The organism is Nocardia niwae NBRC 108934 = DSM 45340, assembly GCF_001613465.1.
Taxonomy (GTDB): Bacteria; Actinomycetota; Actinomycetes; order Mycobacteriales; family Mycobacteriaceae; genus Nocardia; species Nocardia niwae.
Window position 1 is genome coordinate 399,239 of sequence record NZ_BDCK01000015.1, and the last position, 57,671, is coordinate 456,909.

Annotated in this window: 47 protein-coding genes (2 of these 47 running past the window's edge); 25 read left to right on the forward strand and 22 right to left on the reverse strand. The window is 70.4% G+C overall.

The features are described 5' to 3' along the window. Positions 1-163 carry the start of an Lrp/AsnC family transcriptional regulator gene (locus NNI01S_RS05700; protein ID WP_063018151.1) on the reverse strand. Its footprint begins 275 nt before the window's first position, so 163 of the gene's 438 nt are visible here — the first part of the coding sequence; the start codon lies at positions 161-163; its stop codon lies beyond the left edge, outside the window. A gap of 136 nt (positions 164-299) precedes the next feature. On the opposite strand from NNI01S_RS05700, the gene ddaH reads away from it, so the two are divergent. Next, positions 300-1,172: a dimethylargininase gene (gene ddaH, locus NNI01S_RS05705; protein WP_245675983.1), complete on the forward strand. Its 873-nt coding sequence runs from the start codon at positions 300-302 to the stop codon at positions 1,170-1,172. On the opposite strand, the gene cobG is transcribed toward ddaH, so the two are convergent. The 4 genes from cobG to NNI01S_RS34275 all read right to left on the reverse strand — a co-directional run bounded on the left by cobG (position 1,157) and on the right by NNI01S_RS34275 (position 3,888). Then, entirely contained in the window at positions 1,157-2,344 is a 1,188-nt protein-coding gene (gene cobG / locus NNI01S_RS05710) for a precorrin-3B synthase (RefSeq protein ID WP_063018155.1), read from the reverse strand. The genes ddaH and cobG overlap by 16 nt on opposite strands. A gap of 46 nt (positions 2,345-2,390) precedes the next feature. After that, on the reverse strand, positions 2,391-3,275 hold the full coding sequence (locus NNI01S_RS05715; RefSeq protein ID WP_063018157.1) for an alpha/beta fold hydrolase: 885 nt from the start codon (positions 3,273-3,275) through the stop codon (positions 2,391-2,393). A gap of 249 nt (positions 3,276-3,524) precedes the next feature. Next, positions 3,525-3,680 (reverse strand): hypothetical protein, encoded by a 156-nt coding sequence (locus NNI01S_RS34270; protein WP_157114603.1) that lies wholly within the window; start codon positions 3,678-3,680, stop codon positions 3,525-3,527. Then, positions 3,673-3,888 (reverse strand): hypothetical protein, encoded by a 216-nt coding sequence (locus NNI01S_RS34275; protein ID WP_157114604.1) that lies wholly within the window; start codon positions 3,886-3,888, stop codon positions 3,673-3,675. The genes NNI01S_RS34270 and NNI01S_RS34275 overlap by 8 nt, the downstream gene beginning before the upstream one ends. A gap of 208 nt (positions 3,889-4,096) precedes the next feature. Between NNI01S_RS34275 and NNI01S_RS05720 the strand changes: the two genes are divergently transcribed. The 3 genes from NNI01S_RS05720 (at position 4,097) to NNI01S_RS05730 (ending at position 6,532) form a co-directional block, all read left to right on the forward strand. Continuing rightward, entirely contained in the window at positions 4,097-5,131 is a 1,035-nt protein-coding gene (locus NNI01S_RS05720; protein WP_084488510.1) for a hypothetical protein, read from the forward strand. Between the two features lie 150 nt (positions 5,132-5,281). After that, positions 5,282-6,082: an SAM-dependent methyltransferase gene (locus tag NNI01S_RS05725; protein ID WP_063018758.1), complete on the forward strand. Its 801-nt coding sequence runs from the start codon at positions 5,282-5,284 to the stop codon at positions 6,080-6,082. Between the two features lie 9 nt (positions 6,083-6,091). After that, a complete protein-coding gene (locus NNI01S_RS05730; protein WP_063018159.1) occupies positions 6,092-6,532 on the forward strand; it encodes a nuclear transport factor 2 family protein in 441 nt (146 codons plus the stop codon). 68 nt (positions 6,533-6,600) lie between these two features. Here the strand turns inward: NNI01S_RS05730 and NNI01S_RS05735 are convergent, their stop codons facing one another. Further along, on the reverse strand, positions 6,601-8,136 hold the full coding sequence (locus tag NNI01S_RS05735) for an MFS transporter (RefSeq protein WP_439956117.1): 1,536 nt from the start codon (positions 8,134-8,136) through the stop codon (positions 6,601-6,603). 147 nt (positions 8,137-8,283) lie between these two features. Between NNI01S_RS05735 and NNI01S_RS05740 the strand changes: the two genes are divergently transcribed. The 3 genes from NNI01S_RS05740 (at position 8,284) to NNI01S_RS05750 (ending at position 13,374) form a co-directional block, all read left to right on the forward strand. Continuing rightward, on the forward strand, positions 8,284-8,970 hold the full coding sequence (locus tag NNI01S_RS05740) for a TetR/AcrR family transcriptional regulator (RefSeq protein ID WP_063018163.1): 687 nt from the start codon (positions 8,284-8,286) through the stop codon (positions 8,968-8,970). 132 nt (positions 8,971-9,102) lie between these two features. Further along, positions 9,103-12,678 carry a cobaltochelatase subunit CobN gene (cobN, locus tag NNI01S_RS05745; protein WP_063018165.1) on the forward strand — a complete coding sequence of 1,192 codons (3,576 nt, stop codon included), beginning with the start codon at positions 9,103-9,105 and terminating at the stop codon, positions 12,676-12,678. 171 nt (positions 12,679-12,849) lie between these two features. Further along, positions 12,850-13,374 (forward strand): DUF8020 domain-containing protein, encoded by a 525-nt coding sequence (locus NNI01S_RS05750; protein ID WP_063018167.1) that lies wholly within the window; start codon positions 12,850-12,852, stop codon positions 13,372-13,374. A 94-nt stretch (positions 13,375-13,468) separates the two neighbouring features. On the opposite strand, the gene NNI01S_RS05755 is transcribed toward NNI01S_RS05750, so the two are convergent. The 7 genes from NNI01S_RS05755 to NNI01S_RS05785 all read right to left on the reverse strand — a co-directional run bounded on the left by NNI01S_RS05755 (position 13,469) and on the right by NNI01S_RS05785 (position 18,554). Then, complete coding sequence (locus NNI01S_RS05755; protein WP_063018169.1) at positions 13,469-14,428, reverse strand: helix-turn-helix transcriptional regulator; 960 nt, start codon at positions 14,426-14,428, stop codon at positions 13,469-13,471. Positions 14,429-14,476: 48 nt separating this feature from the next. Then, positions 14,477-15,829: a cytochrome P450 gene (locus tag NNI01S_RS05760; RefSeq protein WP_063018171.1), complete on the reverse strand. Its 1,353-nt coding sequence runs from the start codon at positions 15,827-15,829 to the stop codon at positions 14,477-14,479. A 117-nt stretch (positions 15,830-15,946) separates the two neighbouring features. Continuing rightward, on the reverse strand, positions 15,947-16,315 hold the full coding sequence (locus NNI01S_RS05765) for an STAS domain-containing protein (RefSeq protein ID WP_063018173.1): 369 nt from the start codon (positions 16,313-16,315) through the stop codon (positions 15,947-15,949). 450 nt (positions 16,316-16,765) lie between these two features. After that, complete coding sequence (locus NNI01S_RS05770) at positions 16,766-17,023, reverse strand: DUF4235 domain-containing protein (protein ID WP_063018175.1); 258 nt, start codon at positions 17,021-17,023, stop codon at positions 16,766-16,768. After that, positions 17,020-17,415, reverse strand: coding sequence for a DUF3618 domain-containing protein (locus NNI01S_RS05775; RefSeq protein ID WP_063018177.1), 396 nt, complete (start codon positions 17,413-17,415; stop codon positions 17,020-17,022). Before NNI01S_RS05775 ends, NNI01S_RS05770 begins: the two co-directional genes overlap by 4 nt. Further along, positions 17,412-17,828: a phage holin family protein gene (locus NNI01S_RS05780; RefSeq protein WP_063018179.1), complete on the reverse strand. Its 417-nt coding sequence runs from the start codon at positions 17,826-17,828 to the stop codon at positions 17,412-17,414. The genes NNI01S_RS05775 and NNI01S_RS05780 overlap by 4 nt, the downstream gene beginning before the upstream one ends. A gap of 180 nt (positions 17,829-18,008) precedes the next feature. Then, a complete protein-coding gene (locus tag NNI01S_RS05785; protein ID WP_063018181.1) occupies positions 18,009-18,554 on the reverse strand; it encodes a TerD family protein in 546 nt (181 codons plus the stop codon). 356 nt (positions 18,555-18,910) lie between these two features. Between NNI01S_RS05785 and NNI01S_RS05790 the strand changes: the two genes are divergently transcribed. Further along, a complete protein-coding gene (locus NNI01S_RS05790; RefSeq protein WP_063018183.1) occupies positions 18,911-19,648 on the forward strand; it encodes an anti-sigma factor in 738 nt (245 codons plus the stop codon). Here NNI01S_RS05790 and NNI01S_RS05795 read toward each other — a convergent pair. Then, positions 19,616-20,776: a glutamate--cysteine ligase 2 gene (locus NNI01S_RS05795; RefSeq protein ID WP_063018185.1), complete on the reverse strand. Its 1,161-nt coding sequence runs from the start codon at positions 20,774-20,776 to the stop codon at positions 19,616-19,618. The two genes, NNI01S_RS05790 and NNI01S_RS05795, sit on opposite strands and share 33 nt — an antisense overlap. 136 nt (positions 20,777-20,912) lie before the next feature. On the opposite strand from NNI01S_RS05795, the gene NNI01S_RS05800 reads away from it, so the two are divergent. Further along, on the forward strand, positions 20,913-21,248 hold the full coding sequence (locus tag NNI01S_RS05800; protein ID WP_063018187.1) for a hypothetical protein: 336 nt from the start codon (positions 20,913-20,915) through the stop codon (positions 21,246-21,248). A 79-nt stretch (positions 21,249-21,327) separates the two neighbouring features. Further along, on the forward strand, positions 21,328-22,278 hold the full coding sequence (locus NNI01S_RS05805; protein ID WP_063018188.1) for an FAD-dependent oxidoreductase: 951 nt from the start codon (positions 21,328-21,330) through the stop codon (positions 22,276-22,278). A 28-nt stretch (positions 22,279-22,306) separates the two neighbouring features. Here NNI01S_RS05805 and NNI01S_RS05810 read toward each other — a convergent pair whose 3' ends face one another. Beyond that, complete coding sequence (locus tag NNI01S_RS05810) at positions 22,307-22,681, reverse strand: hypothetical protein (RefSeq protein WP_063018190.1); 375 nt, start codon at positions 22,679-22,681, stop codon at positions 22,307-22,309. 208 nt (positions 22,682-22,889) lie between these two features. Between NNI01S_RS05810 and NNI01S_RS05815 the strand changes: the two genes are divergently transcribed. Next, positions 22,890-24,161 carry a PucR family transcriptional regulator gene (locus NNI01S_RS05815; RefSeq protein ID WP_063018192.1) on the forward strand — a complete coding sequence of 424 codons (1,272 nt, stop codon included), beginning with the start codon at positions 22,890-22,892 and terminating at the stop codon, positions 24,159-24,161. On the opposite strand, the gene NNI01S_RS35875 is transcribed toward NNI01S_RS05815, so the two are convergent. Beyond that, positions 24,095-24,874 (reverse strand): hypothetical protein, encoded by a 780-nt coding sequence (locus NNI01S_RS35875; protein ID WP_063917317.1) that lies wholly within the window; start codon positions 24,872-24,874, stop codon positions 24,095-24,097. The genes NNI01S_RS05815 and NNI01S_RS35875 overlap by 67 nt on opposite strands. Positions 24,875-24,997: 123 nt before the next feature. Between NNI01S_RS35875 and NNI01S_RS05825 the strand changes: the two genes are divergently transcribed. Further along, positions 24,998-26,164, forward strand: coding sequence for an epoxide hydrolase family protein (locus tag NNI01S_RS05825; RefSeq protein ID WP_063018194.1), 1,167 nt, complete (start codon positions 24,998-25,000; stop codon positions 26,162-26,164). Between the two features lie 423 nt (positions 26,165-26,587). Here NNI01S_RS05825 and NNI01S_RS33260 read toward each other — a convergent pair whose 3' ends face one another. Beyond that, entirely contained in the window at positions 26,588-26,851 is a 264-nt protein-coding gene (locus NNI01S_RS33260) for a helix-turn-helix domain-containing protein (RefSeq protein WP_084488594.1), read from the reverse strand. Between the two features lie 104 nt (positions 26,852-26,955). On the opposite strand from NNI01S_RS33260, the gene map reads away from it, so the two are divergent. Continuing rightward, on the forward strand, positions 26,956-27,720 hold the full coding sequence (gene map, locus NNI01S_RS05835; RefSeq protein ID WP_063018196.1) for a type I methionyl aminopeptidase: 765 nt from the start codon (positions 26,956-26,958) through the stop codon (positions 27,718-27,720). Here map and NNI01S_RS05840 read toward each other — a convergent pair. Beyond that, positions 27,707-28,444: a DUF8817 family protein gene (locus NNI01S_RS05840; protein ID WP_063018198.1), complete on the reverse strand. Its 738-nt coding sequence runs from the start codon at positions 28,442-28,444 to the stop codon at positions 27,707-27,709. The genes map and NNI01S_RS05840 overlap by 14 nt on opposite strands. Before the next feature lie 111 nt (positions 28,445-28,555). On the opposite strand from NNI01S_RS05840, the gene NNI01S_RS05845 reads away from it, so the two are divergent. After that, entirely contained in the window at positions 28,556-29,104 is a 549-nt protein-coding gene (locus NNI01S_RS05845; protein ID WP_063018200.1) for a PadR family transcriptional regulator, read from the forward strand. Positions 29,105-29,184: 80 nt separating this feature from the next. Next, positions 29,185-29,568 (forward strand): PPOX class F420-dependent oxidoreductase, encoded by a 384-nt coding sequence (locus tag NNI01S_RS05850; RefSeq protein WP_063018202.1) that lies wholly within the window; start codon positions 29,185-29,187, stop codon positions 29,566-29,568. Positions 29,569-29,577: 9 nt separating this feature from the next. On the opposite strand, the gene NNI01S_RS05855 is transcribed toward NNI01S_RS05850, so the two are convergent. Both NNI01S_RS05855 and NNI01S_RS05860 read right to left on the reverse strand, forming a co-directional pair. Then, positions 29,578-30,894, reverse strand: a complete 1,317-nt coding sequence (locus tag NNI01S_RS05855) for a metallopeptidase TldD-related protein (RefSeq protein ID WP_063018762.1) — start codon at positions 30,892-30,894, stop codon at positions 29,578-29,580. A gap of 68 nt (positions 30,895-30,962) precedes the next feature. Continuing rightward, entirely contained in the window at positions 30,963-32,492 is a 1,530-nt protein-coding gene (locus tag NNI01S_RS05860; RefSeq protein WP_063018760.1) for a TldD/PmbA family protein, read from the reverse strand. 155 nt (positions 32,493-32,647) lie between these two features. Here NNI01S_RS05860 and NNI01S_RS05865 point away from each other — a divergent pair, with 155 nt between their 5' ends. Next, the gene (locus NNI01S_RS05865; RefSeq protein ID WP_245675984.1) at positions 32,648-33,295 is read left to right on the forward strand and encodes a TetR/AcrR family transcriptional regulator; all 648 of its coding nucleotides are present in this window, start codon (positions 32,648-32,650) and stop codon (positions 33,293-33,295) included. On the opposite strand, the gene NNI01S_RS05870 is transcribed toward NNI01S_RS05865, so the two are convergent. Next, positions 33,296-34,063 carry a TSUP family transporter gene (locus tag NNI01S_RS05870; protein WP_063018764.1) on the reverse strand — a complete coding sequence of 256 codons (768 nt, stop codon included), beginning with the start codon at positions 34,061-34,063 and terminating at the stop codon, positions 33,296-33,298. A 107-nt stretch (positions 34,064-34,170) separates the two neighbouring features. On the opposite strand from NNI01S_RS05870, the gene NNI01S_RS05875 reads away from it, so the two are divergent. The 9 genes from NNI01S_RS05875 to NNI01S_RS05915 all read left to right on the forward strand — a co-directional run bounded on the left by NNI01S_RS05875 (position 34,171) and on the right by NNI01S_RS05915 (position 57,344). Next, positions 34,171-35,340, forward strand: a complete 1,170-nt coding sequence (locus NNI01S_RS05875) for a sensor histidine kinase (protein ID WP_063018204.1) — start codon at positions 34,171-34,173, stop codon at positions 35,338-35,340. A gap of 117 nt (positions 35,341-35,457) precedes the next feature. Beyond that, positions 35,458-36,117 carry a response regulator gene (locus NNI01S_RS05880; protein ID WP_063018206.1) on the forward strand — a complete coding sequence of 220 codons (660 nt, stop codon included), beginning with the start codon at positions 35,458-35,460 and terminating at the stop codon, positions 36,115-36,117. Positions 36,118-36,209: 92 nt separating this feature from the next. Further along, the gene (locus NNI01S_RS05885; protein WP_063018208.1) at positions 36,210-36,692 is read left to right on the forward strand and encodes an FxsA family protein; all 483 of its coding nucleotides are present in this window, start codon (positions 36,210-36,212) and stop codon (positions 36,690-36,692) included. A 56-nt stretch (positions 36,693-36,748) separates the two neighbouring features. After that, positions 36,749-37,003, forward strand: coding sequence for a ribbon-helix-helix protein, CopG family (locus NNI01S_RS05890; RefSeq protein ID WP_063018210.1), 255 nt, complete (start codon positions 36,749-36,751; stop codon positions 37,001-37,003). A 40-nt stretch (positions 37,004-37,043) separates the two neighbouring features. Further along, complete coding sequence (locus NNI01S_RS05895; RefSeq protein WP_063018212.1) at positions 37,044-38,642, forward strand: amidohydrolase; 1,599 nt, start codon at positions 37,044-37,046, stop codon at positions 38,640-38,642. Between the two features lie 1,140 nt (positions 38,643-39,782). Further along, on the forward strand, positions 39,783-41,456 hold the full coding sequence (gene lnt / locus NNI01S_RS05900; RefSeq protein WP_084488514.1) for an apolipoprotein N-acyltransferase: 1,674 nt from the start codon (positions 39,783-39,785) through the stop codon (positions 41,454-41,456). Between the two features lie 377 nt (positions 41,457-41,833). Further along, positions 41,834-55,483: a non-ribosomal peptide synthetase gene (locus NNI01S_RS05905; RefSeq protein WP_084488516.1), complete on the forward strand. Its 13,650-nt coding sequence runs from the start codon at positions 41,834-41,836 to the stop codon at positions 55,481-55,483. After that, complete coding sequence (locus NNI01S_RS05910) at positions 55,480-56,472, forward strand: ATP-binding cassette domain-containing protein (protein WP_063018214.1); 993 nt, start codon at positions 55,480-55,482, stop codon at positions 56,470-56,472. Before NNI01S_RS05905 ends, NNI01S_RS05910 begins: the two co-directional genes overlap by 4 nt. Before the next feature lie 89 nt (positions 56,473-56,561). Continuing rightward, on the forward strand, positions 56,562-57,344 hold the full coding sequence (locus NNI01S_RS05915; protein ID WP_063018772.1) for an ABC transporter permease: 783 nt from the start codon (positions 56,562-56,564) through the stop codon (positions 57,342-57,344). Positions 57,345-57,421: 77 nt separating this feature from the next. Here the strand turns inward: NNI01S_RS05915 and NNI01S_RS05920 are convergent, their stop codons facing one another. Then, positions 57,422-57,671: the 3' portion of an RNA polymerase-binding protein RbpA gene (locus NNI01S_RS05920; RefSeq protein WP_063018216.1), read on the reverse strand. Its footprint extends 86 nt past the window's final position; only the last 250 of its 336 coding nucleotides appear in the window; its start codon lies beyond the right edge, outside the window — the gene reads right to left on this strand; its stop codon occupies positions 57,422-57,424.

The window sequence follows — 57,671 nt, forward strand, 5'->3', positions numbered from 1 at the left end:
TGACCAGCGCGGTGAACCCGGTGATCTGCTTGGCCGCCACCAGCCGGTCGACCCGCCGCTTCACCGCGGGCGCGGACAATCCCACCACGCCGCCGATCTCCTGGAAGGAAGCCCGCGCGTTCTTCAGCAGTTGCTCGAGAATCCGCCGGTCGAGGTCGTCCATGTCACACCTTTCGCCCTGATGAGCAACGAACCGCCTATTTTCGGCGGACATTCGCAACGAATCGCCGTTTCTGGCGCAATGCTAGGCGACTTACTGTCGTGGCAGCCGAGTTCACGCTTCACGCCAGGGAGTTCCGTTGACGTCTGTAGCCACCCTCCCCGTCGAGTCCGCCGCCCGCCGCTGGTCGCCGCGCCGGTTCGTGATGTGCCGTCCCGATCACTTCGACGTCACCTACGCCATCAACCCCTGGATGAATCCCGCCGAGCCGGTCGACCGCGCACTGGCGCTCGCGCAGTGGGAGACACTGCGCGCCACCTACGCCGAACACGGGCACACCGTGGAGGTGGTGCCCGGTGTCGCGGGGCTGCCCGACATGGTCTTCGCGGCCAACGGCGGGCTGATCGTCGGCGACCGCGCCATGTCGGCCCGCTTCACGCATCCCGAGCGTGCGGCGGAAGGCCCGGCCTATCACGCGTGGTTCGCCCGTTATGGAGTGCCGAACCTGGTCGCGGCCGCGGAATGCAACGAAGGCGAAGGCGACTTCCTCCTGGTCGGTGACCGGATCCTGGCCGGAACCGGTTTCCGCAGCTCCCTCGCCGCGCACGACGAGGTCGCGCGTCACTTCGGGCTGCCGGTGGTGTCGCTGGAGCTGGTCGATCCGCGCTTCTATCACCTGGACACCGTGCTGCTTCCGCTGGACGCCGAGACCATCGCCTACTACCCGCCTGCGTTCGGCGCGACGGCGCGCGCGGTGCTCGCGGAGCTCTATCCCGACGCGATCGTGGCCACGGACGCCGACGCGGCGGTGCTCGGGCTGAACGGCGTCTGCGACGGCTTCCACGTCTTCCTCAGCAGCGCGGCCACCGACCTGAGCGAGGCGCTGCGCGCCCGTGGCTACCTCCCGGTCGGAATCGAGATGTCCGAGCTGCTCAAGGCCGGTGGCGCGGTCAAGTGCTGCACCCTCGAGATCCATGGCGGTCCGGCGGGGGACGGTCAGTCGACGCGATAACCCTCGTCCGTCGCGACGATGTCGGTGACATCGCCCTGGGGTCGGCCGCAGCGGCGATCGCAGCCGGACCAGTGCTGACGTCCGGCCACCGTGACGTCCGTCGCGGCCACCGTGTGCGGGTCATCGGCCGGGTCGGCCCGCCCGGGCAGCACCCGCCCGGTGTCGACCGCTGCGGTGGCATCGGCCCGGACGTCGGTGTGCGACTTCGCGCAGCCCGGCTGTCCGGCGCAGGCGCTGACCAGCAGCCACGGGGAGTCGGCGTCGAAGATCAGGCCCATCGGGGCGAGCACGCGCACCACTTGTTCGGCGACCCCCTCCGCCAGGTCGGCGAGAACCAGGCTGCGCCACGGCGTGACGAAGACCGGTCGCTCGACCGCGGCGAGGAACTCGGCGGTGCGGGCGGGCAGGCAGCCGAGGCGAACACCGGCGCCCAACCCGACCAATCCGTTGTCCTGCTCCAGCCAGCCGATCGGAATGTCCTGCCCGGCCGGGAATTCGAGCTTTACGGCGCCGGGGGACAAGCCGAGGCGGTCGATGACGCGTTCGGCGCCGTCGGCGATCTCGTGCAGCCGCCACCGGCCGGGGTCGTCGCCGCGCAGATCCAGGAATTCGTGCGCGGCCGCGAGCACGACGTCGACCGCGTCGGCGGCGGCGAGCCGCAGCCCACTGTCGCGGCCCGCCAGCAGGAGCGCGACCTCGTCCGCGCCGACCGCGTGCACGCCGATATCGGGACCCAGCCCGCTGACGTCGCCGCGTCCATCGTCGAGGGTGAACAGCACCCGGCCCGGCAGGCCGGCCAGCCGCGGTGCCGCGAGCAGGCCGCTGTCCAGCGCGGAAACCAACGGGTGCACATCCACCAGGCCGCCGATCCGGCCGGACAGCGGCGAGGCGATGATGTTGCGTACCCGTTCGTGCGCGGCGCTCGGCAGCAGACCCGCGGCCGTGAGCCGGTCGGTCAGCGACCCGGCGTCGCTCACCCGGCGCAACTGGACGTTGCCCCGCGAAGTGAGCTCGATAGCGCCGTCGGCCAGATCGCGGGCGGCCTCGGCCAGCGTCTGCACCTGAGCGGGCTCCAGCCGCCCGCCGGGCACGCGGATCCGCGCCAGCGGCCCGTCGGCCGCCTCGTGCAACCGCAGCACACCCGGGCAGGAATCAGGAGCATGTCGCGTCATAACGGTTCCAGCCTACGGACGCGGGCGGGGCGCGGCGAACGGCCGGTCACTCCACGATCGAATGCACCCAGTCGATCACGGCGGCTCGATACTCGGCGGTGTTGCGGGCGAGATTGACCGAGTGCCCGCTGCCGGGCAGCACGTAGGTGCGCAGTCGTGCCGCCGGACCGAAGAACGGCGCTTCGGTGGCGCGCAATGTCTCGGCGTCCGCGCAGACCGCGTATCCGGGGCCGCAGGAGAGCCGGTCCCGGCTGCCGTTGACGACCATGACCGGGACCGTGATGAAGTTGCTCATCGGCGGAAGGGTGGAGGTCAGGCCGTCGGGATACTCCGTCGGTGAGAAGACTTCCTTGCTCTCTTCGTCCACCGCGAGCACTGCCGGATCGGCCGTCTCGGGCGCGAAGAAACTGGCGGCACGGGTACCGGGCCGCGTCGTGAGATACCCGGGATCGTAGCCACGATCGGCGAATCGGGCGTCGTCGGCGGCTTGGTGATAGGTGGAGACGACGCCGAGCACCTCGGACACGTTGAGGGCGTGTGAGTAGCCGGTGAGCAGGAGGCCGTCGACATCCTGGTACGTGGTCGCCTCCAGGACGTCGATGCCCGAGCTGAGTGAATGGCCGCCCGTGACGACCTTGCCGAACGGGGGCGCGCCGGCGAGCCCCCGGCGCAGCGCCTGCACGATCTCGTGCAGGGCGCGGGCGGAGACCGTCGCGGTGACCTGCGTACTCGGCGGCCGGGTGCTCGCACCGTTGCCGAGCCGATCGACCACCAGCGTCGCGACACCGGCGGCGTTCATCGCGCGGCGGAAGCTGTAGGTCTCCGGGGCGTAAGGGAAATCCCAATAGGTGTGGTTGTAGTTGGAGCCCGCGATCAGCACCATGACGGTGTCGGTGGCGTGCGCCGTCGGGGTGCACAGGGAACCGGCCATCTCCCCGAGCGGGACGGAAATCGATACCGGTGCACAGCGGCCCGGCGCGGTGTCGTCGGCGTGGGCTGTGCTCGGTGTAAGGCAGAGCAGTATCGCCGCCGCAGACGCGACGATCGACCGTAGCGAGGTTCGCACGCGACGCAGGCTATGCGCGAATGTACCTGGTGCGCAATACCTCTGGACGGCACTGCGTATAGCGCGCGAGAAATGTAACCCGTCTTGCCGCAACGGATTCAGAGATCAGAGTGGTCAATCGCGCATGGGGGGAGCGCGTGTGGTGAAGTCGAACTCTGTGGCGGAGTCGTCGATCGCTCCGGCGACGACCTCGAAGGAGCGGGCGTCGAGCGCGGTGCAGCCCGGTCCGGCGAGGCCGGTGAACCGGTACTCGCTGTCGGCTTCACGCATCGCGTTGTCGAGGTCTTCGCGCGTGTCGTAGATCGTGATCGAGAAGACCGTGTCGTCCTGCGGATCGACGAAGAAGATCTGCTGGGCGCCCGGGGTCGGCCATGGCGTGCGGGACGATCTCGTGCTGGAGGAACGGCATCGTCGTCGCCATCGTCTCGGGGTCGATCGGGCAGGCGGCCTTCATCATGGGGGCGTAGAGCTTCTTCATGGCCGAATGCCTCCCGAGTGGGGCCAATCGCGCGTCCGACTATCGGCGGCCGGCGATACCGCAGACAATGTGGCATGGCTATCGCATAGTTGAGACCGCACGCGTGCACCCGGCCGCACCCGATGTCGCTTCGGGACAGCGGATGTCCGGGGCGCCGCGGCGAACCAGGAGCGCGGAGAACGTGGGTGCGACAAGAGAAGGGGCAGGCATGCGAAAGGTGCACTTCGTCGGGAGTTTCCCGGCCGAGAGCACGGACGTCGCGATGCGCGCCATGCTGGACAGCGCGGGGGCGCGACTGCGCACCTTGCCGACGGGGGAGACCCGGCGCTACGAGTTCTACATCCAGCCGATCATCGAGGATCTGGTCGCCCAGGGCGTTTTGGCGGTGAAGAAGCCGGGTACGTGGCGCTCGAGCCGGGATCGGACAATCCATCGCGTCGCTCGCGGCACCGAATTGCCGGGCGGCACCATGGATCTCGGTTATCGCCGGGAGGCCGAGGAGGCGTTGCCGATCGTCCGGGCACTGCGTGCGGAACGTGAGTCACCCCGTCTCGCGCTTCAGATCGGCATGCCGACCGACTTCACGCTGACCTTCATCGCCATGGGAGCCGCCGGTCTGCGGCGGCATCGCGCCGCCTTCCGCGAGGCCACCGTGCGTGACATCGCGGCGATTCGCGAACTGGCCGGCGATGACGTCGTAGTGCAGCTCGAGGCCACCGCGGAACTGGTGCTCATGGCCAGGGCGCAGCCGATGCACCGGCTGGTCGACCGGGCGCTCGGACTGGGCGAGGGGATCGCCGCGCTCGCCGCGGCCGCTCCCGAGGGGACTCGCTTCGGAGTGCATCTGTGCCTGGGCAGTTTGCGCAACAAAGCCCGTGGCAGATTGCGTGACGCCCGGCCGCTGGTCGATCTGGCGAATTCCGTCGTCCGGCATTGGCCGCAGGGGCGCGTTCTGCAATTCGTGCACGGACCGTTCGCGGCGGGCGATATACCGCCCTCGGCCGAGTCCGGATTTTACGCGCCCCTGGCGGATTTGGCCCTGGGAGCGGGCACCGATTTCTATGCCGGGTTGGTGCACGACGTGCCCACCGAGGCGCAGCAGGCGCAGACGTTGCGGGTCATCGAGGATGCATTGGGTCGTCGGGTCGACGGAGTCGCTTGCGCCTGCGGTCTCGGGCGTCGTCCTCGCCCGGTGGCGGACGAGCTCATGGCCCGAGCGCAGGTGCTCGCGGCGAGCGACTGACTGCGCGATGCTGGGCAGCGCAGGGGGAACTGTTCTCTTGCAGGAATATTCGATGCGTTCGCTCGCATTCGCCGGGATGGATCGCGCCGACCGGAGGTGGTGATTTGTTACGATCCTGGTCCAGAGAGCGCGGGAGGTACGGTGTCCGGCATGGAGCGAGCACCGCGGGGCGTCGATCCGAATCTGCCGAATTCCGCCCGGGTATACGACTACCTTCTCGGCGGCAAGGACAACTACGAGGTGGACCGGGCGGTCGCGCACCGGATGCTGTCCATCGCCCCGGATACTCGCACCTTGGCGTGGTTCAGTCGCCAATTCCTCGTGCGCGCGGTCCAGTCGGCCGCCGAGGCGGGGATCCGGCAGTTCATCGATCTCGGCGCGGGTATCCCGACCTCACCGAACGTGCACGAAGTCGCGCGCAAGACCGATCCCTCGGCGCGGGTGGTCTACGTCGACTTCGATCCCGTCGTCTACTCGCACTGCAATGCGCTGCTGGCGCACGCGGAGGGCGTGACGGCGATGCTGGGGGACGTCCGCCGTCCGGACGACATCATCGACCGGCTGCGCAGCGGCGGCCTGATCGACTTCGGCGAACCGGTGGCGATCACGCTCGTCGGCGTCCTGCATTTCGTGATGGACGACGAACACCCGGCCGAGATCGTCGCTCGACTCCGCGAAGCCATGGCGCCGGGAAGCCGCCTGGCGTTCACGCACGGCGCCGACAACAGCGATCCGGACTTCATCACGCAGTCGTCGTCGGACACCGCCAAGTCCTCGGCCCAGGTCGTCTATCGATCTCCGGCCGTGGTCGAGTCTCTGTTCGCGGGTTTCGAGATGATCGAGCCGGGTGTGGTCCCACTGCAACAGTGGCTCGACGACGACCTGCCGGACACCAAGCTGGTGCTGCTGGGCGGGGTGGTCCGGAAGCCTTCCGACGTGCGCGGCGACTAAGGTCGGCGTATGCCCGAAATCTCCGCTCTCGCAGACCGGCTCGCCATCGTCGACGTGATCACCAAAATGTTCGTGTACACCGATCAGAAGCGGTGGGAAGAGTTGTCGGCGGAGGTCTTCACGCCGACCGTGGATTTCGACGGCGGATTCGGCGGGCCGGTCGGTGAGCGCGCCGCGGCCGATATCATCGCCGACTGGCGCACCGGGCTCGCCGACCTCGACGGGGTGCACCACCAGTCTGGCAACCATCTGATCGACCTGGACGGTGACGCGGCGCGGGTGCACGCCGACGCCATCGCGGTGCACGTCAAGAACGCCGCGACCGAAGGCAAGACCCGCACCTTTGTCGGCAGCTACTCCCTGGGCGTCGAGCGCACCCCGGACGGGTGGCGGGTCAACCGATTCCACTACCACCTCAAGGTGATCGACGGGAACGCGGATCTGGTCTAGGTCATGAGCGCGATCACGCGCACCCCGGATCGCTCGCGATCCCCGGTGAGTGGGCGCCCTTCGTCCCGCTAGATCACTTGCGAGCGATCGTCAGGCGTCGTCGTCGGCCGAGTTCCGGTTCGAGGCGCAGCGGTCTTCGCTGTCGCGCGAGACCGGCCCGGCGCCCAGACGCCGATGAGGATCGCGGCGACGAAGGTGATGATGCCCAGAGCGAGCGCGGACTGCCGGGCGCCGTGCACGAACGCCGACTCGGCGAACTCGGCCAGCGGCGCGCCTTGCGGGCCCATCCGCTCGGTGACCTGCAGCGCGGCGGCCAGCGAGTCGCCGACCGGTTCGCGAATCCGGTCGGGTAGCCGCGGCAGGGCGGGCGCGATGCGGTAGCTGTAGCCGGCGGCCAGGATGCTGCCCGCGATGGCGATGCCGATCGCCGCGCCCACTTCCCGCGCCGCGTCGTTCACGGCCGCGGCGACACTGTGCTTCTCCACGGGGGTGCCCGCGATGATCGCGGCCGTGGCCGGTGCGGTGCACAAGCCGGTGCCCGCGCTCATGACCAGGAACGGCCAGAGCAGTTCGAGGTAGGTGGTGTCGACGTCGACGCGGGAGAGCGCGACGAGCGCTGCTCCGATGATCACCAGCCCGCCCGCGATCGGCAGCCGCAGTCCGACCCGTTCGGCCAGACGTGGCGCCACCGCCGAGACCGCCACCATCGGCACCATCATCGGCGCCATCGCCAGCGCCGACATGATCGGCCGGAACCCGAGGATCAACTGCAGGAATTGCACCATCAGCAGGAAGGTTCCGAAGCACACGAGGAACTGCAGCATCACCGACGCGGTGCCGGAGCCGAACCCGCGATCGGCGAACAGGCGCAGATCCAACAGAGGGTGCGCGACGCGCGTCTCGACCGCCACGAATACCGCGGCCGCCACCACCGCCGTGACGGCGGCGCCGATCACCACCGGGTCGACCCATCCGCGCTCGGGCGCCGCGATCGCCGCCGACACCAGTGATCCGACCGCTATGGCGGAGGTGATCGCACCCAACGGGTCCAGCCCGGGACGATCTCGGTCGACCGACTCCGGCAGCGTGAATCCCGCGATCATCAGGACCAGTCCCGCGACGGCCATGGCGAGAAAGATGGCCGCCCACGACCACCACTCCAGCAGCAAGCCCGAGCCGAGGATGCCGAGCACCGCGCCCGCACCGGCGACGCCCGCCCACAGCCCTACGGCATTGCCCCGGCGTGATTCGGGGAATTCGGCGGTGATCAGCGACAACGTCGAAGGCATGACGAGAGCGGCGCCCACTCCGGCGGCCGTCCGGCCCGCGATCAACCAGCCGGGTGTGTCCAGCAGGACCGGTGTCGCCGAGGCCGCCGCGAAGACGAACAGCCCGATGATCAGGACGATGCGCCGTCCGTAGCGGTCGCCGAGCGCGCCGGCGGGAAGGACCAGGCACGCCAGCGCCAGGGTGTACCCGTCGACGACCCAGGTGAGCTGCTGCTGACTGGCGCCCGTCGCGGCGGCGATCTCCGGCAGCGCGGTGTAGAGGGCGGCCATCGAGGCGATGACCAGCGCGACGGTGAGACAGGAGATCGTCAATATCCATCGCTGAGCGGCTGACGAATGTGTCGTGGTGGACTCCACGGCGCCTCCCCGGGCAGTGCGAAACTGTCGGTATCGCTACGCTACTATCAGTATCATAAGATGGCACGGTGGCGATAGGCCCAGCGGAGGAGGATTGTTCGACTCATGACCGGTGCTGCCGACCCGACACCGCGTGAATCCGCGCACGACGACGACGTCGACCCGCGCAAGTTGCGCTCCCGCGCCAGACTGCTGGACGCCGCGACCGCGCTGTTGAAATCCGGTGGACTGGAGGCGGTCACGATCGAGGCGGTCACGACCATGTCGAAGGTCGCGCGCACCACGCTGTACCGGCATTTCGACAACGCCATGCAACTGCGCGCCGCCACACTCGAGCGTCTGCTTCCTCCGGTGATCGAGGCGGCTCCCGGTGGTCCGCTCCGGCAGCGGCTGATCGACTTGCTCAGCAGGCAGTCCGCAGTCGTCAACGAGGCCCCGCTGCAGGTCTCCACGCTGGCCTGGCTGGCGACCGGGGAGCGCGGTGAACCCGGCGCGGGGCCCGCGTTCACGTCGCTGCGCCGGCGGCTCATCGAGCAGTACCGCAAGCCGTTCGACCAACTGTTCGGCGAGCCGGACGTGCGCGCCCAGCTCGGCGATCCGGACGTGACGTTCGCGCTGACCCAGCTCGTCGGCCCGATCGTCTTCGCCAGGCTGGTCGGACTCCCGCCGGTCACTCCCGCCGATTGCGCGCGGCTGGTCGATGATTTCCTGACCGCACGGGCGAGTGACCGCGACCGCCGCACAGCCGAGCGGGCCGGACGCGTGGACGAGGCCGAACCGAACGGCAGGTAGCATCGGCGTGCTCGGCGGACGACGAGGAAACCGGTGGAAGTCCGGTGCGGTCGCGCCACTGTAGAAAGCCAGACCCTCCCGGCGAGCAGCGAACCCCCCGATGGGCGCGTCACCCGAGGAAGGCTGCCACCCGTGATTGTGCTGTTGTCCACGTCCGACACCGATCTGCTCAGTGCCCGCGCCAGCGGCGCCGACTACCGTTGGGGCAATCCGGCTCGCCTGCTGGTCGACGACCTGCCCGGCGTGCTCGACGGCGCCGATCTGGTGATCGTGCGCATCCTCGGCGGCAAGCGGGCCTGGGAGGATGGGCTGGAGGCACTGCGCGCCAGCGGGATTCCGCTCGTGGCGCTCGGCGGCGAGATCGCCCCCGACGCCGAGCTGATGGAATGCTCCACCGTCCCGGGCGGCGTCGCGGCCGACGCGCACAACTACCTCGCCGCCGGTGGCCCCGAGAACCTGCGCCAGCTGCACAATTTCCTGTCCGACACCGTGCTGCTGACCGGCCACGGCTTCGAGCCGCCGGTCCAGTTGCCGAGTTGGGGCGAACTGGACCGGGTCGCCGCCGAGCAGTCCGACGGGCCGACCGTGGCGGTGATCTACTACCGCGCGCAGCATCTGGCGGGCAACACCGCCTACGTCGACGCCTTGTGCACCGCGATCGAACAGGCGGGCGCGCGGGCGCTGCCGCTGTACTGCGCGTCGCTGCGCACCGCCGAACCCGAATTGCTCTCCACCCTGCGCCGGGCCGACGCGCTGGTGGTGACGGTGCTGGCCGCGGGCGGCACGAAGCCCGCCACCGCGTCGGCGGGCGGCGAAGACGAGGCTTGGGATGTCGGCGCGCTCGCCGACCTGGATGTGCCCATCCTGCAAGGACTGTGCCTGACCACCGGCCGCGCCCAGTGGGAGGCCAACGACGACGGGCTGTCACCCCTGGACGTCGCCACCCAGGTGGCCGTACCGGAATTCGATGGACGAATCATCACGGTCCCGTTCTCGTTCAAGGAGTTCGACGCCGACGGCCTGTCCACCTACGTCCCCGATCCCGAGCGCGCCGCCCGGGTCGCGGGCATCGCTACGCGCTACGCGCGGCTGCGCCACATCCCCGCCGCGGACAAGCGCATCGCGCTCATGCTGTCGGCCTATCCGACCAAGCACGCCCGCATCGGCAACGCCGTCGGACTGGACACCCCGGCCAGCGCCATCCGCCTGCTCACCGAGATGCGCGCCGCCGGATACGATCTCGGCGCCCCCGGCGAAGTACCCGGTCTGGACGAGCAGGATGGTGACGCCCTCATCCACGCGTTGATCGCGGCGGGCGGCCAGGACCCGGACTGGCTCACCGCCGAGCAGCTCGAGGGCAATCCGATCCGCATCGGCGCGGCCACCTACACGGCCTGGTTCGACACCCTCCCCGAGGACCTGCGGGACGCGGTCGTGGCAGCGTGGGGCCCGCCGCCGGGAGAACTGTACGTCGACCGCTCGTCCGACCCGGACGGCGAGATCGTCATCGCGGCCCTGCGTTTCGGCAATGTCGTGCTCATGGTGCAGCCGCCGCGTGGCTTCGGCGAGAACCCCGTCGCGATCTACCACGACCCCGATCTGCCGCCGAGTCACCACTATCTGGCGGCCTACCGGTGGCTCAGCGCACCCGAAGGTTTCGGGGCCGACGCGATGGTGCATCTGGGAAAGCACGGAAACCTGGAGTGGCTGCCGGGTAAGACGCTGGGCATGTCGGCCTCCTGTGGCACCGACGCGGCCCTCGGCGACCTGCCGCTGATCTATCCCTTCCTGGTGAACGACCCCGGTGAGGGCACCCAGGCCAAGCGGCGCGCGCACGCCACCCTGGTGGATCACCTGATCCCGCCGATGGCCCGGGCCGAAAGCTACGGTGACATCTCACGTCTCGAGCAACTGCTCGACGAGCACGCCAACATCTCCGCGCTCGACCCCGCCAAGCTGCCCGCCGTCCGCCAGCAGATCTGGACGCTGATGCGCGCCGCCAAGATGGACCACGACCTCGGCCTCACCGAGCGCCCGGACGAGGACTCCTTCGACGACATGCTGCTGCACGTCGACGGCTGGCTGTGCGAGATCAAGGACGTGCAGATCCGCGACGGCCTGCACGTCCTCGGACAGGCCCCGGCGGGAGAGAGCGAACTCGACCTGGTGCTGGCCATGCTTCGCGCGCGCCAGTTGTGGGGCGGTGAGCGCACCGTGCCCGGCCTGCGGGAAGCCCTCGGTCTCGACGAGTCCGGCGGGGAGGCGCGCGAGCGCGTGGACGCGGTCGAGGACCGCGCACGGGCGCTGGTCGCGGCCTTGCAGGCGGCGGACTGGTCGCCCGGCGCGGTCGACGACCTCACCGACAACTCCGACGTCCGCCGGGTGCTGCGGTTCGCGGCCACCGAGGTCGTTCCGCGCCTGCGGCAGACCGGCGTCGAGATCGAGCGGGTACTGCACGCGCTCGACGGCGGGTTCATCCCGGCCGGCCCGAGCGGTTCGCCGTTGCGCGGGCTGATCAACGTCCTGCCCACCGGACGCAATTTCTACTCGGTCGACCCGAAGGCGGTCCCGTCCCGGTTGGCCTGGGAGACCGGGCAGGCCATGGCGGAATCCCTGCTCGACCGCTATCGCGCCGACCATGGCGAATACCCTCGGTCGGTGGGCCTGTCGATCTGGGGCACCTCCGCCATGCGCACCTCGGGCGACGACATCGCCGAAGTCCTGGCACTGCTGGGCGTCCGGCCGGTCTGGGACGAGGCGAGCCGCCGGGTCAGCGCGCTCGAGGTGGTCTCGCTCGCGGAGCTGGGCCGTCCCCGCATCGATGTCACGGTGCGCATCAGCGGCTTCTTCCGGGACGCCTTCCCGCACGTGCTCGCCCTGCTGGACGATGCGGTCCGCCTGGTCGCCGACCTGGACGAGCCCGGCGAGACGAATTACGTGCGGGCGCATGCCGAGGCGGATCTCGCCGAGCACGGCGATCGGCGGCGCGCCACCACCCGCATCTTCGGCTCCAAGCCCGGCACCTACGGGGCGGGTCTGCTGCAGTTGATCGATGCGAAGAGCTGGCGTACCGACGACGACCTCGCCGCGGTGTACACGGCCTGGGGCGGCTACGCCTACGGGCGCGACCTCGACGGCGCGCCCGCCGCCGAGGACATGCGAGGCGCGTATCGCCGTATCGCCGTGGCCGCCAAGAACACCGACACCCGCGAGCACGACATCGCCGATTCCGACGACTATTTCCAGTTCCACGGCGGCATGGTCGCGACGGTGCGCGCGCTGACGGGCAAGAACCCGGAGGCCTACATCGGTGACAGCACCCGCCCGGACGCGGTGCGCACCCGGACGCTGTCGGAGGAGACGGCGCGGGTGTTCCGGGCCCGCGTGGTGAACCCCCGGTGGCTCGAAGCCATGCGCAGGCACGGTTACAAGGGCGCCTTCGAAATGGCGGCGACTGTCGACTACCTGTTCGGCTACGACGCCACCACCAACGTGGTGGCCGATTGGATGTACGAAAAGCTGACGGAGAGCTACGTTTTCGACGAGGTCAACCGGAAGTTCATGGAGCAGTCGAATCCGTGGGCGCTGCACGGCATCGCCGAGCGGCTGCTGGAGGCGGTCGAGCGGAAACTGTGGGAACACCCCGAACAGGACACGCTCGATCGGTTGCGGCAGGTCTATCTGGAGACCGAGGGCGAGTTGGAATAGCGGACCTCGCCCTCCCTGCTTCTCTGGACGTTTGCCGAAAACCCTGTCTTGCAAGACATTTCGGGCATGCTCAAGTGCCGGAAATGGTGATGCGCAACGTCTATAATCGCTAGTGTTTCACGGCTGTACCCAGGTAACGACAGATCGAATCTGCTGAGGATGGGAAGGCTCATGAAGTTCAGAGAATTGGTTGCGACCACGCTGCTGACCATCGCCGCCACCGGCGTGACCGCGGCGACCGCGTACGGGCAAGCCGAAATCTACGACCCCGCGGTGAGCGGAAACGACAGCGGCGTCGCCTACACCGCGTCCGTCGCGCCCGACCGCACGAGCGCCGCGGTGACGCTCACCGACGGGACGTTCGCCCGCACGCCGGAGGGGGTCGCGGTGCTGGGGCCCGACGGGTCGGTCGTGACCACCGTGCCGACGACCATGGTGTCCATGTTCGGTCAGCAGGTCGAAGTCGCTCCCGACATCGACGCGGCCGGAACGACATTGACTTTGACTCCGGTCGGAGCCGCCATCCCGGAACCGGGCGCGCCGCAGTTCATCGGTGATGCCACGACCACGCTGGGCGGGGTGGCGATCGGGTGTGCCATCGGGGCGCTGGTCGGTCTCGTCTTCTTCATCGTCGGGGTCTTCCCCGGCTGCGTGGTCGGCGGTCTCATCGGCGCTGCCGCGGGCGCCAGCCGATAGCGCGGGACCGACCCGCGGTCGTCGGCTTCGGCCGTGCCCGGCGCCTGGCGTCGAGCACGGCCGTTCGCTTGCGATCCGGGGATTCGATCTGCCGCTATCCCCGTCCGGATGCCCGCTGGAAACGTGCGGCGGTGGCGGCGAGTTGTTCGGCCAGCGCGGGGGAGTCCAGGATCTCGAACTCGACATCGGCGAGCCCGAGATACAGCGTCAGCAGCCGGGGCGAGTCCGAACCGACGTGCGCGACACAGTGTTCCGGCCCGTCCGGCGTCACCTCCACCGCCGCAGGAAGCCGGGCCCGGATCACCTCGGCGGGGGCGGCCATACGTACCCGGGCGCGGTAGCGCCAGGTGGCGGCGCCAACGCCGCGCTGGACCCGCTCGGCGATCTCCTCCTCGGACACGGCGCGAGGCGTGAACCGCGGCCCGTTCGGAATCTTCGGCGTGATCCGGTCGAGGCGGAAGGTACGCCAGTCGCCGCGCTCCACATCCCACGCGACGAGGTACCAGCGGCCCCACCAATGCACCATCCGGTGCGGCTCGGCATCGCGGCCGGACCGGGCGCCGCCATGGCTTTCGTAGTCGAAGCGCAACCGCTCGCTCGCCCGGATCGCACCCGCCACCGCGGTGAGCACCGCCGCGTCCACAGTCGACCGTCCGCCGCCGGGCACGTGCACGGTGGCCGCCGTCAGCGTCTCGACCCGGTGCCGCAGTCGCGACGGCAGCACCTGCTGCAGTTTCGCCAGCGCCCGCACCGACGTCTCCTCGATGCCGGTGACCGCGCCGTTGGCGGCGGTGACCAGCCCTACGGCCACTGCGACGGCCTCGTCGTCGTCCAGCAGCAACGGCGGCAATGCCGACCCGGCTCCGAGCCGGTAGCCGCCCGCGACACCGGGCGTGGCATGCACGGGGTACCCGAGCGTTCGCAGCCGCTCGACATCGGTGCGGACGGTCCGAGTGGACACACCAAGCCTGTCCGCCAGCGCGGGCCCGGTCCAGTCGCCGCGGAGTTGCAACAGCGACAGCAGCCGCAACAGGCGTGCGGAAGTTTCCAGCATCGCTCGATCATGACAGCCGTCACGGAAGCTTTTCTTCCGCGATGACCGTCATCCCGCCTGTGTCATGCACGGCTCCACGGTGAAATCGAGTCCGAAGTTGTTCAAGGTGACCGGCAGCGGAGCGTCGGGGTTCGGCCGCGGTGTGGACCGCAGCCGGAAGTCGGCGGAGGTCAACAGGTGCGCGAGCAGCGTGCTTGTCACGAACAGCACCAGGTTGCGGCCGGGGCAGTCGGCGGGTCCCGCGCTGAAAGGCACGAGCTGGGGATACCGCTCCGCGCGGCCGTCGAGCCAGATCTCCGGGGCGAACTGGTCGGCGAACGGCAGGAGCTCGGCATCCCGGTGGAACGCGGCCACCGCGATCATGAGGGCCGCGCCCGCCGCGATGGTGAAGCGTTCGTCGCCCTCGCGCCACTGCGTGTCGGCGGTGATGTCGCGCAGCAACATGGGCGTGGTCGGCCACAGCCGCACCGACTCCAGCACGCAGGCGCGCAGGTAGCCGCGCAGGTCGACGCGGTCCGGGTCGACGGCGTCGGCGAGCGCGCGGGCATGGTGCTCGGGATGGGTGCTCAGCACCGCCAGCGCACGGCTCAGCGCGATGCCCGCCGCATCGAAAGCGAACAACCAGTGCGGTATCTGCCCGACGGGATCGGTGGCCCCGCCCGCGGGCACGGCGGCCAGCGCCCCGGCAAGGCTGTCCGGCGGCGCGGACTCCACGTGCCGGTAGAGCCGATTGGTGAACTGGTCGCGCTGTCTGCGGTGCGCGGGCGCCAGGAACGACCAGTTGCCCGCCGAGCGCAGGCGGGACAGTTCGTCGGTGAGCACGGTGTCGTCGCGTCCACGCTCGCCCAGCACGATCCGCCGTACCAGCCGCCACCATCGGGTCGTGAACTGCCGCGCATCCAGGTGACCGCGGTGCAGGGCCGACACGATCAGCTCGCGGGCCTCCTCCGCGATGGCCTCGGCGAACGGGCCGGCCAGGCGATGCAGCGGTTCGGCCGAGTCCAGCGCGGCCTCGTTCACGGCCCGGCGCTGGTCACGGATCGGGCCCTCGGACAGCAGGACGCCGTGTGGCTGGAACTGGCGCAGTGCGGCGCGCTTCTCGCGATTGGCCGGGTGGAACGGTGTCGGCGCGTCGGCCAGCACCCGCCCGACGTCGTGCGGATCCAGGATGACCACGATCCGGCGCCCCGGCACCACGAGCTCGACCGGGCCCGCGCCGAACTCGCGCCGCAACTGCCGCACGCGTTCGATCGCCCGCGAATCGGCCCCCGTGCGTTCCAGCAAACCGAGCACCGGCCGGCGCCGCGCGATGACCCCCGAGGCGACCGAGGCGAATCCGAGATCCGCCAACGCCGCCACCGCGGGCACTCCCACCAGTCGGTGTTCGCGGTTGTCTGCCATACGGCCTCCTCCCGGTGCGCTCAGATCGGCACGGTGCCGACGACCGGGCACATACCCGGCGACGCGAGGTCGAAACCGCGGCGGGGTCCGGGCGGCACCGAGAGGGCGCCGGGGAAGCTAGCTCGGGGCCTGGGTCTCGTCCACCGCGAGCGCGGCCTCGACGGAGTCGAACACCGTGAGCAAGCGGTCCAGCGCGGTGACCTCGATCGGCCTGCGCGCCGCGTCGCTGGGGACGACCCGCAAGCCGCCGGAGCCGGTGGCCTCGGAAGCCGCCAACAGGACGCTGAGACCGGCGGAGCCGAGGAACCCGACGTTCGACATGTCCACCACGACCGCGGCCGGTTCATCGCGCAGGGCCTCGTCGAGCGCTGATTGCAAGCGTGGCGCGGACGCCATGTCGATCTCGCCGTGCACGGTGACCACCACCGTGTCCTCCGCCGACCGCACCTCGACCTCCAGCGCTCGGGGCGCGCTTTCGGAACTCACAATCCACCTCCCGTGCCGGCGACGCGTCCTCGGCAGTACGCCACGTCGACCTCTCCGGTTCGCTCCTCTTACGCACGCAGGGTGCGGCGCAGAGCGCGAGCATTCCGCGGCCAACTTACCCCATCGCGGCTGAAGGCGATCACACTGTGCGTCGCCCTCCTCGCACCGGGCGGCAATGGCGTAGCGGAAGTTGCGGTCGCCCAGGTTCGGCGACCTCCGCTTCGCCCGGCCGCTGCGCGAGAGGTGTGCGCTGCCGGACCGTGATCTCTACCAAGTCATCACACAGGCGCAGCAGCGGGAACCTCGGCGGCTGGGCGCCCTGCGGCAGCCCGCATGCCGCCTCCCGGACAGGCGAACGCCGCCGCCGGGGTTCGGAGTTCCTGTGCGGAGTGTCCGAACTCACGGCGGCGGCGACGAATTCGAGCGGTGGGCCGCTCTCGCGCGGTGTCGCTATTGCGGCCAAGTTCCGGTGAGCGATTCGTAGCCCGTCGCGCCCGCGCGATCGATCGCGGCCTTGACCAAGCCGAATACTGCGCCCTGCAATGCCGCGGCGAACAGCACCTCGCGCCAGGAATGATCCCGTGCGGTAGAAGTCGGCGCCTGCTCCTCACCCGTGATCTGTCGCCACACCTTGGTGAACACGGCGTTCGCCGCGAGGCCGCCGAGCACGCTGATCACCAGGCCGAGTGGTTTGTAGAGCGTCTTCATCGCCGCCTCCGCACGATCTGCCACACCAGCGCCGCGAGCACCGCGGCGCCGAGAGCCGCCGGGATCGGATACGCGCGCAGGGCACCGCCGGCCTGCCTGCCGCGTTCGGTGACCGGCTCCGGTGTCGCCGCCACCACCCGGTGTGCGAGCTCCGCGGCGCCCGTCCGGGCCTGCTGGGCCTTGTCCGCGACCGCGAGCGCCGCCTCGGAGGCCGCGTGCTGCGTCGCCTCTACGGCCTCGTGCGCCCTCTCCTTGCTCCGCGCGGGCACGTCGAGCTTGTGGCCGAGTTCCTCGACCGTCTTGCCGAGTTCCGCTCGGGCCTGGTCGCGGTCGCGCCGCAGGGCCTCGACGTCGTCGGTGGGCTGTCCGGCCCGGGGTCGGCTGTCACTCATCCCCGCCTCCTGTCCTTGATCACCTCGATGTCCTCGCGCACGCCCTCGACCGCCTCCTGGGGTATCGGCGGATTCGCGTGCTCCACGCTCTTCTTCCCGGACAGTCCGAGGATCGCCGCGACCACCAGCAGCGCGCCCGCCACGATGAGCGCGGCCGCCCAGCCCGGCAGCACCTCGGTGAGACCGAGTACCGCCGCGGCGACCAGCGCCGCCCCACCGTAGAACGCGAAGAGCGCCGCGACGCCCGCCAGGCCCGCGCCGAGGCCGAACCGTTTGCCCTTCTCGCGCATCTCGACACGGGCGAGCTGGAGTTCGTCACGGATGAGCCGGGACAGCTGGGCTGTGGCGTCCTCGACCAGCTCGGTGACCGACCGTGCGTTCGCGGGTGGGCGAATTTGTGTCGTCTCGGTCATGAGACCTCCTTCGGCATATCACACCTCCTGCCCGGCGACTACCCGCGCACCCCGATTCCAATCGGACGCCGGGGCAGCCCGGGCAGGGCATGGTTTCCGGTGCACCCGGACCGCCGCCGTACGCGCCGGCTACCCGATGCACTCCGGAATGCTTGCGGCCCAGACGAAGTCGACGCGAGGTCAGGTGAGGTAAGGGCCGATGTGCGCAATCGCCTCGACCGGATGCCGTGCCTGCACGCCCTTGCCGACGGCCTCGAAGCGCCAGCTTTCGGCGCCGCGCCGCACTCGGCCGAGCACCAGGCCGGGGTATGCGCCGCCGGTCAGCTCGTGGCGCGCGAGCTGGGTGCCCGCGACGCTGTCGACCACCCGGCAGTAGGCGTTCGCGACCTGTTCGAAAGTCTGGCCGGTGTAGCAGGTGACGAGGAAGAGCACCGTCGTGACGTGCGAGGCGAGGCGGGAGAGGTCGACGCTGACGATCTCGTCGTCGCCCGCGCCCGCTCCGGTGAGACTGTCGCCGTGCAGGCGGACCGAACCGTCCGCCGAGGTGAGCTGTTCGTGGTAGACGACGTCGACGAGCCGGTCCGCGGTGAAGAGCAGGGCCGCGATGTTCAGATCGATCTCCGGGCGCCGCCCGAACCAGCGCCGACGAGCGGCCGGGCCCCAGCCGAGGCCCACGGTGACGTGCTCGAGCGGGACGCCGCGCTCGTCGCGCAGCTCGGTCGGCATCGGCGTTCTCCCTGCGTCGGGACGCGGACACGGCTCGGCCGGGCCCGCCGTAAAGGGTGGGCGGCGATCCCGGCCTCCGGTGCGCGCGTCGGAATGATCCCGGCGGACGAGAAGCGTACCGGTGTCCGGGGCCGAATATGGTGAGAATCCAATCCGTGTGGCCGTGCGCCGCGAAGTCAAGGCATGCGGGTTGGCACAGGGCAGGTACGCCGAGACCGCGGCGCGGGTCCCACCTCGCGCGGTCGGTCGCCTGCGGCGTCCCCGGTCCGTTCGCGCAGCGCGATGGCGGCGAACGCGCGACCGGTGGACGAAACGCCCTCCTGGCTCCCGGCCGGGCCCATCGGAGGTGACCGGTCATGACCGGCACCGAGCCGTGCCGCGGGGATCTGCTCGACCTCGCCTACCCGTACGCGATGGACGCGGTGGCCGAGATCGAGCGCAGGCACATCGACCACCGGCTCGCCACGGCCGATTCCGGCACGGCCGCGGCGTTCGCGGCGGCGGTGCACGGTGTCCGGGAGACGCTCGCGGCGCTGAGCGCGTCCGCCGTGGTGAACCCGCCGCCCACCCTGGAGTCGAAAATCCTCCGGGCGATCGACGACTCCTGCCCGGATCCGCGCCGCCGTGGCGGTGAGCTGCCCAGGCTGTCCGGTCGTCGCCGCCTGGTCCGGCTGGCGGTGGCCGCCGCGGTGGTCATCGGTGCGGGTGCGGGCGCGGTGGTGGTCGCCGATCGGATCGCGGGGTCGCACGTCGAGCCGGCCGCGGCCGACCAGATCCTGCGGCAACCGGACGCGCGATCCCGGCTGATCGAGCTGCCGGTCGGCGGCACCCTGACGGTGCGCACGTCGGACCGGCTCGGAGCCGTCGCGGTCACCTTCGACGCGGTACCCGCGCCGCCGCCCGGGCAGTCCTATCAGCTCTGGGTGGTGTCCGCCACGGGCGCCGCGCGCTCGGCGGGCGTGCTCACCACGGTGCCGCCGCTGGGTGTGGCCAGCGAGTTCGCCCCGGCGGACGTCTTGGCTCTCACCATCGAACCCGCGCAGGGATCGCCGCGACCGACCTCACCGCGACTGGCTGTCGTCCCGCTCGGCTGAACGCACCGAGCCCCGGGTTCGCGGTTGGCCGCAGCCTTCGAGGGTCGCGCGCGCCACCGCCTCGACGACGTCATCGATCTCGCCGCGCGCCCGCAGCGCCGCGATCTGGCGGTGCGCGCCGTTGCCGCGCGCGAGCAGGCGCGCGAACGCCTCGTCGACGAACCGGCGGTCGCCCGCCTCGTCCAATGCGGGCTCGACGTGCTCGATCAATCGGAACAGCAGGTCCCGCATGGGCGTCACGTTGCCGTCGTGGGGATCGACGCCGTCTCCGGCCAACCCGGAGCGAGCCGCCTTCCAATACGCCGCCCGCAGCACCTCGGCGGGCACCGGCGGGGCGAGCTGACCCGCGGTCAGCGATTTGCGCGCCATGACGACGATGGCGCGCACCAGCGCGGCCAGCAGCGCTGTCTCCTCCACCGTGGCCGGGATGTCGCTCACCCGGATTTCGACGGTCGGGAACGAGACCGAAGGACGGACATCCCAGTAGACCATCTGCTTGTCCAGGATGCTTCCACTGTTGAGCATCATCGCGACCATCGCCTCGTAGTCGCGCGCGGATTCGAAGTACGGCGGTGGTCCGGCGCTGGGCCAGCGCCGCCACAGAATGCTGCGCCAGCTGGCGAAGCCGGTCTCGGAGCCGCGGTAGATCGCCGAGTTCGCGGTCATGGCCAGCAGTTGCGGCAACCACGGCCGCAGGTGGTTGCTGACCTGGATCGCGGTTTCCTGGTCGGGAATGCCGACGTGTACGTGACAGCCCGAAAGCCCCTGCTCGTGGGCGAGCATGCCGAAGTTCTCGGCGATGCGCTGGTAGCGCGGGGTATCGGTGACCGGGAAATCATGCGGGACGGTGGGCGGGATACCGACGGCGAGCAGGCGCGCGTCGTTGCGCTCCGCGCAGGCGGCGATCCCGCGGCGCAGCTCGCGCAATTGCCGGTGCAGTGCGCCGATCTCGGTGTGCACCGCGGTGCTGGTCTCCACCTGGCAGCGCGTCAATTCGAGTTGCAGGTCGATGCCGATCTCCTCGGCGGTGCGCGCGACGTCGACATTGCGTGCCAGCGGCTCGCCGGTACGCGGATCGACGAGGAGGAACTCCTCTTCCACGCCGACGGTCAGGAGCCCATCGTCCATGCGGTGGCAATACCCAGGGCGCCGCCGCGTAGTCGCCGGGTTCGCCGAGTGGTTGCCGCCCGCGCCCGGTGCGGGTTTGAACGCTCGGGGGGCGGCAACGCGAACGGCAGGGGGCCGTTCGAAAAGGAGTTGTCGCATGTTTCGGATCGCTTCACGGCTCGCGCTGATCGGGAGCTGCGCCGTTATCGTGGCCGTCGCCGGCGCGGGAGCGGCCGGCGCGGGCCCGACGTTGTCGGCGGACACCCAGGAGGAGGGCACCATCGCGGTCGGCAGCCAGCCGCCGTCGGAGGAGTGGAACTGTGTGCTCGTCGGCTCGGCCGAGCAGGCCGGTCCGCGGGTGGACATGGCCCGGACGGGGGAGAGCCGCGGCGGTTTCGCGGCGGGCAGCACTGTCGCCGCCACCTGCGTCGGGCAACAGTGGCCGGGAGTGGCCATGACCACCGGCGTCACATCGCTCGACGACGCCGACTGAGCGCCCGGCCGAACGGCGCCTCCCACGGGCGGTGCTGCGGGAACGGTGCGGGCGCGTGAGCCCGGATAGTCTCGCTGCCATGCGGATCGTCGTCCTCGGCTCGGGCATCTCGGGCTTGTCCACCGCGGCCGAACTGCTCCGCGCCCGGCACGAGGTGATCGTGGTCAGTGCCGAGCCCCTTACGGCGACGACGTCCTTCCTCGCCGCCGCGGTGTGGTTTCCGACCGCGGCGGGCCCGGCCGGGCGTGTCCGGGCGTGGAGCGAGACCACCTTCGACCACTTGGCCGGGCTGGCCGCGGCGGGTGCGCCGGGTGTGCGGATGTGCGAGTCCATGGCGCTGTATCGCGAGGCGCCCGCGATCCCGGAGTGGTCGCGATCGGTGCGCTCCTTCCGCCCGGCCGAGCCCGGTGAACTGCCGCCCGGCTACACATTCGGGTTCCGGTTCGCCGTCCCGCTGGTGGAGATGCCGGTCTACTTGCCGTTCCTCAGCGCGCGAGTGGACGCCGCGGGCGCGCGACGGGTGCTGCGCGCCGTACGGCGTCTCGACGATCTCGCCGACCTGTCTCCGGACGTCGTGGTCAACTGTGCCGGGCTGCGGGCCGCCGATCTGGTCGACGACCCGGACGTGTACCCGATCCGCGGGCAGATCGTGCGGGTGGCCAATCCCGGGCTGTCGGTGTCGGTCCGTGACGAAGCCCATCCGCTCGGCCGCGCCTATGTCCATCCGCGCGCGAACGACTGCATCCTGGGCGGTTCCCTGGACACCGGCGAATGGGACACCGCGCCGGACCCCGGCCTCACCCGATCGATTCTGCGGCGCTGCCGCGATCTGGTCCCCGGGCTCGCCGGTAGCGACGTGCTGGAGACCCTGGTGGGGCTGCGCCCCGGCCGCCCTACGGTCCGGGTGGAACTCGACACCGCTGTGCTGCCCGGCACGCCCGTCGTGCACAACTACGGCCACGGCGGCTCCGGCATCACCATCGGTCACGGCTGTGCGGTGGACAGCGCCGCGCTCGTCGCCGCGCTGTGAGCCTCCGCCGGATGATCGGGCCGGCGGATCAGCTGGCGTAGCTGCGCGCCACCACCGAGTTGAGCGCCTCCAGGAATTCGCTCAGCACGCCGGGCTCGACCCGGTCCCGGGGTGTGCGTTCGGGCGAGTCGGACACGGGCGCGGCGAAGCCCGCGTCGACGGTGTCGCGCAGGACCGCGTGCACCGCTTCGATCGGGATGCCCGCTCGAGCGCACCGGTTCGCGGCGTGCTCGAACCGGCCCAGCGCCAGGCTCCCGGCCGCCTCGGCCGCGTCGACGAGGACGAGGGCCAGTTCGAGGCCCATTCTGATCAGCGCGTCCGGACCGCTGCGATGGGCGCCACGATCGGATCTCGCGGACACCTCGACGCCGTCCCGATCTTCTTCGTGCGGGCCGATGTTCATGGCCCTCCCTCCGCCCGGCGACCCTGCTGCCACCGACGTTACGACGGAGATCGAGAGAATTCGACCGCGCGCATACGAGTTGTGAGGCTTCACAGACGCGCACGGCTCGGTTCGGGCGCTGTCCCCAACCGCGGGCTCGGCCCTCGGCTCGCCGAGCGAGTCAAGTTACCGTTGAGTACTTTCCGCGATCGGGGAGGGGAGGAGTTACATGTCCATCACCGATTCGGCGGGCCCGGATCTGACCCTGTCGGGCCGCCCGGCCAGTTCTTCACTACGGGATGTGCGGAATCTGTCCCGCAAAATGGTCGGCCACTTCATCGAGACCGTCGCGCACTGCCGGACGCTGCCCGGCGAGGCGCTCAACGGCGACATCACCAACATCACCCGGTTGTGCCTGGAATTGGCCGTGAGCATGCTCGACGGCAGTGATATCCCCGAGAAGACCCTCCTGCTGCGCAACGCCGCGGCGGGCTGGGCGCGGGAGGGCATCCCGATCGACACCATCCACCACGCCGTGCACGAGGGATTCAAGCTCGGCTTCGACCTGATCGTCGCGAACGCGACGGCCGCCGATTTCGACAGTCTCAAGGACATCAGCCGCCGCCTGCTGGAAATCCTGGACACCATCACCTCCACCGTCTCCCGCGCCTACGTGACCGAGTTGCGCGCCGTGGTCGGCGAGCATCACACGGCCGCGCACACGCTCGCCTCGGCCCTGCTAGGCGGGCACCCCACCTTCACCATGGCGCGCGAATGCGGCATCCAGATAGCCGACTCGTATTCCGTTGTCGCGCTTGCTATTCCGCCTCATCCGGACGAGCGAAACCCGCAACTCGACGGTGCTGTGGTGGCGCGGCGGAAACTGCGCCGGGTGCAGTCCGAACTGGCGACCCGCTGTGGTGATGCGGTGCTGTCGCTGTTGAGCGTCGACGGTGGCACCATCCTGCTGCCGTCCGCTTCGCTCGAGGACAAGGCGCTCGACGAACTGGTGGACCGGCTCGGCCGCGCGGCGCAGGTGCCGATCGTCGCGACGGTGATCGCCGCGACGCCGGTCGAGGTGCCGACGGCCGCCGACCGCGCGCACGAACTGCTCGACATGGTGCAGCGGCTGCGCTGGACGCGTGGACTGTTCCGCTTCGACGATCTGGCGCTGGAGTACCAGCTCACCAGGCCCGGCCCGGGACTGGAAACCCTTCGGACACTGCTGGATCCGCTCGACGAGCATCCCGAACTCCTCGAAACCCTCAAACGGCACATCGGCACGAATCTCAATCGCCAGCGCACCGCGCGATCACTGCACATCCATACCAATACCGTGGATTACCGGCTCAAGCGGATCGGCCAGCTCACCGGATTCGACCCCGCTCAGGCCTCGGGTGTGTGGTACCTGCGGGCCGCGCTGGTCGCACGCAGCTACCGGGATTCCGAGGACGAATCACCGGTCGGGGCGTGGCCCCGGGCGGCCGCGGTCTCCTCGTAGATCCGGCCGCGCAGGTCGGCCGCGCCGAGCAGGTCGTGGACCGCCTCCGGGGTCCACCGCAGGTCGGCGCCGGGGCGAGTGGCGAGGTAGCCCGCGGTCGCCCGGGTGGACCAGCCGTGGGCCGCGCGCAGGCCCGCCGCCATGTGGCGCAGGTAGGCGGCGGCGGGTGGGTTGCCCCGCACGTCGCGATAGCGCCAGGGGGCGGTGAACGTGAGCACCGGGTGACCCGCGTGGGCGCCCGCGTAGACCAAGGTCTCGTACCGTCCGGGACCGAGCGTCACCTTGCCCTCCTCGATCACCCGGCTCGCGTCTACCTCCGTCCCCGGCGGGCGATACATCTCCTGCGCCACGATGTCGGAGAATTGTTCGCCGGTGAGCAGGTGGGCGTGCACGGCGATCTCGCCCGGGCAGCCCGGGTCGTAGAAAGCGCGGCCGCCGGTCCAGGTCAGCGATTCGGTGGCGAAGTACAGCACGCCCCGGAGCAGGAGGGGCATCGAGTGGATCGGGTCGGCCTGGTCCCGGCAACCGGGCAGCGTGATGGCTCCCCCTTCGGGTCGGCCGCCACGAAGATACGTGCGCAGTCTGGTCAGGCTCATATTCGAGCCGTAGGCGGCGTACCAGATCAGATCGGCGCCCACGGGCGCTCGGGCCCGATCCGCGGCAGGCGCCGTCCGGGCCGCCGAGCCGGCCACGCCGATGTGCCAGGCCGTCATGCACCCATTCTCGGCTCTCCGCCGCACGGCGTCACACGGACTTCGATCGGCCCGGCGAATCGCGGATGAAAGTTTCGCGATCGCGGAAGAAAGTCTTCCGCAATGGCCGCAACAGTGGTGCGCATGACGAACACGAAGCAGATCCGGCCGTTCCGCATCGACATCCCGCAGGCCGAACTCGACGACTTGCGGGAGCGGCTCGGACGGGCGCGGTCGCCCCACGTGGTGCCGGGCACCGAGACGGATTGGGCGCGCGGGATCGCGCCGCGCTACCTGGGGGAACTGGCGGAGTACTGGCGTGACGGGTTCGATTGGCGAGCGCAGGAGGCGCGGATGAACGCGCACGCCCAGTTCACCACCGAGATCGACGGCCAGACCATCCACTTCTTCCATGTCCGCTCGCCGGAGCCGGACGCGGTTGCGCTGCTCATCACCCACGGCTACCCGGGTTCGGTGGTGGAGTTCCTGGATCTGATCGGCCCGCTCACCGATCCCCGCTCGCACGGCGGTGATCCGGCGGATGCGTTCCACGTGGTGATCCCGTCGGTGCCGGGATTCGGGTTCTCCACGCCGCTGGCCTCGACCGGGTGGGAACTCGCGCGCACGACCGAGGCGTTCGCGGAGTTGATGAGCAGGCTCGGGTACGAGAAGTTCGTGGCGCAGGGCGGCGATCTCGGCGCCGGTGTCACCGGGCGGCTGGCCGCGACGTATCCGGAGCGGGTGATCGCTACGCACGTGAACAGCGACCAAGGCACGCTCGGGTTGGTGGGTGAGCAACTGCCGATGCCGGACGGGCTCGCCGACGACGAACGCGCCGCCCTCGCCGCGGCGCGGGAGAAGTGGGCCCAGCAGAAGGGATACCTGACGCTGCAGACCACCCAGCCGAACGCGGTGGCGGCCGCGCTGACCGATTCACCGATCGCGCAGCTCGGCTGGATCGCCGAGAAGTTCCAGGTGTGGACCGATCCGGCCCGGCCGGAAGGCGCTGCGGTGGACCGCGACCTGCTGCTGACCAACGTCAGCATCTACTGGTTCACCCGCAGCGGCGCGTCGGCGGCGCAATTTCTCTGGGAGAACGCCCATTCCGGGATGGCCTGGGTCGCGCCGTCCGGGGTTCCGCAAGGGTGGGCCGTGTTCAACACGCATCCGCTGATGCGCCGAGTGATGGACCCCGACAGTCGAATCGAGCATTTCACCGAGTACACCGAGGGCGGGCACTTCGCCGCGGCCGAGCAACCGGAACTCTTCGTGGCGGACGTTCGCACGTTCTTCCGCCGCTATCGCGGGTAGCGGCCGCGTGGGGCCGGCGGCGCGTGCCTAGCCGCCCCTGGCCCGGAGCTACGTCCGGACGCGTAATCGCGGACCGTTCTCCGGCCAAATGCCGCCGCCCTCGCCCGGGCATACCGGTTTCCCTATGACGTGGACCGAGACGAGCAAGAGCAAGTTCGTCCTGCTGACCACCTTCAAGAAGGACGGGACGCCCGTCGGCACACCCGTGTGGGTGGCTCCCGCCGGCGGCCGCCCCACCGGGGAGGAGGTCTTGTCCGGCAGCGCGCGCATCCTCGACGCGGACGGCACGCAGCGTGTGCGGGACGTGGTCGCGGACAAGTACGGCCTCATCGGCAAGCTCGCCATTCGCGGGCACAAGTTGCTGCGCGGCGCGGGCGCGTCCGTCGGCATCGCGATCGAGCCGAAGGCGACCGGCGATCCGGTTCAGGCGGATTCGGCGAGTCCGGCCGAGCGCCAGATGTCCGCGAGGTCGTCGAGCGGGACTGCCAGCGCCTGGCCCAATGCCACCACGGTGCCGAAAGCCGGAGAGGGCAACCGGCCGGTTTCGATCTTGCGCAGCGTTTCCGGGGAGATCCCCGCCGCCCGTGCGACATCGGTGAGTTCGCGATCCGCGCGGGCCGCGCGCAGGGCGGCGCCGAGACGGCGGCCCGCCTCGATCTGCGCGGGAGTCAACGGGAGGCGGACCATGCGCACAGGCTACGGACGCCGTTCCGGCAGCGCAAGCGCCCCGCTGGTATTAAAATACCGAGCGGGTTAGGGTGGTATTTAAATACCGGCGCACTGGAGGATCGATGGTCGAGTTGAAGAGTTCCGCGGAGATCGCGCGGATGCGAGTGGCGGGGCGCTTCGTCGCCGACGTGCTCGCCGAGTTGCGCGCGCGTGCGCGCGTGGGGGTGAACCTGCTCGACCTGGAAGCCCATGTCCGGGAACGCATCCGCGAGCGCGGCGCACAGTCCTGCTACTGGGACTACGCTCCCTCGTTCGGGCGCGGGCCCTTCCGCAACACGGTCTGCCTTTCGGTGAACGACGCTGTGCTGCACGGTCTTCCGTTCGACTACGCGCTGTGTGACGGCGACGTGCTCACCATGGATCTCGCGGCCGGCATCGATGGCTGGGTCGCCGATGCGGCGACCACGGTCGTCGTCGGGACCGCCGCGGAGGCGGACCTGCGGCTGGTGCGGGCGACCGAAGAGGCGCTGGCCGCGGCGATCGCCGCCGCGGTGCCGGGCAACCACATCGGCGACATCTCCGCCGCCATCGCCGCGGTGGCGCGGGACTACGGCTATCCGGTGAATACCGAATTCGGCGGACACGGTCTCGGCCGCACCATGCACGAGGACCCGCATGTGCCGAACGCGGGCCGCCCCGGGCGCGGCTATCGGCTGCGGCCCGGGCTGACCATCGCGATCGAGCCCTGGTTCGCGCGCACGACCGACCGCATCGTCACCGACCCCGACGGCTGGACCATCCGCTCGGCGGACGGCTCACGGACCGCCCACTCCGAGCACACCGTCGCGATCACGCCGGACGGCCCGGAGGTGCTCACCGCGGCGTGAATGTGCCGTCTATCTCCGACAGCCAGGTCGTCAGGTCGTCGGCGGCGCGCAGTTCGCCGGCCAGGGCTGCGCGTTCCGCGGCGGACAGCTCCATCGCGCGTAGTTCTGCCCGGAAGGCCTCGGCGCGGCCTGATTCGCCTTGCGCGACGGCCAGTTCGGCCAGCGCCGCAAGCGCCCGCGCCACGTCCGCTCGCGGAGCTTGCGCCCGGAACCGGCCGAGCCCGACCTCGAGCACGCGGAACGCGGCCGGGTAGTCGACCTTGAAGTCGCGCAGGATGCGGGCGTTGTCCAAGACCTTGGCCAGTCCGTCCAGTTCCTTGGAGCCGCCGTATTCCACCTTCGGTGGTTCGTCGCGCTGAATGTAGATCAGCTGGTTGCCCGCCGGATCGACGACGGTGAACCGGGTCTGCCCCGGCCGGAAGCGGGTGATCCGGGGCAGGCCCTTCGCGGGCACCTTGCCGTAGCGGGTGCGCAGCGCCGCGGTGAAAGCCTGATGCCTGTTCGCGACATCGTCGACCATGACCAGGCACCCCGCGCGTTCGGCGGGAACGTCGGAGTCTCTGGGGGCGGGCACGAAGTGCAGGGCGCAGTCGTGATCCTCCACCGCTCCGTAGACGTAGGGGCGGGTCTGTTCGTGCGTCACCGCGTATCCCAGCGTCTTGTAGAACTCCAGCGTGCCGGCCAGATCGCCGGTCCAGAGCTGCGGTACCGCCGTGTCGCCCATGGAAATCCTCCTGTTACCTGCGGTAGTCAATTTTGACTAGTGAAGCGTAGGGTCGCTCGCGCGTGGAAGTCAAACTTGACTACCATGCGTTGCGAACGAAAGGAGCGCGCGATGTCGGTGGTGCGCCTGCTGGTGCTGGGAGTGCTGCGCCTACGTCAGCCCGTCCATGGTTACGCCGTGCGCCAGGAACTGCTGTCCTGGCGGGCCGAGACCTGGACCAACGTCAAGCCCGGCTCGATCTACCACGCCTTGAAGCAGCTGACGCGGGAGGGAAAGCTGAGCGCGTTCGGCACTCAGGCCAGCGACCAGGGCCCGGGGCGCACGCTGTTCGAGCTGACCGAGGCGGGTGTGGCCGAGTTCCACCGGCTGATGGACGAAGCGCTGGTCAGCATCGACATGGAGGAGCTGGGCGCGGGCATCGCCTTCATGGACGCGCTGCCCCGGGCGCACGTCATCGCGAAGCTGCGCGAACAGCGCCGTCGCAGCGAGGAAGTGCGCGCCGACCTGCTCGCCATGATCCCGGACTATCCCGGGCGCTACGAAGCGCCGCACGCGACCGATCTGCTGGAGCTGTGGAGCGGTGTCTTCGAGAACCTGTCGACGTGGACCGAAGGCGTGCTGGCGCGGCTGGAAGCGGGGGAATACCGGATGCCGGAGTAGGTCACGGCCGTGGACGTCCGCGCCGAGCCGAGCCGCCTTCCCGCACCGCTCGGCGCGCCGGTGCGGGATACGCTGCCCGCATGACGAATTCGCTGGACGCCGTCGCCGAGGCCGACTACGTGCTGCTGACCACCTTCCGCAAGGATGGAAGTCCGGTCGGCACCGCGGTGTGGGCGGTGTCCGAGAACGGCAAACTGTACGTCTGGACCGTGACCGACAGCTGGAAGGTCAAGCGCTTGCGCCGCAATCCGGCGGTCACCCTGCAACCGTGCAGCGCGACCGGCAAGCCGCACGGAGCCGTGATCGAGGGAACCGGACGGCTCCTCGATGCCGAGGGCACCGAACACGTGCGCAAGCTGCTGCGGCGCAAGTACTGGCTCACCGGCCCGCTGGTCATCCTCGGCAGCAATCTGCGGCGTGGCAAGGCCGGAACCATCGGCATCGAGATCAGTCCCGCGGCCTGAGCTCCGGCGTCAGGTCGCCTGGCTCACCGACGACATGTGGAAGTCGGGAATCCGCAAGGGCGGCATGGCGGTGCGGGTGAACCAGTCCTTCCATTCGCGCGGCAGCGTGAGCTCGGTGGCGCCCGCCTCGCTGACCCGCCGGAGCAGGTCCAGCGGGCTCTCGTTGAACCGGAAGTTGTTCACCGCCGCGGTGACCTCGCCGTTCTCCACCAGATAGACCCCGTCCCGCGTGAGGCCGGTGAGCAGCAGCGTGGCCGGGTCCACCTCGCGGATGTACCACAGCGTGGTCAGCAGCAAGCCGCGTTCGGTGCGCGCGATCATGTCGTCGATGGTGGCCTCGGAGCCGCCGGTGAGCAGTAGGTTCTCTCCCGGAACAGCGGCGGGCGCGTCGAATTCGGCGGCGGTGGCGCGCGGATAGATCAGCGCGGAGATCACGCCGTCGCGCAGCCAGTCGACGCGTTCGGCGGGCAAGCCGTTGTCGAACACCGACATCGATTCCGACGACGCGGTCGCGGCCACGAACGGACGGTATTCCAGCCCGGGCGCGTGCGGATCCGAGTAGAGCGTGAGCGGGAGATCGCTCAAACGCTCGCCGACGCGGGTCCCCCCGGCCCGCGCGAACGCGGTGTGGCCCTCCTGTGCGCCCCGGCCCTCCATCGACCAGGCCAGGTAGATCATCAGGTCGGCGACGGTCGAGGGCGGCAGCAACGTCTCGTAGCGGCCCGCGGGCAGCTCGACCCTGCGCTTGGCCCAGTCCAGGCGGCGGGACAGGTCCGCGAGCAGGCCGGACACGTCGACGTCGGTGAAGTCCGCGGTGCCGACGCCGACCCACGCGCTGGCCAGCTCCGCGCCCTCGCCGCGTTTGCCGTTGATCTCCACCGAACCGGTGGGCTGCACGAAGCGCCGGCGGATGCCGGTCGAGGTGCCCAGCCAGGTGGTGTGCATCTGATGGTGCGCGAACCCGTAGAGGCGGTCGGCGCTGTCGAAGCCGGCGGCCAAGCCGTCGGCCAGGTCGGTGAACACCTCGATGCCGGTGCCACCGGCCGGTGCGGTCCAGGCGTCGTCGACGGTGTCGGGTTCCAGTAGCGGCATCGCGTCCCGCGCCGGTTCGGCGTCGCGCGCGGCCGCCTCGCTCGCGCGCACGACGGCTTCGATGTCGTCGGGATCGACGCTGGTCGAGGCGATCGTGCCGACGCGGGCGAGGGTGGGGCCCTCGCGGAACACCGAGATCACCGCCCAGCTCCGCGACACCGAGGACCCATTGGTGGTCATGGAGTTCCCGGCCCAGCGCAGCGACGCCTCGTGCTCGTCGCGGACGATCACCATCGCCTCGTCGGCGCGCGACAGCGACAGCGCTCGCTCCACGGTCACGCTCGCGGGGAACAGCTCGTCGCTCACTGGCCTGCCTCCGTCCGGGTGTTGAGAATGTTGACGCCGCGCACCAGTACCGAGGGGCAGCCGTGGCTGACCGCGGCGACCTGGCCGGGCTGCGCTTTGCCGCAGTTGAACGCGCCGCCGAGCTGCCAGGTGGATGGCCCGCCCACGGCTTCCATCGCACCCCAGAAGTCGGTGGTGGTGGCCTGATAGGCGACGTCACGCACCTGGCCGTCCAGCTTGCCGCCGCGGATGCGGAAGAACCGCTGCCCGGTGAACTGGAAGTTGTAGCGTTGCATGTCGATCGACCAGGACTTGTCGCCGACGATGTACAGGCCGTCGTCCACCCGGGAGATCAGCTCCTCGGTGCTGGTGTCGCGGTCCGGATCGGGTTGCAGCGAGACGTTGGCCATTCGCTGGATCGGCACGTGGTGCGCCGAATCCGCGTACGAGCAGCCGTTGGACCGCTGCAAACCCAGGCGCGGCGCGAAGACCCGGTCCAGTTGGTAGCCGACCAGGACCCCGTCGCGGACCAGATCCCAGCGCTGCCCGGCGACGCCTTCGTCGTCGTAGCCGACGCTGGCCAGACCGTGCGATTCGGTGCGGTCGCCGGTCACGTGCATGATCGGAGTGCCGTAGCGCAGCGTTCCGAGCTTGTCCGGCGTGGCGAACGAAGTACCCGCGTAGGCGGACTCGTAGCCGATGGCCCGGTCGTACTCGGTGGCGTGGCCGATGGATTCGTGGATGGTCAGCCACAGGTTGGTCGGATCGATGACGAGGTCGGTGGGCCCGGCCTGCACGCTGGGCGCTTTCACCTTCTCGGCCAGCCACTCCGGGATCCGCGTGAGTTCGCCGTCCCAGTCCCACACGCCGTCGGCGCCGGTGACGTACTCCCAGCCGCGGCCCGCGGGCGCGGCCAGCGTGCGCATCGTCTCGAACACTCCCGCCGCGGTGTCCACCGTGATCGCCTCGAGGCTCGGGTGCAGCCGCACCCGCTGCTGGGTGATCGAGGAGCCCGCGGTGTCGGCGTAGTAGGTCTGCTCCTTGACCTGCAGCACGCTCGCGGTGACGTGGTCCACCCCGTCGGCGTGCGACAGGCGCTCCGAATAGTCCTGCAGCAGTGCGAGCTTCTCGCCGGTCGGCACGGCGAACGGGTCGATGTCGTACTCCGAGACCCACTGCGCGCCGGCGTAGAGCGGCTCGTCGGCGAGCTCGACGCGTTCGCGGTTGAGGGAGCGCAGCGTGGTGGCGACGGTGACCGCGGTGCGTGCCACCTCGGCGGCGGTAGCGGGGGTCAGCGCGGCGTGCGACGCGAAACCCCAGGTGCCGTCGACGATCACCCGTACGGCGAAGCCGAGCCGGGTGCTGTCGGTGACGGCCTCGACCCGGCCGTCGCGCAACCGGATCGACTGGGTGACCAGACGATGCACCCGCAGGTCGGCGTGCTCGGCACCGGCTGCCGTCGCCGCGGCCAGGGCGGCGTCGGCGAGCGCGGCGAGGGGCAGGTCGAGGAACTCGGCGTCCACGCCTCGGGAAGTCGCGATGCTCACCCGCACCAACCTAGCCGGTGCCGCCTGCTGATCACATGCTGTGCTCGACCGCATCGCGTGCCGGTGTGCACCGGATGCCGGCGGCGCAGGGTGAACGGCGCGCGCGACACTCGCGCTTACGGCGTGTTGCTCGCCGGATGCCGTACTGTGCCCGCGTGCCGCCATCCGCCCTTCGTGACCGCAAACGCGAACGTACCCGCCGCGCCATCCTGGAAGCCGCAGCCGAGCTGTTCGAGACTCGAGGCTACGAGGAGACCACGGTGGCCGACATCGCCGCCGCGGCGGACGTCGGCACCCGCACGTTCTTCAATTATTTCGCCAGCAAGGAAGAGCTGCTCTTCCCGGAATCCGACGAGCGCGTGCGCGCGGCGGTGGTGGCGATCGCAGGCAGGCGTCCCGGGGAACGCCCGGTGGAGGTCTTGCTGCGCGCGTTGCGCGCCGCGGGCGACAATCCCGGCGAGCACCTCGTCGACGACCTCTACGCCCGGATCGGCGCGCTGCGCGCCGAGGTGTCGCGGACCGTGCCCGCGGTGAGCGGCCGCGCCGCGCACGCCCAGCTGGTCACCCAGCGTGAGATCGCCAGGCAGTTGCACAAGGCGTTCCCGGCCGAACTCGACGAGGTCGGCGCCGCCGCCTTGGTGGGCGCGGTCGTCGGTGCGGTGTCGGGTGCGTTGACGGTGCTGTTCCAGCAACCGCTCGCCGGTGTCGAGGACGCCGAGCGCCTGCAGCGCAGGATTCACGAGACCACCTCGCGAGTACTGCGGCCGTGGCTCGCCACCCAGCAGGCCGAACCGGTGGGCTGATCAGCCGAACTGCTGCCAGCCCAGCCGGATCACCATCCCGATCACCACCACCAGCAGCACGATGCGCACGAATTCGGCGCCCTTGCGCAGCGCCATGCGCGCGCCGACCACGGCGCCGAGGACATTCGCCACGGCCATTCCCGCGCCCAGTGCCCAGAGGATGTGCCCGGTCGCCCCGAAGAACAGCAGAGCGCCGAGGTTGGACCCGCAATTGATCACCTTGGCCATGGCCGCGGCGCGGACGAACTCGGTGCCGAGCAGGGTCGCGAAGGTGATGATGAGGAACGTGCCGGTGCCGGGTCCGAGCAGGCCGTCGTAGAAGCCGATCAACCCGGCCGCCAGCGCCACCGTGAGAATCATCTTGCGCCGGGTGGGGGGATGAGTCGCCAGCGTGACGCCGATTGCCGGGCGCAGCGTGACGAACACGGCGACGCCGACCAGCACCACCATCACGATCGGGATGAACAGTTCGCGGTCGATCAGCGAGACCGCGGCCGCGCCCACCGCGGCCGCCGCCGCGGCGATCACCGCCGCGGGCAGCAGCACCCGCCAGCGCATCGGCACCTTGCGCGCGAAGGTCAGCACCGACGCGCTCGTCCCGGCCACCGCGGCGAGCTTGTTGGTGCCCAGCGCGGTCTGCGGCGCGATACCGGGCGCCACCACGAACAACGTCGGCAGCACGATCAGCCCGCCGCCGCCAACCACCGCGTCCACCCAGCCCGCGGCCGTCGCCGCCGTCAACAAAACCGCCCAGTCTCCGATCTCCACCACGCCAGACAACCAGACCCCGGATCCGGGCCGCGCCGGGTGTGGCCGCGCGGAGCCGGTGCGCGGGGCCGTCCGGCTCGCGCGCCGGGCGCACCTAGGCTGATCCCGTGCGTCGTTTCAGTCTGTGGCTCCGGGGCAAGCCCGTGGTGGCCGATTCGGTGCTGGCGGCGATTTTCGTGCTGCTCGAGATCATCGGTGTGAGCAACGCCCACAACAAGCTCGCCTACCTGGCCGTCGGGGTGCTGCTGCCGCTGCCGCTCATCCTGCGGCGGGTGTACCCCCGGGCCATGGCGGCGCTCACCTTGGCGCTGTCGCTCACGGAGACGCTGGTGGGCTTCCTTTCCGAGGACGACGCCGACCACATCGCGCAGTTGTCCCACGGCATCATGCTCTACACGCTGGTCGCCTACGTCGGCCGGCGGGCCGGACTGTGGTACGGCCTCGGCCTGGTGGCCGATCTCGCTTTCTCGATCGTGGCGATCGGGAAGCCCGCGGGATCCGACAGCGTGTTCACCGTCATGTTCTACGCCTTGTGCTGGACCCTCGCGGAGTTCATCGGCGCGCGGCACGCCTACGACGCCGAGGTGGCGGCCCGGCTCGCGGTCGCCGACTACGACAAGGAGCGGCGCGCACACGACGCCGTCGCGGCCGAACGCACCCGCATCGCGCGGGAACTGCACGATGTGGTGGCGCATGCGGTGAGCGTCATCATCGTGCAAGCCGACGGCGCCAAGTACGCGCTGCGCCGCGACCCGGACGCGGCCGAACAGGCGCTCGGCACCATCGCGGGCACCGGCCGCGAAGCATTGCGCGAACTGCGCCGGACCGTGGCCCTGCTGCGCACCGAGCACGCGCCCGACCAGCTGCCACAGCACGGCACCGCGGGCATCGCCAAGCTCGTGGAGATGATGCGCGGCACCGGCCTGGCCGTGGAACTCGAGTTGAGCGGTGAACTCGACGACATCGCGCCCGAGGTCAGTCTGGGCGTGCATCGCATCGTGCAGGAGTCGCTGACCAACACGCTGCGCCACGCGGGGCCGCACCCGAAGGCGTGGGTCCGGGTGCGCCGCACCGACGCCGACGTGCTGATCGAGGTCACCGACACCGGCGGGATCTCGCCGCACGACTCGGCGCGCATCCAGGGCAGCGGGCTCGGCCTGGTCGGGATGCGCGAACGCGTCGCCGTGCTGGGCGGCAGCCTGGACGCGGGCCGCGATGCCGACGGATCCTGGCGTGTGCACGCCGGCATCCCGCTGCGGCCCGGCCTCGCGGAGTGAGCCGGGTCCCGCGTGCGTCACGTAAACCGCTGCACTCCAATCGCATCCGGCATCGGTGCGGAACCGCCGCCGGACGGGCCGTCCGGTGCGTCGAAGCGTGCACGTTACATTGGGGACGTGCCGATCACCGTTCTCGTCGTCGATGACCAGGAACTCATGCGGATGGGATTGAAGATGGTGCTCGGCGCGCACCCGGACATCGACGTGATCGGTGAGGCGGCCAACGGCGCGGCCGCGGTCGCCGCCGCGGCCGAACTGCGACCCGATGTGGTGCTGATGGACGTGCGGATGCCCGTGGTGGACGGGGTGGTCGCGACCAGCCGCATCGTGGAGGCAGGGCACGGCAGCCGAGTGCTGGTCATGACCACCTTCGACCTCGACGAGCACGCGCTCGGCGCGCTGCGTGCGGGGGCGAGCGGGTTCCTGTTGAAGGACACTCCGCCCGAGGACCTCGTCTCGGCCATCCGCAGCGTCGCCGCCGGTGACGCCGTGGTCTCGCCGAAGGTTACCAAGCGCCTGCTGGACCGGCTCATCGCGGAGAACCCGGCGCGGACCCGCGACCCGGGCGTGCTCGACGTACTCACCGCCCGCGAGCGCGAGGTGCTCGAGCAGATCGCCGCCGGACGCTCCAACGCCGAGATCGCCGAACAGTTGTATCTATCGGAGGCCACGGTCAAGACGCATGTGGGCCGGGTGCTCACCAAACTCGGTCTGCGCGACCGGGTTCAAGCGGTCGTGCTGGCCTACGAGACCGGGCTGGTGCGGCCGGGCGGCTGAGACCGGGCCGATCTCAGCGACCTATCAGGCGGATCGGGGAGCAAAATCCCGGTGCGGGACGTTGACCGGGTAGATCGTCCGAAAGGATCGCCATGCCCGCCCTGTTGTTCGTGCTGTACGCCGTCGTCGAGGTCGCCGCGCTGGTCGCGGTCGGTCAGCTGATCGGCGTGCTGTCCACCATCCTGCTGCTCATCGCCGGATCGGCCGCGGGCATGCTGCTGGTCGGGGCGCAGGGACGGCGGGTGTTCGAGCAGTTCCGCCGGGCCGCGCGCGGGGAAGTGGCTCCCGGGACCGCCGTGGCAGACGGCGCCCTGGTCGCGGCGGGCGGGGTGCTGATGTTCGTGCCCGGCCTGGTCACCTCCGTGTTCGGCCTGCTCCTGCTGCTGCCTCCGACGCGGTTGCTGGTACGGCCCCTGGTCACGGCGTTCGCGGCGCGGCGCTTCCGTCGGCTCGTCGCGGCCGCGCCGTACCGTGGCGTGATCGTCGACGGCGGCGAAGTGGTCGACGGCGTCGTGGTGGGGCAGTGGTACGACGACGGCCAGGGCAACGCGCGCCGCGCGATCAGCGCGTCCTGACGGCGAAGTCGGCGCACCCGGTTCCGCGCGCCGCCGCGAAGGGCTATCGTGGCGCGATGGCCACCGAGCAACTCACCGTGACGGTGAGCGAGGAGCTGGCCGCCGCGGTGAAACGCGCGGCGGCGGCTGCGGGACAGTCGATTTCCGGATTCACGGCTGCGGCGCTGCGGCTGGAGCTGATCGCCGTGGAGGCGGGCTGCCTGCCCACGGCGGCCGTGGGAACCGGAGGTGCGCCGCCGGAATACGCGGAGGTGATGGCGGTGCTGGCGCAGCCGGAGGATCTGGCGCGTCAGCCCGTGCTGAACGGCTGACCGAAACCGCTGGACCGGCCATACGGCAGACTGGTGCCTCGTGAGTACCCAGTTGCTGATCGGCGGTCGTTTCTACAGTGCCAGTTCACCCGACGCCACGGCGATGGCGGTGAGTGACGGGACCATCGTCTGGCTGGGCGCCGAGCAACCGGGGCGCGCGCTGCATCCGGACGCCGAGGTGATCGACCTCGGCGGCGCCTTCGTCGCGCCCGCCTTCGTCGATCCGCATGTGCACGTCACCGCATTGGGCCTGAAGCTGACCGGACTCGATCTCTCGGCCGCACGATCGCTCGAGCACTGCCTGCGACTATTGCGCGAGTTCGCCCAGGCGCACCCCGAGGGCGCGGTCCTGGGCGATGGCTGGGATGAGACCACCTGGCCGGAGGGCAGGCCGCCCACCGTCGAGGAGATCGACGCGGCCGCGGGCGCGGGCAGGCACGTGTACCTCTCGCGGGTGGACGCGCACTCCGCGGTCGCGTCCTCGGCGCTGCTGGACACGCTGCCGGAGCTGGCGGCGGCCGACGGATTCACCCGCGGCGAGCCCGTGCGTGCCGCCGCCCACCACGTGGTTCGCACCGCGGCGCTGGCGAGTCTGTCTCGGGCGCAACGGGATCGAGCGCGCGCCACGGCACTGGACCACGCCGCCGCACACGGCGTCGTCGCCGTCCACGAATGCGCGGGCCCGGAGATCGCGGGTCGCGCCGACGTCCGCGAGCTGCTCGAGTTCGAGCACGGGGTCCAGGTGCGGGCCTATTGGGGAGAGGCGGTGCGCAGCGTCGAGCATGCGCGCGCCCTGATCGACGAACTCGGTGTGCACGCCCTCGGCGGCGATCTGTTCGTCGACGGGTCCTTCGGATCGCACACCGCATGGCTGCGCGCACCCTACGCCGACGAAACAGGGTGCGGCCGAAGCTATCTGGATGTCGACGCGATCGCCGACCACATCCGGGCCTGCACAGTCGCCGGTATCCAGGCCGGATTCCACGTGATCGGCGACGCCGCCATGGACGCCGTCGTGGCCGGTGTCGAACGGGTGACCGCAGAGCACGGCGGCCCGGCGGTCGCGGCGCTCGGGCATCGCGTCGAGCACGCCGAACTGCTCGACGGCGAGCACATCGCCCGCCTTGCGCGCTGGGGCGTGATCGCCAGTGTGCAACCGGGATTCGACGCCGCGTGGGGTGGACCGCACGGCATGTACGCCGCGCGGCTCGGCGCCGAGCGCGCCGCGGCGCTGAACCCGTTCGCCGCTATGGCCGCCGCGGGCGTCGCTCTCGCGATCGGATCCGACGCCCCGGTCACCGCGCTCGATCCGTGGGCGGCGGTACGTGCCGCGGTCGGCCACCGCACACCCGGCCACGGCCTGTCCCCGCGCGCCGCCTTCGCCGCGGCCACGCGCGGTGCCTGGCGTGCGGGCGGCGTTCGCGACGGAGTGGCGGGCACCCTTGTGCCAGGTGCGCCCGCGTCGTACGCGATCTGGGAAGCCGGCGAACTCGTCGTCACCGCGGCCGCCGATTCGGTGCAGCGCTGGTCCACCGACCCGCGCTCGCGGGTACCGGGGTTGCCCGCACTGGATACCGGCGCGCCGCTGCCCGAGTGCCTGCGTACCGTCCATCGCGGGGTGACGATCTATGCGAAATGAGCGGCCCGGGGACGTGGTGGCTCCCGGCCGTCCCGTGTCCGATATTCCCGTGCGCCGCCACGGGTGTGCTCGGCGCGCCCGGACCTTCGCATTCGACCGGCAGGTATCGTCTCTCCGGCCCGCGTTGGCCAGCCGCTCGGCAGTCGGCATCGAGCATGTGCCGGAAGGTGGAGAACACGATGTGGACCGCGGCCGGCGAATGTCGGTAACCGTGTTTCTCCCGGGGGGTTGCCCGGCAGCGGAATTCGGCAACGGTGAGGACCGAGTGTCCGGCCTGTCCGTCGATCGGCTCGGCGCCGTGCGTTCGCTCGCCCACGCGCGGTGGCGTCCAGCCGGCGGAGAGCCGGCCTCGGCGCCGTGGCGCCCTCTTCCCACCGCGCCATCCGCGTCCAGCGCAGTCCTTGCCATAGCGGCGATTGCGGTCCTGGCAGGTCGGCGGCCGGGCGACTCGCGCTCGGCCATCCCATGCTTGGCCCGTCTTGTGGTCGCGGAGCATCGCCGCCGAACCGGAGGGCTAGTGGATATGGCACTGAGTGTCAGATCGCTGACCGAGCGCGCCAGGGGCCAGGGTGGGCGAGCGGACGATTTCGGTGCGCGACCGTGCACGGGGCATCGGACGAGGCTGTCGCGCCAGGAGGCGGCCGAGCAGGTGAACGCCGGATTCCTTCCGGCTGACGAGCGGCTTCGGATGGCGCGCGAGCTGGTCGTTTGCCGGACGGCGGATCGATGGAATCCGGCGACGGAATGGCTTGCCGACCGGGCGCGATCGCAGGCTGCCGGTTCGCTGCTCGCTGTCGCGGATCGCCGATTCGTCCGGCGAACGGCGGCCGGTACGCCGACTTCGGCGAAAGGGAGGTTAACGATCCGGTGGGGTGCGGCGATATCCGGGTGGACGCCGGATGACTCCGGCGCGGCGGTGACTCGCGGTTTTCGGCCGACACGGGACAACCGGCGCGTCGGCGTCGGCCTACGTTCGCGACATATGCTGCCCACGATTTTTCATGTGACGAACGCCATGGCCGTCCGGCCGCATTCCGCCGACCAACGGCCGGTGGATCGGTCGACGTCGTGCCGACCGGCGCGGGGGCGGTCGGCGGCTGACCGGCGGTCGCCGGTCCGATGGCTGACAGTGGCCGAGTGATGGTGGGAGAGCGAGTGCTCGGCTCGGTGCGGCAGATCGCCGCAGTGGTGCGCGGGCACGAGGTGGCGGCGCGCTCGGCGGCGGCGATCTTCGCGGGGCTGCTGCTGTTCGGCAGCTTCCCGCCGCGGCCGTGGTGGTTTCTCGCCCCGCTGGGCATCGCGATACTGACCCTCACCGTACGCGGTGGTGGTCGGCTGCGGGCGGGGTTCGGGTACGGATTCCTGGCCGGACTGGCCTTTTTCGTTCCGCTGCTGCCGTGGACCGGCATCTACGTCGGTCCGCTTCCGTGGCTGGCGCTGTCCACCGTCTGTGCGCTGTATCTGGGCGTGTTCGGACTGCTCGCCCGGCTCGTCGGCACGTTGCCCGGCTGGCCCCTGTGGGTGGCACTGGCCTGGACCGCGGCCGAGTGGGGCAGATCGAACTTCCCGTTCGGTGGTTTCCCCTGGGGCCGTTTGGCCTTCGGCCAGGCCGACGGCTGGTTTTTGGCGCTGGCGGCGGTCGGCGGAGCGCCGCTGGTCGGGTTCGCGGTGGCGCTGACCGGAACCGGTGCGGCCGCGTTGACGTCCCTGCTCTGGTCGGCCGGTGACGGCCGTCGAACGGCCGATTCCGAGACCGGCGGCACTGCCACGACCGCGGTGCGCAGACACATCCCCGTGACCCGACTCGGGTACGCCGCTGCGGCTTTCACCGTGCTCGTCATGCCGCTGACCGGTCTCCTGCTCCGGTCGGCGCTACCAGATCCGGACAAGGGCGACAGAACGGTCACGGTCGCGGCGATCCAGGGCAGCGTGCCGCGTCTCGGGCTGGATTTCAACGAACAACGGCGGGCGGTGCTGGACAACCATGTGCGGCGCACCGAAGAGCTGGCCGCCGAGGTGGCGGCGGGCCGCGCGCCGCGCCCCGATGTGGTGATCTGGCCGGAGAACTCCTCGGATATCGACCCGTTGCGCAATGCCGATGCGGCCGCCCTGATCACCGCCGCTTCCGAGCGAATCGGCGCACCGATTCTGGTCGGCGCCGTGCTGATCAACCCCGATCGGACCACCACCAACTCGGTGATGGTGTGGAACGGCGCGGATGGCCCCGGTGAGCGGCACGACAAGAAGATCATCCAGCCGTTCGGCGAGTATCTGCCGATGCGCGACTTCTTCCGTCGTTTCTCCGAATACGCCGATCGTGCGGGGTATTTCGTGCCGGGACATGGTGACGGCGTCGTGCGCGCGGCGGGTATCGACATCGGCGTCGCGACGTGCTATGAAGTCGCCTTCGACCGGGCATTCGAGGATGCGATGCGGGCTGGTGCCCAACTGCTCACGGTGCCGACGAACAACGCGACCTTCGGCGACAGCGAGATGACCTATCAGCAATTGGCCATGTCCCGCATCCGTGCCGTCGAGCACGGCAGAGCCCTGGTCGTCGCGGCCACATCGGGTGTCAGCGCAATTATTGCCGCCGACGGCAGCGTGCGGCAGGAAACCGCGTTATTCGTGCCCGCCGCTCTGGTCGCCGAGCTGCCGCTGCGCGAGGACAGTACGCTCGCAACGCGAATAGGGCCCGCACCGGAGCGGGTTTTCGTTATCCTGACGGCTTCGGCCGCGTTGGTGGCGGTCTTCCGGCGGCGCTCCGCGCGCGAAGAGGTCCGAACGGCGCGGCGCGCCGGGGGTAGCCGATAACATTCCCCGCCGAGCCGCCGATAACCGAACGTCAGGTTTGTTCCTCCCCCTACCGCCCCGAAAGTAATGGTGCGGAATTGAGTTGCGCATTGTTCGCCGGACAATGAAGGCGATCTTCGGAGTACCATCGAACGGTCTGGTCAGGACCCGTTTTGGTTCAGCTCGACCTACTTGAGTCGCAATGTTTGCGGAAATGTAACCAACCAAAGTGGCCTTCTGCCAAGGACGTTGGATGTGAAACAAATCCAATACGTCGGCAATCCGGCTGAAGCGATGCTCCGAATCATAGGGCGTGGATCACGTCCTCCGGCTGGCGCGTGCGCTTGCTGGGGCGGTGCTCGGGGAGTTGCGTCAACAGCGGCAGAACGGAGTGATTGATGAGTTCATTGGCCACGGATCGCGTCGACCAATGTTCATCCGGCGAATTCTCGGCTCAACCGTTTGCGCTGTCACCCGCACAGACCGCTCTCTGGTACGCGCAGCGCATCCGGCCCGACGTACCGTTGACGATCTCTCAGTACGTCGAGATACACGGGGACCTGGACGAGGGACGGCTGCTGTACGCGATCGAGCGGTTCGGCGCCGAGACCCAGGTGGGTCAAGTTCGCTTGATGGAAGTGGATGGCACTCCGTATCAGATCGTGGATCCGGTGCATCGGCCGGGATGGGTGCGCATCGACCTGCGCGCAGAGGCCGATCCCTACGCCGCCGCACTGCGCTGGATGCACGAGCACACGAGTTCTCCCATCGACCTGGAACGCGACCCGCTGACCTCCAACGCGGTGCTGCGGATCGGGGACTCCGACTACATCTGGTATTCGTTCGCCCACCACATCGTCATCGACGGCTACGGCGCGATGAACGCGCTCACTCGCACCGCGGAGATCTACACCGCGCTGGAGAACCGGACCGAACCGGTCGCCTCGCGGGCGACGGCCCTGGCCGAGATCTACGCCGACGAGGCGCGCTACCACGAATCCAGCCGCTTCCAGAACGATCGCGACTACTGGCTCGGGCAGTTGTCGGGCGTGGGCGAGCCGGTGAGCCTGGGCGGCGCCCGGCTCGGCGCCACCACGCACGACGCGGGCCGCAGGCTGGCCGCCGCCGTGCTCGACGACGACCACCACGCCGCGATCGAGGCGGCGACCGATGCGTGGAACACCACCGACTCGGCGGTGTTCGTCGCGGCCCTGGCCGCCTACGTCCGATCGGTGACGGGCAACGCGGACGTGGTGCTCAGCCTGCCGGTCTCGGCGCGCACCACAGTGTCGCTGCGCCGCTCGGCGGGCGTGATCTCCAATGTCGTGCCGATCCGGCTGCGCTTCGACGAGACGACCACGATCGGCGACCTGGTGAAGGCGGCCGAGCTGCAGATCACCGGCGCGTTGCGGCACCAGCGCTACCGGCACGACGACATCCGGCGTGACAGCGGCTACTCGCGCGACGCGCGCGGATTCTTCGGCCCGATGATCAACCTGATGCTGTTTCACGACGAGTTGCGATTCGGCAGCTTGGTAGGCTCCATGCACGTGCTGGCCACCGGCCCGGTGGAAGATCTCTCGGTCAACGTCTACAACGGCGCGGGCGGCCGCTTACACGTCGACTTCGAAGCCAATCCCCGGCTCTACGGCGAGGCCGAGGTCGGCGTGCATCACGCGCGCTATCTCGACTTCCTCCGCCGGTTCCTGGCCGCGGAAGCGGGTCTGCCTGCCGAGTCGTTCGGTGCGATCACCCATGCCGAGCGGGAACAGGTACTGCACAGGTGGAACGACACCGGGGCGCCCCGGCAGGAAGGCACGCTCGCGAGCCTGTTCGCGGAGCGCGTGGCCTCCGGCCCGGAGGCGATCGCACTGGAGTTCGGTGACGAGGCGCTGACCTACGGCGAGCTCGACGCGCGCGCCAACCGGCTGGCCCGGTTGCTCATCGCGCGCGGAGCCGGACCCGACACGACGGTCGGGCTGTGCCTGCGCCGCGGGCTCGATCTGGTGGTCGGCATGTACGCGATCGTCAAAGCCGGAGCGGCGTACCTGCCGCTGGACACCGAGCATCCCGCCGAACGGATCGGTCAGATCGTGCGGCAGGCCGAGCCGCTGTGCGTGCTCACGGCGAGCCGCGACGACGTGGAGCTGCCCGCGACGGTCACCCGGCTGGACATCGACACCGCGCGGGTCTCCGGTTTCGACGACGCGCCGATCACCGACGCCGACCGCAGGTGCGCGCTGCGCCCCGACCACCTCGCATACGTCATCTTCACCTCGGGATCGACCGGGAAGCCCAAGGGCGTGGGCGTGACGCACGCCGCGATCGTCAACCGCCTGCGCTGGATGCAGCACGAGTATCCGCTCGACGGCGACGACGCGGTGCTGCAGAAGACGCCGGCCACCTTCGACGTCTCGGTGTGGGAGTTCTTCTGGCCCTTGCAGATCGGCGCGCGCTTGGTGATCGCCGCTCCGGACGGACACCGCGACCCGGCCTACCTCGCCCGGGTCATCGCCGAAAAGAGCATCACCACAGCCCATTTCGTGCCATCCATGCTATCGGTGTTCGTCACCGAGGCCGATCTGCACGGCTGCGCCTGCCTGCACCGGGTTTTCTGCAGCGGTGAGGCGCTGCCCGCGGCCGCCGTGCGGGAATTCTACGCGGCGTTACCCGCCGCCGAACTGCACAATCTGTACGGCCCGACCGAGGCCGCCGTCGACGTCACATATTGGGCCTGCCCGCCCGACTCGAGCGCCGTGCCGATCGGCTCGCCGGTGTGGAACACCCAGACCTATGTGCTGGACGACCGGTTGCGGCCGGTTCCGCCCGGCGTGGTCGGCGAACTGTACCTCGCCGGGGTCCAGCTGGCCCGCGGCTATCTAAGACAGCCGCGGCTGACCGCCGACCGATTCGTCGCCAACCCCTTCACCCCGGGTGCGCGGATGTACCGCACCGGCGACCTGGCGCGCTGGCAGATCGGCCGTTCCGGCTCCGAGCCCGGTGTCCTGGAGTATCTGGGGCGCAGCGACTTCCAAGTCAAGATTCGTGGCTTGCGCATCGAACTGGGCGAGGTCGAGGCCGCTTTGCTCGACGACTCGAGGGTGGCGCGCGCGGTGTGTGTGGCGCACACCGGACGCACCGGCGACGAGCTGGTCGCCTACGTGGTCGCGACGAAGCAGGACGACGACGACACCCGGCTGGACACGGCCGCGCTGCTGACCGCGCTGCGTCGCACGCTGCCCGGCTACATGGTGCCCTCCACGGTGATGGAACTCGACGAGCTGCCGCTGAGCGCCAACGGCAAGATCGATCGCAAAGCGCTGCCCGCTCCCACGCCGGGCACGCGTTCGATCCGGCCGATCGCCGAACCGCGCACCGAGGTGGAGCGGGTGCTGGCGGGCATCTTCGCCGAGGTGCTGGACACCGAGGTCGGCATCGAGGACAACTTCTTCGACCTGGGCGGCAACTCGCTCATCGCCGCACGGGCGGTGTCCCGGATCAACGCCGCGCTCGGTACCGCGCTGACCATCCGGGATCTGTTCGAGGCCTCGACGATCGAGGCGCTCACCCGGCATTTCGCCATGCAGACCACCGATGTCTCCTCGCCGCGCCTGGCGCCGGCCGAGCGGCCGGAGCGGATTCCGCTGTCGCAGGCGCAGCAGCGGCTGTGGATCCTGAACCGGTTCTCCGAGCATGCCGCCGCGTACAACATGCCGCTGGCGGTCGCGGTGGACGGACCGCTGGACGTGGCCGCGTTGCACGCGGGCCTGGTGGACGTCATCGAACGGCACGAGAGCCTGCGCACCACCTTCCCCGAGGCGCCGGAGGGGCCGTTCCAGCTGATCCACCCGGCCGAGGCGATCCCGCTGACGCTCGACCCGATCGACGTCACCGACGCCGACGTGGCGGAACTGGCGACCGAATACGCCGGATACGGCTTCGATCTGCGCAGTCAGGCCCCGATCCGGGTGGCGCTCTACCGTACCGGCCCGCAGCGGCACGTCTTCCTCGTCGTGCTGCACCACATCTGCGGTGACGGCTGGTCCATCGCACCGCTGGCCAAGGACCTCATGGCGGCGGTGGCGGCGCGCGCGAACGGTGTCGCGCCGCAGTGGACGCAACTGCCGGTGCAGTACGCCGACTTCGCGCTCTGGCAGCGCGAACTGCTCGGCGACGAGTCCGATCCGGCCAGCGCGCTCAGCCGCCAGCTCACCCATTGGCACAAGGCCCTGGCCGGACTGCCCGAACAGCTCGATCTGCCGCTGGACCGCCCGCGCCCGCTGCGCCGATCGACCGTCGGCGGCCGGGTCGAATTCACCATTCCGGCCGAGATCCGCCGCGCGGCCATCGAACTCGCGGCCAGCCGAGGCGTGAGCATGTTCATGGTGCTGCACGCCGCGCTGGCGACGCTGCTGTCGCGGCTGTGCGCGAGCGGTGACATCGCGATCGGCACGCCGATCGCGGGCCGTTCCGATCCGGCGCTCGACGATCTGGTCGGCATGTTCGTCAACACTCTCGTGCTGCGCACCGCGGTCGACCCGGCGGCCGGGTTCGACCGGATGCTCGACGTAGTGCGCGAGACCGATCTCAACGCCTTCGCCAACGCCGACGTGCCGTTCGAGCGGCTGGTCGAGGTGGTCAACCCGGAGCGTTCCCCGTCGCGGCACCCGTTGTTCCAGGTGATGCTGTCCTACGACCACGCACCCGACTTGCGGATCGATCTGCCCGGAGTGCGCGCCGAGGTGCTGCCGATCGCCTCCGACATCGCGAAGTTCGATCTGCAGCTCATCGTCCACGACGACTCCGGCGACGGGCCGCTTTCGGCCGAATTCGGTTATACCACAGACGTTTTCGATCAAACCACGGTGCAGTCGTTCGCCCGCAGGTTCATCGCGGTGCTGGCAGGCGGCGTGGCCGCCCCCGAGCTGCCGGTAGGCGACCTGCCGATCCTGGATCGCAGGGAGAACGAGAACCTGGTGCCCATCGGGGGCGCTCCCGCCGAGCCCTCGATCACCCTGGCCACCTTGCTGACCGCCACCGCGCGCCGGCTGCCGGACGCGGTGGCGGTCCGCTATCTGGGCACGGACACCACCTACCGCGAACTCGACGAGCGATCGAACCGGCTGGCGCGCGCCCTGATCGAGCACGGCGCCGGACCCGAGACGGTCGTCGCCATCGCGCTGCCGCGCGGTCTCGACGCGATCACCGCGGTGTGGGCCGTCGCCAAGACCGGCGCCGCCTATGTGCCGATCGACCCGAGTTACCCCGGCGAGCGCATCGCCCACATGATCGGTGACTCCGGCGCGATGCTCGGCCTGACCGATCCGGAATCGTCGGCCGCCATGCCCGCCTGGCCCGCGGCGCGGGGCAAGCACCGCAAGGCCGAGGTCGACTGGCTGGTTCTCGGGTCCGCCGAACTTCGCGCCGAACTCTCCTGCCACACTGCGGATCCGATCACCGACGACGAGCGGCACCATCCGATGCGGGTGAGCCACCCGGCCTACCTCATCTACACCTCCGGGTCCACCGGCACGCCGAAGGCGGTCGTCGTGACCCACGCGGGCATCGCGTCCCTCGCCGGCGAGCAGAACTACCTGTTCGGCATCTCGGACACGGCGCGGACGCTGCACTTCTCCTCGCCCAGCTTCGACGCGTCGGTGCTGGAGATGCTGCTCGGCTTCGCGGCGGGCGCCACGATGGTCATCGCCCCGCCGGGCATGTACGGCGGCGCCGAGCTGGCCGCACTGTTGCGCGAGGAGCGGGTGACCCACGCTTTCATCACGCCCGCCGCGCTGGCCACCGTGCCGAACGAGGGCCTCGACGAGCTGGCGACGGTGATCGTCGGCGGCGACGCCTGCTCGGAGGAACTCGTCGAGACCTGGACCACCGGGCATCGCATGCACAACATGTACGGCCCCTCCGAGGCCACCGTCGCGGCGACCGCGAGCGGGCCGATGGAGCCGGGCCGTCCAGTGCCGCTCGGTTCTCCGGTGCGCGGCATGCGACTGTTCGTGCTGGACAATCGTTTACATCCGGTCCCGCCGGGCACCCCGGGTGAGCTGTACGTATCGGGTCCGGGCGTCGCCCGCGGCTATCACGGACGTTTCGGCCTGACCGCGCAGCGGTTCGTGGCCAACCCGCACGGCAGGCGCGGGGAGCGGATGTACCGCACCGGCGATCTGGTCGTCATGGAGCGGTCCGGGCAGCTGCGGTTCCTCGGGCGCGCGGACGACCAGGTCAAGATCCGCGGTTTCCGCATCGAACTGCGCGAGATCGACAACGTGCTGCGGCTGCATCCCGGCATCCGGTTCGCGCTCACCGTGGTGCACACCGACGAGCACGGCCAGGCGCGGCTGGCGTCGTACGTCACGGCCGACCGGCCCGTCGAGGCGCGGGCCGTGCTGGAGACCGCCCGTGGGCGGCTGCCCGGCTACATGGTGCCCGCATCTGTGGCGGTGCTCGACGAGATCCCGGTCACGCCCGCGGGCAAGCTGGACCGAAAAGCTCTGCCGGAGCCCGAGTTCGCGGTCGCGGGAACGTCCCGTCCGCCGCGCACCGCGCTGGAGCTGGCCGTGGCGGGCGTCTTCGGCGGAGTGCTCGGACGCCCGGTCGTCGGAGCCGAGGACAACTTCTTCGATCTCGGCGGCAACTCGCTGCTGGCCACCCGGCTCGCCGCCGCGCTGCACGCGGAGTTCGGGGTCGAGCTGCCGGTGCGATCGATCTTCGAGGCGCCCACCGTCGCCGGTGTCGCCGGGCAGCTGGACCGAGCGCCCCGGACGCAGCGGCCTGCGCTGGCGGTGCGGACACCGCGTCCGGGGCGTATTCCATTGTCGCTGCCGCAGCAGCGTTTGTGGTTCCTGAACCGATTCGCGCCCGAATCGAGCGCGTACAACATCGCTTTCGTGATCCGTGTCGCCGGCGACCTGGACGTTCCCGCGCTGCGCGAAGCGCTCGGCGACGTCGTGCGGCGGCACGAAGTGCTGCGCACCGTCTTCCCGGAGGACGCCGAAGGCGCGCAGCAGGTGGTGCTGCCGGTCGAGCGGGCGGTGCCGGAGGTGGTGGTCACCGACATCGATGACTCCGGCGCGAAGGCCGCGCTGGACGCCCTGGCGCACAGCGGTTTCGATCTGACCACGCAGCCGCCCCTGCGTCTGTCGCTGCTGCGCACCGCGCCCGAGCGTTACCTGCTCGGCGTGGTGGTGCACCACATCGCCGCAGACGGCTGGTCGCTCGGTCCGCTGACCAGGGACCTGACCGCGGCCTATGCGGCACGGCACGAGGGCGTCGCGCCGGCGTGGACGCCGCTTCCGGTGCAGTACGCCGACTTCGGGCTCTGGCAGCGTGCCTGCCTCGGCTCGGAGGACGATCCGGGCAGCGCGGCGGCGACCCAGCTGGAGTACTGGCGCACCGCGCTGGCCGATATCCCCGACCAGCTGCCGCTGCCCTATGACCGGCCGCGTCCCGCGGAGCCCACGCAGGAGGCCGGGACAGTGCGTTTCACGGTGCCGGAGCGAGTGCAGCGCGGGCTCGCCGCCCTGGCCCGCGAGCAAGGCGTCAGCAAGTTCATGGTGCTGCGTTCGGCGTTCGCGGTGTTGTTGCGGTGCGTCACGGGCGGTCGCGACATCGTGATCGGCACCCCGGTGGCGGGGCGTACCGACACCAAGCTCGACGAGCTGGTTGGCATGTTCGTCAACACGCTCGTGCTGCGCTCCGACGTCGACCCGGACCGCAGTTTCGCCGACCTGCTGCGCGCCGACCGGGACACCGAGCTGTCCGCGATGGCGCACGCCGACATCCCGTTCGAGCGCATTGTGGACGAACTCGGCGCCGACGCCCGCGTCTCGGGCAGGCATCCGCTGTTCCAGGTGGCGCTGAGCGTCCAGGACGGCCCGGTGCCGACATTGGAGCTGCCCGGCCTCGCCCTGCGTGCGGAGGCGCTGGACATCGCGCTGTCGAAGTTCGACCTGGAGCTGCGCGTCGCGAACGACACCGGCGCACCCGGACCGCTCGCCGAGGCGGCGGACAGTGTATTCGAATTCGTCTATGCTGCCGAGCTTTTCGACGCGATGACGATCGAGACGCTGGCGGACCGATTCTTGCGCGTGCTCACCGCCGTCACCGGCGACCCGCGCGTGCTGATCCGGGACGTCGACGCGCGCACCGATCACGAGCGCCGCACACTCGCCCCGGCGCGGGGTGCGCACGCAGGTCCGCCGTGCACGCTGGCCGCGTACTTCACCGCCACCGCGCAGCGGTATCCGATGAACACAGCGCTGTGCGCGGGCACGACGTCATTGACCTACACCGAACTCGACCGGCGCTCGAATCGCCTGGCGCGCGCACTGATCGCGCGTGGACTCGGTCCGGGGACCAGGGTGGCGCTCGGGCTCACCCGCTCGATCGACTCGGTCGTGGCGCTGCTGGCGGCCGCGAAGTCCGGCGCGGCGTTCGTCCCGGTCGACCCGAAATATCCTCCCGACCGCATCCGGCACATGCTGGCCGACTCCGGCTGCACGACCGGCGTCACGGTCACCGCGCACGTGGAGCAGCTGCGCGCGGGCGCCCCGGCAGACCGGGCCACCGACTGGCTGCTGCTGGACCGTCCCGAGTTCGCCGCCGAACTCGACGGCCACGACGACGCGCCGATCCACGACCACGAGCGCTCGCGCACCGTCCAGGTGGCGGATCTGGCCTACCTGGTCTACACCTCGGGATCGACCGGAACGCCCAAGGGCGTCGCGGTGACCCACAGCGGTCTGTCCAACCTGGCCGACGAGGTCCGCGACCGCATCGGTGTCCGGGAGCATTCCCGCACCCTGCACTTCGCGACGCCGAGCTTCGACGCGGCGATCCTGGATCTGTTGATCGCATTGGGCGCGGGCGCGGCGATGGTGATCTGCCCGACCGACATCTACGGCGGCGACGAGCTGGCCGCGCTGATGGAACGCGAGCGGGTCTCGCACGGCTTCATGACACCGGCGGCGCTGGCCACGATCGACCACGAACGCTGGCCGCTACCGCACATGCGCGCGCTCATGGTCGGCGGCGAGGCGGTCGCACCGGATCTGGTGGCGCGCTGGGCGCCGGGACGGGTGATGTGCGATGTGTACGGGCCCACCGAGACCACGGTGGTCATCACGATCTCCGGCCCGATGCGCGCAGGCGATCCGATCACCATCGGCAGCCTCGTGCGGGGCGCACGGGGATTGGTGCTCGACGAGCGGTTGCGGCCGGTCCCGGTCGGCGTTCCCGGCGAGTTGTATCTCGCGGGGCACGGCGTCGCGCGCGGCTACTTCGACCGGTTCGGCCTCACCGCAACCCGTTTCGTGGCCGACCCGTACGGCCCGGCGGGCGCCAGGATGTACCGGACCGGTGACGTGGTGCGCTGGAACGCTTCGGGCGAGCTGGTCTACCTCGGGCGCAGCGACCACCAGGTGAAGCTGCGTGGTTTCCGCGTCGAACTCGGCGAGATCACCGCAGCGCTCGGGGAACATCCGTCGGTGCGATTCGCGCACACCGAAGTGCGCCGCATCGCGGGGGCGGACCGGATCGTCGCCTTCGTGCAGCCCGCCGACCGCGCGGCCGGAGTGGACACCGAGGCGCTGCGCGCCTCCGTCGCTCGGCGGCTGCCCACGCACATGGTGCCCTCCGGTATCACCGTGCTGGACACCATCCCGCTGACTCCGGTCGGCAAGCTGGACATCGCCGCACTGCCCGAACCGCGGTTCGCCGCGGATTCCACCGGTCGTGAGCCGCGAACCCAGAGCGAGCGCTTGGTCGCCGCGGTGATGGGTGAGCTGATCGGGGCCGACGGCGTGTGCGCCGACGACGACTTCTTCGACATCGGCGGGAACTCGCTGCTGGCCACCCAGCTCGTCGCGCGACTGGCCGCGGCGACGAATGTGCGGCTCGCCGTGCGTACCGTGTTCGCCACGCCGACGGTCGCCGGACTGGCCGAGCTGCTGGAGGCGGGCGCCGGGTCGGTCGCGGACCGCCCGGCGCTGGTGCGCCGGGAGCGTCCGGAACGCATCCCGCTGTCGCCCGCCCAGCTGCGGCTGTGGTTCCTCAACCGCTTCAACGCGGGCGGCGGGCCGAGTGCGGGACAGTCGGCGGGCGCCTACAACGTCCCGCTCGTACTGCGCATGACGGGCGACCTGAACGCGGACGCGCTGGTTTCCGCGCTGCACGAGGTGCAGGCCAGGCACGAAACCCTGCGCACGGTGTTCCCGGAGACCGACGGCGCACCCGCCCAGGTCGTGCTCGACCCGGCCGACGCCGCGCTCCCGCTGGCGCGCATAACGGCGCGTCCGGATGAGCTCGAGGCCGTCGTACGGCGGGTCGCCGCACCGGGATTCGATCTGGCCACCGCCGTTCCGATCCGTGCGGCGCTGATCGCGGTTCCGACCGGCGCCGACGAGCCCGCACAGCACGTTCTCGTCGTGGTCGTGCACCACATCGCGATGGACGGCTGGTCGCTCGAGCCGATGGCCGCCGATGTCGCCGTCGCCTACCGCGCGGCGTGCGCAGGCGCCGCGCCGGACTGGGCGGAGCCGGAGGTCCAGTACGCCGACTACACCCTGTGGCAGCAGGAGGTGCTCGGCAGCGAGGACGACCCCGACTCGGCGGTGAACGGGCAGCTGGACTACTGGCGGCAGGCCCTGGACGGCATCCCCGAGTTGCTCACCGTGCCCGCCGACCGGCCGCGGCCACCCACTCCGTCCTACCGGGGCGGCACCGTGGAGTGCACAGTGGACCCGGTCACGCACCGGGAGCTGCTGACGATCGCGGGCAGCAACAATGTCAGCCTGTTCATGGTCCTGCACGCCGCGCTCGCGGTGCTGCTGCACCGGATGACCGCCACCGACGACATCACCGTCGGCACCCCGATCGCGGGCCGCGGCCATCCAGCGCTGGACCGGCTGATCGGCATGTTCGTCAACACGCTCGTGCTGCGCACGCGGATCGACCCGGGCGCCCGGTTCACCGACCTGCTGCACGCGGTGCGCGAAACCGATCTGGACGCATTCGCGCACGCGGACCTGCCGTTCGAGCGGCTGGTGGAGGTGCTCAATCCGGCCAGATCGCAGGCGCACCATCCGATGTTCCAGGTGATGCTCTCGGTTCGCAACGAGCCGGTCGGCGGGCTGGAACTGCCGGGGCTGCGCATCGAGGCCGCCGACCTCGACACCGGGATCGCGAAGTTCGATCTCCAGTTCACGCTGACCGAAACGCAGACCGCGCAGCGGGATGCGGCCGGCATCACCGTGGCGGTGAACTACGCGGCGGATCTGTTCGACGAGCCGACCGCGCAGCGGCTCGGCAAGCGCCTGGCCCGGTTGCTCGCCGCCATCGCCGCGAATCCGACCACCGCGGTGGGCGATCTGGAGCTGCTCGACCCCGACGAGTGGTCCGGGCTGGCCCCGGTGCGCGGGGGCAAACCGGACCGGCCGATCACCTTCCCCGAGGTGTTCGAGCAGGCGGCGAGCGTCGATCGTGCCGCGATCGCCTTGGTCTTCGACGGCACCGAGGTGACCTACGACGCGCTGGATCGCTGGACCAACCGGCTGGCGCGAGTGCTGATCGCCCGCGGGGTAGGCCCGGAAACGCTGGTGGCACTGGGCATCCCGCGATCGATCGAATCCGTGGCGACGGTGCTCGCGGTGGCCAAGGCGGGAGCGGCGTTCGTCCCGGTCGATCCGCTGTACCCGCAGCAGCGCATCGCGCACATGCTGTCGGATTCCGGTGCCGCGCTGGGCATCACGCTCTCGGATTATCGCGGTGAGTTGCCCGAGGACACGGAATGGATCGTGCTCGACGATCCGGTGTTCCGCGCCTCGGTGCTGGACGCCTCGGACGCGCCCGTCGCCGATACCGAGCGGCTCGCTCCGCTGCGGATCGACAACCCGGCGTACGTGATCTACACCTCCGGCTCGACCGGAACGCCCAAGGGCGTGATGGTCACCCACGGCGGACTGTCGAACTTCGCCGCCGAGACCGCCCACCGGTTCGACGTGCAGCCGGGGTGCCGGGTGCTGCACTTCGCCACCCCGAGCTTCGACGCGGCGATGCTGGACCTGCTGCTGTCCCTCGGCGGCGCGGCGACTCTGGTGATCACGCCCGGCGGCGTGGTGGGCGGTGACGAACTGCGGGAGGTCTTCGCCGAAGAGCGGATCACCCACGCTTTCATCACCACCTCCGCCCTCGGCACGGTCGACCCGCAGGGGCTGCCGGAGTTGCAGCACGTGCTGGTCGGCGGCGAGGCGCTGCCGCCGGACCTGGTGACCCGGTGGGCGCCCGGCCGCAACCTGTACAACGTCTACGGTCCGACCGAGACCACCATCGTCACGGTCATCTCGCAGCCGATGGCGCCCGGCGAGCCGATCACCATCGGCGGACCCATCCGTGGCGTCAACGCGGCGATCCTCGACGCGCGGCTGCACCCGGCTCCGCTCGGGGTGACCGGCGAACTGCACCTGGCCGGTGACGCGCTGGCCCGCGGCTACCTGAACCGTCCGGGCCTGACCGCGCAGCGCTTCGTCGCCAACCCGTTCGGCAAACCAGGGGAGCGGATGTACCGCACCGGCGATCTGGTGCGCTGGTGGGCCGGGCAGCGCGAACACGGGGCGTCGGCCGATGCCGCGCCGGAGATCGAATACGTCGGCCGCACCGACCACCAGGTCAAGATCCGCGGCTTCCGCATCGAACTCGGCGAGATCGACGCCGCGCTCGCCCGCCACGGCGCGGTGGCGTTCTCGACCACCATCGGACATCGCACTCCGGCCGGCGCGACGGCGCTGGTGTCGTACGTGAAGGCGCGCGAGGGAGTGACGCTCACCGCGGCCGAGTTGACCGGCCACCTGGCCGGGCTGGTGCCGAACTACATGGTGCCGCAATCGATCATGCTGCTCGAGGAGGTGCCGCTGAGCCCGGTGGGCAAGCTGGATCGCGCGAAGCTGCCGGAGCCGGTGTTCACCGGGGGCGAGGGCTACCGGGCCCCGTCCACCCCGACGGAGGAGGCGCTGTGCGCGGCCTTCGCCGAGGTGCTCGGCGTGGAGTCGGTAGGCGCGGACGACGGCTTCTTCGAACTCGGCGGCAACTCGTTGCTGGCCACCAAGGTCGTGGCGCACGTCAGGGAGTCGGGGCTCGACCTGCCGGTGCAGTTGATGTTCGGCGACGCGACGCCCGCGGCGATCGCGGCGCGGCTGGACGGGGTGGACTCGACTTCGGGCGCCGCGGTGGCGGCGATGCTGGCGCCGGTGCTGCCGATCCGGCCGAGCACCGGGGCCGGCCGGGCGCCGTTGTTCTGCGTGCATCCGGCGATCGGATTGGCGTGGTGCTACTCGGGGTTGCTCGCGCACCTCCCAGCGGACCGGCCGGTCTACGGCTTGCAGGCTCCGCACGTCGCGGGGCAGGACGGTCACGCGACGATCGGCGAGGCCGCGCGTCACTACGTGGCCGCGATCAAGCGGATCCAGCCGGAGGGCCCCTACCACCTGCTCGGCTGGTCGCTCGGCGGTCTGATCGCGCAGGAGATGGCGGTGCAGCTGCAGGAGGCAGGCGACGAGGTCGCGCTGCTGTCGATGATGGACAGCTACCGGCTGTCCGACGAGTTGCTCGACCAGGCGACCCCGAGCGTGGCCGAGATCGTCGGCGAGTTCGGCAGCGACGAACTCGGCGCGGAGATCGACCCGGACATGAGTCTGCGGGAGGCCGCCGAGTTGCTGCGCGCCCGGTCCGGGCCGTTCGCCGCGCTGACCGTCGAGCATCTGGAGCGGCTCTACGCGGGCTACCACAACGGCACCGTGCTCGCGCACAGCTTCCGGCCGCGTCCGTTCGACGGCGACCTGTTGTTCTTCACCGCGGGCGACGACCCGATCAACCGGGCCGATCCCGATCGGTGCGCCGACGCCTGGCAGCCGTACGTCACCGGTGCCGTCCACGATTACGAGCTGCGCTGCGCGCACTCCGCGATGACCACGCCGGACGCACTGGCGGTGATCGGGCCGGTGCTGCGCAGGTGGCTGGAGACGAAGGAGACGCACAGGTGAGCTTCGCGGTAGAGGTGACCGGCCTGGTGAAGAATTACGGCCGGGCCCGCGTCCTGGACGAGATCGACCTACGCATCCCCACCGGCACCGTGATGGGCCTGCTCGGCCCGAACGGCGCGGGCAAGACGACGACCGTGCGGATCGTCACCACGCTGCTGAAGCCCTCCGCCGGGTCGGTGCGGGTGGCGGGCGTCGACGTGCTGCGCGATCCCTCGGCGGCGCGCAAGCGGATCGGCCTGTCCGGCCAGTACGCCGCCGTCGATGCCAACCTGTCCGGCTACGAGAACCTGCGCATGGTGGCCCGGCTGTACGGGATGTCCCCGCGCCAGGCGACCGCTCGGGCCACCGAACTGCTCGGCGCGCTCGGGCTCGACTACGCCGCGCACCGCAGGGCGGGGACCTACTCCGGCGGCATGGCCAGGCGGCTCGACCTCGCGGGCGCGCTGGTCGCCCGGCCCCCCGTGGTGGTGCTGGACGAGCCGACCACGGGCTTGGACCCGCGCGGCAGGCTGGACATGTGGCGGGTGATCGGCGACCTCGTGGACGACGGGACCACGGTGCTGCTCACCACGCAGTATCTGGAAGAGGCGGACCTGCTGGCCGACCGCATCACCGTCATCGACCACGGGCGGGTCATCGCGCGCGGTTCGGCCGACGAGCTGAAGACCTCGATCGGCGGTGACCGGCTCACTGTCACCCTGGCCGCCGGGCAGGCGGCCGAGCCCGCGCTGGCCGTGCTGGCGCAGGTCGGCGTCGGCGAGCCCGGCCACGAGGCGGGCACCGACGAGGTGTCGGTGGTGGTCGGCGACGGTTCGCGCACCATGGTGGAGGCGCTGCGCAGGCTCGACGACGCGGGCGTCTGCGTGGTCGACGCGAACGTGCACCGGCCGAGCCTCGACGACGTATTCCTTTCCCTCACCGGCAAGCCGGGCGGAACGTCCGTCGCGGAGCCGGAGACCGATGACGTACAAGAGGAGATCATGTCGTGAGTACGGCAATGGTGGGGGAGGCAGCCCCGAAGGCGGAGCCGCAGCCGAGAAAAGCCGCGGCGCAGCCGGGTTCCGCTCCCCGGCTGCGGTTGTTCCGGGACAGCGCGATCGTGGCCCATCGCAATCTGCTGACCATCCTGCGCGTGCCCACGCTGCTGGTGACCGCGACGATCCAGCCGCTGATGTTCGTGTTCCTGTTCGCCTACATCTTCGGCGCCTCGCTGGGCGGCGGCCAGTACCGCGAATTCCTGCTCGCCGGCATCTTCACCCAGACGGTGGCGTTCAACGCCGCGTTCACCACGGTGGGACTGGCCGGAGACCTGCAGAAGGGCATCATCGACCGGATGCGAGCGCTGCCGATGTCGCGGCTGGCGGTGCTGATGGGCCGCACGCTGTCGGACCTCGTGGTCAACATCCTCAGCCTGGCGGTGATGGTGGGGTGCGGGTACGTGGTCGGGTGGCGCATCCACGGCAGCGTCGCCGACGCCGTGCTGGCGTTCGCCGTGATCCTGCTGTTCGCGTTCGCGATGTCCTGGGTCGGCGCGCTGACCGGCTTGCTGTCACCAACTGTGGAGGTGGCGCAGAGCGCCGGGCTGATCTGGCTGTTCCCCCTGACATTCATCTCCTCGGCGTTCATCTCGGCCGAGACTCTGCCCGGCCCGCTGCGCACGATCGCCGAATGGAATCCGATCACCGCGGTCTCGGCAGCGGGGCGCAAGCTGTTCGACAACGATTCGCCGCCCACGTTCGTCCCGCCCAGCGGCTGGGCCGCCGACCACTGCGTCGAATATGCGGCGGCCTGCTCGGTGGCGATCCTCGCGGTGGCCGTGCCGCTGGCGCTACTGCGCTACCGCAAGGTGGCCAGCCGATGACCGGCGTGCGCTGACCCGAACAGCGAACGGCCGCCGCATCGAACGATGCGGCGGCCGTTTTCGTGCGGCGCGAACCGTCAGGCGCGGCGGCGGGTCTTGAGCAGTTCGAGGCGCTCCTTGAGCAACTCCTCGAGCTCATCCTTGCTGCGGCGCTCCAGCAGCATGTCCCAGTGCGTGCGCGGCGGCTTGACCTTCTTGGTCTCCTGGGTGGTGCCCTCGATCAGCACGCCCTCCTGGCCGTTGCGGCACAGCCAGGTCGGCGGGATCTCGGCGTCGTCGGCGAAGGGAACGTCGAATTCCTCGCCGTTGTCGGTCCGGTACCGGGCG

Excerpts from the sequence above, each read along its gene's own strand:
- cobG (WP_063018155.1), bottom strand. The coding sequence starts at position 2,344 with ATGACGCGACATGCTCCTGATTCCTGCCCGGGTGTGCTGCGGTTGCAC.
- NNI01S_RS05715 (WP_063018157.1), bottom strand. The coding sequence starts at position 3,275 with ATGGCCGGTTCCCTGTGCACCCCGACGGCGCACGCCACCGACACCGTC.
- NNI01S_RS34270 (WP_157114603.1), bottom strand. The coding sequence starts at position 3,680 with ATGCGTGAAGCCGACAGCGAGTACCGGTTCACCGGCCTCGCCGGACCG.
- NNI01S_RS34275 (WP_157114604.1), bottom strand. The coding sequence starts at position 3,888 with ATGAAGAAGCTCTACGCCCCCATGATGAAGGCCGCCTGCCCGATCGAC.
- NNI01S_RS05720 (WP_084488510.1), top strand. The coding sequence starts at position 4,097 with ATGCGAAAGGTGCACTTCGTCGGGAGTTTCCCGGCCGAGAGCACGGAC.
- NNI01S_RS05725 (WP_063018758.1), top strand. The coding sequence starts at position 5,282 with ATGGAGCGAGCACCGCGGGGCGTCGATCCGAATCTGCCGAATTCCGCC.
- NNI01S_RS05730 (WP_063018159.1), top strand. The coding sequence starts at position 6,092 with ATGCCCGAAATCTCCGCTCTCGCAGACCGGCTCGCCATCGTCGACGTG.
- NNI01S_RS05740 (WP_063018163.1), top strand. The coding sequence starts at position 8,284 with ATGACCGGTGCTGCCGACCCGACACCGCGTGAATCCGCGCACGACGAC.
- NNI01S_RS05750 (WP_063018167.1), top strand. The coding sequence starts at position 12,850 with ATGAAGTTCAGAGAATTGGTTGCGACCACGCTGCTGACCATCGCCGCC.
- NNI01S_RS05755 (WP_063018169.1), bottom strand. The coding sequence starts at position 14,428 with ATGCTGGAAACTTCCGCACGCCTGTTGCGGCTGCTGTCGCTGTTGCAA.
- NNI01S_RS05760 (WP_063018171.1), bottom strand. The coding sequence starts at position 15,829 with ATGGCAGACAACCGCGAACACCGACTGGTGGGAGTGCCCGCGGTGGCG.
- NNI01S_RS05770 (WP_063018175.1), bottom strand. The coding sequence starts at position 17,023 with ATGAAGACGCTCTACAAACCACTCGGCCTGGTGATCAGCGTGCTCGGC.
- NNI01S_RS05775 (WP_063018177.1), bottom strand. The coding sequence starts at position 17,415 with ATGAGTGACAGCCGACCCCGGGCCGGACAGCCCACCGACGACGTCGAG.
- NNI01S_RS05780 (WP_063018179.1), bottom strand. The coding sequence starts at position 17,828 with ATGACCGAGACGACACAAATTCGCCCACCCGCGAACGCACGGTCGGTC.
- NNI01S_RS05785 (WP_063018181.1), bottom strand. The coding sequence starts at position 18,554 with ATGCCGACCGAGCTGCGCGACGAGCGCGGCGTCCCGCTCGAGCACGTC.
- NNI01S_RS05790 (WP_063018183.1), top strand. The coding sequence starts at position 18,911 with ATGACCGGCACCGAGCCGTGCCGCGGGGATCTGCTCGACCTCGCCTAC.
- NNI01S_RS05795 (WP_063018185.1), bottom strand. The coding sequence starts at position 20,776 with ATGGACGATGGGCTCCTGACCGTCGGCGTGGAAGAGGAGTTCCTCCTC.
- NNI01S_RS05800 (WP_063018187.1), top strand. The coding sequence starts at position 20,913 with ATGTTTCGGATCGCTTCACGGCTCGCGCTGATCGGGAGCTGCGCCGTT.
- NNI01S_RS05805 (WP_063018188.1), top strand. The coding sequence starts at position 21,328 with ATGCGGATCGTCGTCCTCGGCTCGGGCATCTCGGGCTTGTCCACCGCG.
- NNI01S_RS05810 (WP_063018190.1), bottom strand. The coding sequence starts at position 22,681 with ATGAACATCGGCCCGCACGAAGAAGATCGGGACGGCGTCGAGGTGTCC.
- NNI01S_RS05815 (WP_063018192.1), top strand. The coding sequence starts at position 22,890 with ATGTCCATCACCGATTCGGCGGGCCCGGATCTGACCCTGTCGGGCCGC.
- NNI01S_RS35875 (WP_063917317.1), bottom strand. The coding sequence starts at position 24,874 with ATGACGGCCTGGCACATCGGCGTGGCCGGCTCGGCGGCCCGGACGGCG.
- NNI01S_RS05825 (WP_063018194.1), top strand. The coding sequence starts at position 24,998 with ATGACGAACACGAAGCAGATCCGGCCGTTCCGCATCGACATCCCGCAG.
- NNI01S_RS33260 (WP_084488594.1), bottom strand. The coding sequence starts at position 26,851 with ATGGTCCGCCTCCCGTTGACTCCCGCGCAGATCGAGGCGGGCCGCCGT.
- map (WP_063018196.1), top strand. The coding sequence starts at position 26,956 with ATGGTCGAGTTGAAGAGTTCCGCGGAGATCGCGCGGATGCGAGTGGCG.
- NNI01S_RS05840 (WP_063018198.1), bottom strand. The coding sequence starts at position 28,444 with ATGGGCGACACGGCGGTACCGCAGCTCTGGACCGGCGATCTGGCCGGC.
- NNI01S_RS05845 (WP_063018200.1), top strand. The coding sequence starts at position 28,556 with ATGTCGGTGGTGCGCCTGCTGGTGCTGGGAGTGCTGCGCCTACGTCAG.
- NNI01S_RS05850 (WP_063018202.1), top strand. The coding sequence starts at position 29,185 with ATGACGAATTCGCTGGACGCCGTCGCCGAGGCCGACTACGTGCTGCTG.
- NNI01S_RS05855 (WP_063018762.1), bottom strand. The coding sequence starts at position 30,894 with ATGGTGATCGTCCGCGACGAGCACGAGGCGTCGCTGCGCTGGGCCGGG.
- NNI01S_RS05885 (WP_063018208.1), top strand. The coding sequence starts at position 36,210 with ATGCCCGCCCTGTTGTTCGTGCTGTACGCCGTCGTCGAGGTCGCCGCG.
- NNI01S_RS05890 (WP_063018210.1), top strand. The coding sequence starts at position 36,749 with ATGGCCACCGAGCAACTCACCGTGACGGTGAGCGAGGAGCTGGCCGCC.
- lnt (WP_084488514.1), top strand. The coding sequence starts at position 39,783 with ATGGTGGGAGAGCGAGTGCTCGGCTCGGTGCGGCAGATCGCCGCAGTG.
- NNI01S_RS05905 (WP_084488516.1), top strand. The coding sequence starts at position 41,834 with ATGAGTTCATTGGCCACGGATCGCGTCGACCAATGTTCATCCGGCGAA.